General features: G+C 70.4%; 48 protein-coding genes (2 of these 48 only partly in view). 17 read left to right on the top strand and 31 right to left on the bottom strand.

Annotation, left to right across the window (positions count from 1 at the left end; translation table 11 throughout):
- The 5 genes in view from H6693_10955 to H6693_10935 are tightly spaced (each overlapping or abutting the next) and all read left to right on the top strand, a layout consistent with a single transcriptional unit that may run on beyond the window.
- A protein-coding gene (locus tag H6693_10955; GenBank protein MCB9516702.1) for a DUF58 domain-containing protein crosses the window boundary here: on the top strand, window positions 1-1801 show its 3' portion. Its footprint begins 359 nt before the window's first position; the window shows 1801 of its 2160 coding nt (coding positions 360-2160); its start codon lies off the left edge, out of view; the stop codon is at window positions 1799-1801.
- Entirely contained in the window at window positions 1801-2793 is a 993-nt protein-coding gene (locus H6693_10950) for a VWA domain-containing protein (protein MCB9516701.1), read from the top strand. Before H6693_10955 ends, H6693_10950 begins: the two co-directional genes overlap by 1 nt.
- A complete protein-coding gene (locus tag H6693_10945) occupies window positions 2790-3842 on the top strand; it encodes a VWA domain-containing protein (GenBank protein ID MCB9516700.1) in 1053 nt (350 codons plus the stop codon). Before H6693_10950 ends, H6693_10945 begins: the two co-directional genes overlap by 4 nt.
- Window positions 3824-4615, top strand: coding sequence for a hypothetical protein (locus tag H6693_10940; GenBank protein MCB9516699.1), 792 nt, complete (start codon window positions 3824-3826; stop codon window positions 4613-4615). The genes H6693_10945 and H6693_10940 overlap by 19 nt, the downstream gene beginning before the upstream one ends.
- Complete coding sequence (locus H6693_10935; GenBank protein MCB9516698.1) at window positions 4612-7254, top strand: BatD family protein; 2643 nt, start codon at window positions 4612-4614, stop codon at window positions 7252-7254. The genes H6693_10940 and H6693_10935 overlap by 4 nt, the downstream gene beginning before the upstream one ends.
- A gap of 269 nt (window positions 7255-7523) precedes the next feature.
- On the opposite strand, the gene H6693_10930 is transcribed toward H6693_10935, so the two are convergent.
- On the bottom strand, window positions 7524-9380 hold the full coding sequence (locus H6693_10930; GenBank protein ID MCB9516697.1) for a hypothetical protein: 1857 nt from the start codon (window positions 9378-9380) through the stop codon (window positions 7524-7526).
- Window positions 9381-9734: 354 nt separating this feature from the next.
- On the opposite strand from H6693_10930, the gene H6693_10925 reads away from it, so the two are divergent.
- The gene (locus tag H6693_10925; GenBank protein ID MCB9516696.1) at window positions 9735-11126 is read left to right on the top strand and encodes an MFS transporter; all 1392 of its coding nucleotides are present in this window, start codon (window positions 9735-9737) and stop codon (window positions 11124-11126) included.
- Between the two features lie 7 nt (window positions 11127-11133).
- On the opposite strand, the gene H6693_10920 is transcribed toward H6693_10925, so the two are convergent.
- Window positions 11134-13101, bottom strand: a complete 1968-nt coding sequence (locus tag H6693_10920) for a VCBS repeat-containing protein (protein ID MCB9516695.1) — start codon at window positions 13099-13101, stop codon at window positions 11134-11136.
- A gap of 158 nt (window positions 13102-13259) precedes the next feature.
- Between H6693_10920 and H6693_10915 the strand changes: the two genes are divergently transcribed.
- The gene (locus H6693_10915; protein ID MCB9516694.1) at window positions 13260-13757 is read left to right on the top strand and encodes a hypothetical protein; all 498 of its coding nucleotides are present in this window, start codon (window positions 13260-13262) and stop codon (window positions 13755-13757) included.
- A gap of 58 nt (window positions 13758-13815) precedes the next feature.
- On the opposite strand, the gene H6693_10910 is transcribed toward H6693_10915, so the two are convergent.
- From H6693_10910 to H6693_10885, 6 genes are all read right to left on the bottom strand, one after another.
- The gene (locus tag H6693_10910) at window positions 13816-14427 is read right to left on the bottom strand and encodes a hypothetical protein (GenBank protein MCB9516693.1); all 612 of its coding nucleotides are present in this window, start codon (window positions 14425-14427) and stop codon (window positions 13816-13818) included.
- 376 nt (window positions 14428-14803) lie between these two features.
- Window positions 14804-15754 (bottom strand): ATP-binding cassette domain-containing protein, encoded by a 951-nt coding sequence (locus H6693_10905; protein MCB9516692.1) that lies wholly within the window; start codon window positions 15752-15754, stop codon window positions 14804-14806.
- 86 nt (window positions 15755-15840) lie between these two features.
- Window positions 15841-16848, bottom strand: coding sequence for an ABC transporter ATP-binding protein (locus tag H6693_10900; GenBank protein ID MCB9516691.1), 1008 nt, complete (start codon window positions 16846-16848; stop codon window positions 15841-15843).
- A 1-nt stretch (window position 16849) separates the two neighbouring features.
- Window positions 16850-17911 carry an ABC transporter permease gene (locus H6693_10895; GenBank protein ID MCB9516690.1) on the bottom strand — a complete coding sequence of 354 codons (1062 nt, stop codon included), beginning with the start codon at window positions 17909-17911 and terminating at the stop codon, window positions 16850-16852.
- Window positions 17912-17918: 7 nt separating this feature from the next.
- Complete coding sequence (locus tag H6693_10890; protein MCB9516689.1) at window positions 17919-19412, bottom strand: ABC transporter permease subunit; 1494 nt, start codon at window positions 19410-19412, stop codon at window positions 17919-17921.
- A 15-nt stretch (window positions 19413-19427) separates the two neighbouring features.
- Entirely contained in the window at window positions 19428-21290 is a 1863-nt protein-coding gene (locus tag H6693_10885) for an ABC transporter substrate-binding protein (protein ID MCB9516688.1), read from the bottom strand.
- Between the two features lie 153 nt (window positions 21291-21443).
- On the opposite strand from H6693_10885, the gene H6693_10880 reads away from it, so the two are divergent.
- From H6693_10880 to H6693_10870, 3 genes are read left to right on the top strand one after another with little or no spacing between them, the layout of a single operon-like run.
- Window positions 21444-22067 (top strand): protein-L-isoaspartate(D-aspartate) O-methyltransferase, encoded by a 624-nt coding sequence (locus H6693_10880; GenBank protein MCB9516687.1) that lies wholly within the window; start codon window positions 21444-21446, stop codon window positions 22065-22067.
- 59 nt (window positions 22068-22126) lie between these two features.
- Complete coding sequence (locus H6693_10875; GenBank protein ID MCB9516686.1) at window positions 22127-22267, top strand: hypothetical protein; 141 nt, start codon at window positions 22127-22129, stop codon at window positions 22265-22267.
- Between the two features lie 10 nt (window positions 22268-22277).
- Window positions 22278-22898, top strand: a complete 621-nt coding sequence (locus tag H6693_10870; GenBank protein MCB9516685.1) for a biliverdin-producing heme oxygenase — start codon at window positions 22278-22280, stop codon at window positions 22896-22898.
- Window positions 22899-22961: 63 nt separating this feature from the next.
- Here H6693_10870 and H6693_10865 read toward each other — a convergent pair whose 3' ends face one another.
- The 12 genes from H6693_10865 to H6693_10810 form a co-directional block, all read right to left on the bottom strand.
- Entirely contained in the window at window positions 22962-24161 is a 1200-nt protein-coding gene (locus H6693_10865; protein ID MCB9516684.1) for a right-handed parallel beta-helix repeat-containing protein, read from the bottom strand.
- A 320-nt stretch (window positions 24162-24481) separates the two neighbouring features.
- Window positions 24482-27331: a hypothetical protein gene (locus H6693_10860; protein MCB9516683.1), complete on the bottom strand. Its 2850-nt coding sequence runs from the start codon at window positions 27329-27331 to the stop codon at window positions 24482-24484.
- A 177-nt stretch (window positions 27332-27508) separates the two neighbouring features.
- Window positions 27509-28108 carry a hypothetical protein gene (locus H6693_10855; protein ID MCB9516682.1) on the bottom strand — a complete coding sequence of 200 codons (600 nt, stop codon included), beginning with the start codon at window positions 28106-28108 and terminating at the stop codon, window positions 27509-27511.
- Between the two features lie 26 nt (window positions 28109-28134).
- Window positions 28135-28893 carry a class I SAM-dependent methyltransferase gene (locus H6693_10850; protein MCB9516681.1) on the bottom strand — a complete coding sequence of 253 codons (759 nt, stop codon included), beginning with the start codon at window positions 28891-28893 and terminating at the stop codon, window positions 28135-28137.
- A 2-nt stretch (window positions 28894-28895) separates the two neighbouring features.
- Window positions 28896-29324, bottom strand: a complete 429-nt coding sequence (locus H6693_10845) for a GNAT family N-acetyltransferase (GenBank protein MCB9516680.1) — start codon at window positions 29322-29324, stop codon at window positions 28896-28898.
- Window positions 29321-30631: a replication-associated recombination protein A gene (locus tag H6693_10840; GenBank protein MCB9516679.1), complete on the bottom strand. Its 1311-nt coding sequence runs from the start codon at window positions 30629-30631 to the stop codon at window positions 29321-29323. Before H6693_10840 ends, H6693_10845 begins: the two co-directional genes overlap by 4 nt.
- Before the next feature lie 44 nt (window positions 30632-30675).
- Window positions 30676-32070, bottom strand: a complete 1395-nt coding sequence (locus H6693_10835) for a sigma-54-dependent Fis family transcriptional regulator (GenBank protein MCB9516678.1) — start codon at window positions 32068-32070, stop codon at window positions 30676-30678.
- A 1-nt stretch (window position 32071) separates the two neighbouring features.
- Window positions 32072-32335, bottom strand: a complete 264-nt coding sequence (locus H6693_10830; protein ID MCB9516677.1) for a hypothetical protein — start codon at window positions 32333-32335, stop codon at window positions 32072-32074.
- A gap of 158 nt (window positions 32336-32493) precedes the next feature.
- A complete protein-coding gene (locus H6693_10825) occupies window positions 32494-34347 on the bottom strand; it encodes a hypothetical protein (GenBank protein MCB9516676.1) in 1854 nt (617 codons plus the stop codon).
- A gap of 128 nt (window positions 34348-34475) precedes the next feature.
- On the bottom strand, window positions 34476-35534 hold the full coding sequence (locus H6693_10820) for a tetratricopeptide repeat protein (GenBank protein ID MCB9516675.1): 1059 nt from the start codon (window positions 35532-35534) through the stop codon (window positions 34476-34478).
- A gap of 7 nt (window positions 35535-35541) precedes the next feature.
- Complete coding sequence (gene glpX, locus H6693_10815) at window positions 35542-36486, bottom strand: class II fructose-bisphosphatase (GenBank protein ID MCB9516674.1); 945 nt, start codon at window positions 36484-36486, stop codon at window positions 35542-35544.
- 45 nt (window positions 36487-36531) lie between these two features.
- Window positions 36532-37023 carry a hypothetical protein gene (locus tag H6693_10810; protein MCB9516673.1) on the bottom strand — a complete coding sequence of 164 codons (492 nt, stop codon included), beginning with the start codon at window positions 37021-37023 and terminating at the stop codon, window positions 36532-36534.
- Window positions 37024-37178: 155 nt separating this feature from the next.
- Here H6693_10810 and H6693_10805 point away from each other — a divergent pair, with 155 nt between their 5' ends.
- Window positions 37179-38117, top strand: coding sequence for a Zn-dependent exopeptidase M28 (locus H6693_10805; GenBank protein ID MCB9516672.1), 939 nt, complete (start codon window positions 37179-37181; stop codon window positions 38115-38117).
- On the opposite strand, the gene H6693_10800 is transcribed toward H6693_10805, so the two are convergent.
- The gene (locus H6693_10800; GenBank protein MCB9516671.1) at window positions 38107-39228 is read right to left on the bottom strand and encodes a site-2 protease family protein; all 1122 of its coding nucleotides are present in this window, start codon (window positions 39226-39228) and stop codon (window positions 38107-38109) included. The genes H6693_10805 and H6693_10800 overlap by 11 nt on opposite strands.
- Window positions 39229-39353: 125 nt before the next feature.
- Here H6693_10800 and H6693_10795 point away from each other — a divergent pair, with 125 nt between their 5' ends.
- Window positions 39354-41231 carry a family 43 glycosylhydrolase gene (locus H6693_10795; GenBank protein MCB9516670.1) on the top strand — a complete coding sequence of 626 codons (1878 nt, stop codon included), beginning with the start codon at window positions 39354-39356 and terminating at the stop codon, window positions 41229-41231.
- Between the two features lie 33 nt (window positions 41232-41264).
- Here the strand turns inward: H6693_10795 and H6693_10790 are convergent, their stop codons facing one another.
- Entirely contained in the window at window positions 41265-43100 is a 1836-nt protein-coding gene (locus H6693_10790; protein ID MCB9516669.1) for a hypothetical protein, read from the bottom strand.
- A 164-nt stretch (window positions 43101-43264) separates the two neighbouring features.
- Here H6693_10790 and H6693_10785 point away from each other — a divergent pair, with 164 nt between their 5' ends.
- The 3 genes from H6693_10785 to H6693_10775 all read left to right on the top strand — a co-directional run bounded on the left by H6693_10785 (window position 43265) and on the right by H6693_10775 (window position 46520).
- The gene (locus H6693_10785) at window positions 43265-44407 is read left to right on the top strand and encodes a tetratricopeptide repeat protein (protein ID MCB9516668.1); all 1143 of its coding nucleotides are present in this window, start codon (window positions 43265-43267) and stop codon (window positions 44405-44407) included.
- A gap of 81 nt (window positions 44408-44488) precedes the next feature.
- A complete protein-coding gene (locus H6693_10780) occupies window positions 44489-45697 on the top strand; it encodes an ABC transporter permease (GenBank protein MCB9516667.1) in 1209 nt (402 codons plus the stop codon).
- A 22-nt stretch (window positions 45698-45719) separates the two neighbouring features.
- Entirely contained in the window at window positions 45720-46520 is an 801-nt protein-coding gene (locus tag H6693_10775; protein ID MCB9516666.1) for a hypothetical protein, read from the top strand.
- 6 nt (window positions 46521-46526) lie between these two features.
- On the opposite strand, the gene H6693_10770 is transcribed toward H6693_10775, so the two are convergent.
- Window positions 46527-48002: an HAD-IG family 5'-nucleotidase gene (locus tag H6693_10770; GenBank protein ID MCB9516665.1), complete on the bottom strand. Its 1476-nt coding sequence runs from the start codon at window positions 48000-48002 to the stop codon at window positions 46527-46529.
- 185 nt (window positions 48003-48187) lie between these two features.
- On the opposite strand from H6693_10770, the gene H6693_10765 reads away from it, so the two are divergent.
- Window positions 48188-48685 carry a 3D domain-containing protein gene (locus H6693_10765; GenBank protein MCB9516664.1) on the top strand — a complete coding sequence of 166 codons (498 nt, stop codon included), beginning with the start codon at window positions 48188-48190 and terminating at the stop codon, window positions 48683-48685.
- A gap of 233 nt (window positions 48686-48918) precedes the next feature.
- On the opposite strand, the gene H6693_10760 is transcribed toward H6693_10765, so the two are convergent.
- From H6693_10760 to H6693_10740, 5 genes are all read right to left on the bottom strand, one after another.
- Window positions 48919-49752, bottom strand: coding sequence for a sugar transferase (locus H6693_10760; protein ID MCB9516663.1), 834 nt, complete (start codon window positions 49750-49752; stop codon window positions 48919-48921).
- Window positions 49753-50178: 426 nt separating this feature from the next.
- Window positions 50179-51141 carry a PorV/PorQ family protein gene (locus H6693_10755; protein ID MCB9516662.1) on the bottom strand — a complete coding sequence of 321 codons (963 nt, stop codon included), beginning with the start codon at window positions 51139-51141 and terminating at the stop codon, window positions 50179-50181.
- Between the two features lie 238 nt (window positions 51142-51379).
- On the bottom strand, window positions 51380-52456 hold the full coding sequence (locus H6693_10750) for a hypothetical protein (protein MCB9516661.1): 1077 nt from the start codon (window positions 52454-52456) through the stop codon (window positions 51380-51382).
- Between the two features lies 1 nt (window position 52457).
- Entirely contained in the window at window positions 52458-53474 is a 1017-nt protein-coding gene (locus H6693_10745; protein ID MCB9516660.1) for a flippase-like domain-containing protein, read from the bottom strand.
- 3 nt (window positions 53475-53477) lie between these two features.
- The gene (locus tag H6693_10740; GenBank protein MCB9516659.1) at window positions 53478-54461 is read right to left on the bottom strand and encodes a polysaccharide biosynthesis/export family protein; all 984 of its coding nucleotides are present in this window, start codon (window positions 54459-54461) and stop codon (window positions 53478-53480) included.
- A gap of 231 nt (window positions 54462-54692) precedes the next feature.
- On the opposite strand from H6693_10740, the gene H6693_10735 reads away from it, so the two are divergent.
- Window positions 54693-55064: a hypothetical protein gene (locus tag H6693_10735; GenBank protein MCB9516658.1), complete on the top strand. Its 372-nt coding sequence runs from the start codon at window positions 54693-54695 to the stop codon at window positions 55062-55064.
- Here the strand turns inward: H6693_10735 and H6693_10730 are convergent.
- The 3 genes in view from H6693_10730 to asnB are tightly spaced (at most 11 nt apart) and all read right to left on the bottom strand, a layout consistent with a single transcriptional unit that may run on beyond the window.
- Complete coding sequence (locus tag H6693_10730; GenBank protein MCB9516657.1) at window positions 55061-56596, bottom strand: acyl--CoA ligase; 1536 nt, start codon at window positions 56594-56596, stop codon at window positions 55061-55063. The genes H6693_10735 and H6693_10730 overlap by 4 nt on opposite strands.
- Before the next feature lie 11 nt (window positions 56597-56607).
- On the bottom strand, window positions 56608-56847 hold the full coding sequence (locus H6693_10725) for an acyl carrier protein (protein MCB9516656.1): 240 nt from the start codon (window positions 56845-56847) through the stop codon (window positions 56608-56610).
- Between the two features lie 9 nt (window positions 56848-56856).
- Window positions 56857-57185, bottom strand: the end of a protein-coding gene (gene asnB, locus H6693_10720) for an asparagine synthase (glutamine-hydrolyzing) (protein ID MCB9516655.1). It continues 1675 nt past the right edge of the window; the window shows 329 of its 2004 coding nt (coding positions 1676-2004); the start codon falls outside the window, past its right edge; its stop codon occupies window positions 56857-56859.

The raw sequence follows: 57185 nt of genomic DNA, 5'->3' as shown, positions 1-57185 counted from the left end.
CAACCAGGACAAGGTGGGCTGCCTGATCTTCACCGATCGCGTGGAGCAGTACATCCCGCCGGAGAAGGGCCACCGCCACGTCCTGCGCATCATCCGCGAGCTGCTCTACGTGAAGCCCGAGGGCAGCGGCACCGACCTCGGCGGCGCGCTGGAAACCGTGCGCCGCCTGCTCAAGCGCAAGGCCGTGGTCTTCCTGGTGAGCGACTTCATGGCCCCCGACTTCGAGACGCCCCTGCGCCTGGCGGCGCGCCGCCACGACCTGGTGGCGCTGAACATCCGCGACCGTCTGGAGGGCGAGCTGCCCGACGTGGGCCTGCTCCAGGTCCGCGACGCCGAGAGCGGCGAGCGCGTCTGGCTCGACACGAGCAATCGCTGGGTGCGCAAGCACTTCGCCGAGGAGGCCGCCGCGCGCGACGCGCGCTTCAGCCAGCTCTGCGGCAAGAACGGCGTGGACGAAATCCGCCTCGACCCCGCCGAGGACTGCGCCCGCCCGCTGGTGCAGTTCTTCCGCAAGCGCGCGAAACGTCTCGCCAAGGGCATCGGCCGCGCGCGCGGCTGGCTGCTGCCGGCCCTGCTGGCGGCGTCCCTGGCCGCGGGCACGAGCCCGACCCGCGCGCAGATCCAGCAGGCGCCGCCGATGCCGCAGGGACAGCCGGGGCCGGCGGGGCAAGCGCAGGCGCCGTCCTTCACGATCATTCCGCGCGCGGCGCTCGACTCCCTCGCGCTGCCCTCGCTGGCGCAGCTCACCGGGGCGGGGCGTCCGCGTCTCGATCAGGTGGACGCGGACGGCCTCCGCATCGACACCCGCCTCGAGCGCGACCTGCAGGCGATCGGGCAGCCCAACGCGCTGCGCTGGCGCGTCGTGCTCCCCGAGGGCGCCGCGCTCGACAGCCTAGCCTTCGACCTCGGCGCGCCGGGACGGATCCTGCCGCTGCCCCGCACCGGCGACGTCGACCAGGCCGAGGCGCTGGCCGCCCGGCAGGCCGCCGGCGAGCGCCTCGCCCTGCACGACTTCGTGCAGGCGGACACGCTGCGCGGCGCCGGGGCCGACACGCTCGTCTACCAGCTGCCCTTCACGGTGACCGTCCCCGACACCTTCGAGATCCCCGGCCAGACCTTCCGCTACCGGCTCGCCGGCGACGACGCCCCGCGCGCGCTCGTCACGCACCCGCTGGAGCTCGCCTGCGTGAGCTCCCTCGCGGCGGGCCCCGACAGCAGCGCGCTCCACGACTGGAAGGCGCCCGGCGCACTGCGCGCCGACTGGGCACCCGTGCTCGCGCGCTGGGGACTGCCCGGGCTGCTGCTGTTGCTGGCCGCCGCACTCTCGCTGTGGTGGTGGCTGCGGCGTCGCGCGCGCCGCCTCGCGCCGGAAGTCCCGCCGACGCCCGCCGACGTGGAGGCCCTCGCCGCCCTCGACGCGCTGGCGCAGGCCGACCTCCCGGGGCAGGGCGCCTGGGCCGAGTACTACTTCCAGCTCTCGCAGATCGTGCGCCGCTATCTCACCCGCCACTACGCGCTGCCCTTCGCCGACTGGACCACCGACGAGATCCGCGACGCCCTCGAGGGCTCGCCCTTCGCGCCCCGGCGCCTGCAGCTGGACCCCACCCTCGTGGAGCCGCTGATGGACGACCTCGAGCGCGGCGACCTGGTGAAGTTCGCGCGCCGCGAGCCCACGCGCGCGGAGTGCCAGGCCTCGATGCAGGCGGCCAAGCGACTGGTCATGGCGACGCGGCCGCCCGCGGCCGAGCACGCGCCCGGCGACGACCCCGCCGCCCCCCGCCCCGCGGAGGCGCCGGCATGATCGAGCGCTTCGTCTACCCCTGGGCGCTGACCGCGCTCGTCATCCCCGCGCTGCTCGTGCTGTGGCGCTGGCGGCAGCGGGGCCGGCAGAATCTCGTCTTCACGGTGTCCGACGCCGGACTTCACCGTCGGCAGGCCGGGCGCGGTCGGGTCCACCTGCGCTTTCTGCCGCCGGTGCTGCGCGTGGCCGCGCTGGTGCTGCTGGTGCTGGCGCTGGCGCGGCCCCAGTCCGGCACGCACACGCGCGAGGTCACCAGCGAGGGCGTGGACATCGTGCTGACGCTGGACGTCTCCACCTCGATGAAGGGCGAGGACTTCCGCCCGCGCAACCGGCTCGAGGAGGCGAAGGCGCAGGCGGCGGAGTTCATCGCGAAACGCGAGAACGACCGCATCGGCCTGGTGGTCTTCGCGGGCCAGGCCTTCACCCAGTGTCCGCTGACCCTGGATCACGCTCTGCTCGACCAGTTCCTCGTCCAGGTGAAGATGGGCGTGGTGGAGGACGGCACCGCCATCGGCAGCGCCATCGCCACGGCCACCAACCGCCTGCGGGAGACCGAGGCCAAGAGCAAGGTGATCGTCCTGCTCACCGACGGCGACAACAACGCGGGCAGCGTCGACCCGGTGACCGCCGCGCGGGCGGCGGCGGCGATGGGCATCAAGATCTACACCATCGGCGTGGGCAAGGACGGGCAGGTGCCCTATCCCGTCAACGACATGCTCTTCGGCAAGCGCTACCAGTACGTGACCAGCAACCTCGACGAGAAGACCCTCCGCGAGATCGCCTCGCTCACCAAGGGGCGCTACTTCCGCGCCCAGAGCACCGAGTCGCTGGCGCGCATCTACGACGAGATCGACCAGCTCGAGCGCACCGAGGTGAGCAGCATCGAGCGCGTGGACTACCACGAGGCCAGCTTGCCCTTCCTCCTGCCGGCCGCGCTGCTGCTCTTGCTGGAGATGCTGATCGCGCGCTTCGTCCTGCGGGGGGCGCCATGACCCGGCTGCCCCTGCTCGCCCTGAGCTTCGGTGAACCGCGCCTGCTGGCGCTGCTCTGGCTGTTGCCCGTGGCGGCCCTGCTGCTCTGGGTCGCCGGGCGCGCGCGGGCAAAGGCGCGGCGGCGCCTGGCGGACGCCGGCCTGCTGGCGCGACTCGTGCCCGGCTTCGATCCGGCGCGGCTGCGCTGGAAGGTGTTCCTCTTCGCCCTGGGCTTCGGGCTCGTGCTCCTCGCGCTGCCGCGGCCGCAGATCGGCTCCACGCTGCAGGAGGTCAAGCGGCGCGGGCTGGACGTCATCGTCGCCCTCGACACCAGCCAGAGCATGCTGGCCGAGGACCTCAAGCCCAACCGGCTCGAGGCGGCCAAGCGCGAGGTGGAGGACCTCTTCCGCCTTCTGCGCGGCAACCGGCTGGGGTTGGTGACCTTCGCCGGCGAGAGCATCACCAGCTGCCCGCTGACCCTGGACGCCTCGGCGGCCTCGATCTTTCTCGACGGCATCACCGTCAACAGCGTCCCGGTGCCGGGCACGAACCTGGACAAGGCCATCCGCCGCGCGCTGGCCGCCTTCGGCACGCGCGAGAAGCGCTTCAAGGTGCTGATCCTGGTCACCGATGGCGAGAGCCACGAGGGCGACGCGCTCGCGGCGGCCAAGGAGGCGGCAGACGAGGGCGTCGTGATCTTCACGATCGGCGTCGGCACGCCCGAGGGCTTCACGGTGCCGCTGCGCGACCCGGACACCGGCGTGCTCAAGGAGAACCTGCGCGACCGTGCGGGGAAGCCCGTCTTCACGCGCCTCGCGCGCACCACGCTGCAGAAGGTGGCCGCCGCGACCGGCGGCGCTTACTATGAGTCCGGCGGCGGCGATCTGCAGCTCGACCATCTCAAGGAGACGATCTCCGGCATGGAGACGCGCGAGCTCACCGGCCGCCAGGCGCGCAAGCCCATCGAGCGCTACCCGATCGTGGTGGCCCTGGCCCTGGCCGCGCTGGGCCTGGACTTCGCGCTGTCCGAGCGCCGCAAGGAGGACGAGACATGGTCCGGCCGCTTCTAGTCGCGGCTGCGCTCGCGCTCGCGGGGGCGAGCGCGGTCCACGCCGAGGACGCCGCCGTCCCCAAGGCGCCGCTGGCCACCGTGCGCGCCAACGCCAAGGGCAACGCCCTGGTGGAGAAGGGCGACTACGGCGAGGCGGCGAAGATCTACCGCGAGGAGGCCCTGAAGCGGCCCGAGAACCCGGTCCTCCAGCAGAATCTCGCCGGGGCGCTCGCCCGCTCGAACCAGATGGAGGAAGGCCTCGCCGCCTACAGCCAGGCCGTGCGCTTCGCCGAGACGCCCCAGGCGCGCGCCGGCGCGCTCTACGATCTGGGCAACGCGCTGGCGACCTCGGGACAGCTCGAGCCCGCGCTGCAGACCTACATGGCCGGCATGCTGCTCGACCCCGAGGACATGGAGCTGCGGCACAACTACGAGATCGTCCTCAAGCAGATGCAGGAGCAGCAGCAGGAGCAGCAGCAACAGAGCGAGAAACCGGACCAGAGCGAGGGCGACCAGGATCAGGATCAGCAGCAGCAGCAGGATCAGAGCCAGCAGGATCAGCAGCCGCAGCCCGACTCGCAGGATCAGCCCCAGGATCAACAGCAGCCGCAGGAGCAGGAGCAGCAGCAGCAGGATCAGCTCGAACAGGCCGCGCCCGACGACACCGAGCAGATGAGCCCCGAGGACGCCCAGCGCCTCCTCGACGCCATGCTCGAGGAGGAGAAGGAGCTGCAGGCCGAGCGCAGCAAGGAACTGAAGCCGCGCAACCCGGACGTGGAGAAGGACTGGTGATGTCGACGCTGGAGCGGATCACGCGGAGGGCGCCGGCGCTCTGCCTCGCCGTCCTGTTCGCCACCGCCGTGGCAGGCGCCTGGCCCGTGCGCGCCCTCGCCGACGACGTCCAGGTGGAGGCCACCCTGGACGGCGGCATCATCCGCGAGGGCGAGTCCTTCAACTATACCATCGTCGTCTCCGGCGCGATGCGCGGCAGCGATGCGCCCGAGCTGCCCGAACTCGACGACTTCGGCCTCGTGGGCAGCTCCAGCTCCAGTAACTTCTCCTGGGTCAACGGCCAGGCGAGCAGCAGCAAGACCTACCGCTACACGCTGGTGCCGCTGCGCAGCGGCGAGCTCACGATTCCGGCCGTCCCCGTGCGCGTGAAGGGGCAGATCTACGAGACGCGCGCGATGCGCGTCAACGTGCGCCCCGCGACCTCCGGCGCCCCGCAGGCGGGCGTGCCGCCGGCCGGCCAGCCGAGCGCGCCGCCAGTGCAGCAGGAGAGCGCCACGGCGGGCAACCGCGACGTCTTCATCCGCTCCTGGGTGGACGCGGATTCCGTCTACGTGGGCCAGCAGCTCACGCATCACTTCGCGCTCTATCGCCGGCCGACCGTGAGCTTCATCGGCCAGCCGCAGTACGGCGCCCCCGACTTCACCGGCTTCTGGTCCGAACCCCTCGGCGACGAGATCAGCGGCTACCGCCAGGTGGACGGCGTCAACTACGCCGCCACCGAGCTGCGCGCGGCGCTCTTCCCCAGCGAGCCGGGCCAGCTGGAGATCGGCCCCGCGCAGATCCAGCTGCGCCTGCGCGACCGCAGCCGCTTCGAGTTCTTCGCCTTCGACGCCGGCCCCGAGAAGGTGCTGCGCACGCCGCCCGTGCCGGTGACGGTGCTGCCCCTGCCCGACGCGGGCCGCCCCGCCGGCTTCAAGGGCACCGTGGCGCAGCAGTTCAGCGTGTCCCTGAAGACGGACCCCGGCCCCTACGCCGTCGGCCAGCCGATCACGGTGACGCTCACGCTCAGCGGCTTCGGCAATCCGCGCGCCTTCGCCGAGCCGGACTACGATCCCGGCGTCGACTTCAAGGCCTACGACGCCGAGCTGCAGAGCGACACGCAGGTGGACGGCGACGCCATCCAGGTCCAGAAGCGCTACACCCGCGTCGTGGTGCCGCGCCGCGAGGGCGAGCTCTCGCTGCCCGGCGTGAGCTACTCCTGGTTCGACCCCGATCAGCGCCGCTATCGCAGCGTGGAGACGAAGGGCGTCACGCTGCAGGTGGCGCCGGGCAAGACGGAGGCCAGCGAACCCGTGGTCTTCAGCGACCTCACGCCCGACCGCGTGGAGCTGCTGGGCAGGGACATCCACCACATCAAGACCGACCCGCCGCTCGCCGGCGACGGCGCCCGCTTCCCCCGCTCGGCCGGCTTCTGGACCGCGCTGGCGCTGCCCTGGCCGCTGCTGGCGGGCACCTGGTTCTGGCGTCGCCGCCGCGACGCGCAGCTCTCCGACGCGGCGGGCTTCCGTGCGCGCGGCGCGCGCAAGAGCGCCGAGGAACGTCTCCGCGCCGCGGAGAAGGCTCACGCCGCGGGCGACTTCGGCGGCTTCTGCGCCGAGCTGGCCAGCGGCCTGCGCGGCTACCTGGCCGACCGGCTGAAGCTGTCGGCGGCGGGCCTGACCGGGGACGTCGCCGAGGGCGCGCTGCGCCGCGCGGGCGCCTCCGACGAGGCCTGCACCGAGACGCGCCGACTGCTCGACGCCTGCGACTTCGCGCGCTACGCTCCGGGCGCAGCCGAGCACAGCGGCGCGCGCATGGCGACGCTGCTCGAGCAGGCCCGCGCGCTGCTGCCGCGTCTCGACCGCGAGACGCGCCCGGCGCGCAAGGGCGCCGGCCTGCTGGGCGGCCTGCTGCCGCTCCTCCTGCTCGCGCTGGCGCTGGCGCCTCGGCCCGCCCACGCCGCCGACGACACGCTGCAGCGCATGGCCGACGCCGCCGCGCGCTACGAGGCCGGCGACTTCCAGGCCGCGGCGGGCATCTGGGAGTCCCTCGCGCGGGAAGGCGTGGAGGACAGCCATCTCTGGTACAACCTCGGCAACGCCTACTACCAGCAGGGCGACCTGGGCCGCGCGATCCTCGACTACCGTCGCGCGCAGCGCCTCGCCCCACGCGACAGCGAAGTCCGCGACAACCTCGCCCTCGCGCGCTCTCGCCGACCCGACGGCGACACGCGCAGCACCGGCGGCGGCGCCTGGAGCGGCGCGTGGCGCTGGTTGCGCCAGCACGTTTCGCCGGGCGAGCTCGCCGCGCTGGGGCTCGTGCTGCTCTGGCTGGGCACGGCGCTGCTGCTGCTGGGCCTGCTGCGGATCGTCGCCTGGCGACGGCTGCGCGTCGTGCTGATCGCACTGGCCGTGCTGCTGCCGCTGGTGTCCGTCGCCGCCTGGGCCGTGGAGTGGACCGACTGGAGCGGCCGCGAGGCCGTGCTCCTCTCGCCCACGGTGTCCGTGACCAGCGGACCCGGCACGGACTTCCTCACACTCTTCGAGATCCACGCCGGCGCGGAACTGCGCATCGACGAGACCCGCGGCAACTGGGTCCGCGTCCACCTCGGCGACGAGCTCGAGGGCTGGATCCCCCAGGGCAGCTTCGCGTCGCTCTAGCGCTCGCGGACGTCCCCATCGAAAAACCGGACCCGGTGGTCCTGCTCGCCCCCGGGGGCGGGAGGTGCGGGCCAGGCGCTGCCGTGCAACCTCCACAAAACCGGGACTTTACCCCTTGCATAGGATGCTAATGTATAGTATCATTGAGGCTAGGTCAAGAGGCGAGTGCGGAGAAAACGGCAGGCAAGCGAGAACCCGCCCCCGACTGCGACTCGGACCCTGGAGATCCGACTCGCCCCCGGGGGCGGGCTTGGGAGGAACATGAAGCTCTAGTTGCGGCTGCCGCCGAGCACCTCGAAGCGTGGGGTGGAAGGCGCCGCCGCGCTGGCGGCCGCCTCGTGATAGCGGGGCTCGGGCTCGGCGGTCGCTTCGGCCGCCGCCGCGGAGTCACCGTCCCCATCGCCGCCCAGGACGACGGTCGCCGCCCCGCCGACGCTCGCCGACGCGGCCAGCGCCGACCGGCCGGCCAGGACGGCCGCGCTCACGTCGCGCACCTCGATCACCGATCCCGCGCTCGCGGGCATCAGCTCGAGGAGCTTGAGCGTGGCGCCCACCTGGCGGGCGAGCAGCAGCAGCAGTTCGTGGAGTTCGTCGACGACGCGCTGCCAGTCGCTGGCGCCGGCCTCGCCGGGCGACCACTCGCCGCGCAGGACCTTGCGCGGGAGACGTCCCAGCGCGCCCTGCAGCGCGCTCATCACGCCGAGGGTGCGGTGCACCGATGCGCTGAGCGCGTGGTAGTTGTCCAGCTCCGCGCCGGACCGGAGGCCGTGACGCGGAAGGCTCGCCAGGCGGCGCTCGGTCTCGAGCAGCGGCTCGACCAGCGCCTCCATCTGGCGACCCACGCGGCCGAAGATGTCCACGGCCTGACGCATCGGCGCGGCGAGACCGCCCTCGCGGCAGCCCGTCACGTGCTTGTCCAGCCCGCCCAGCAGCTCGCGCAGGCCGGCCACCCGGCGCAGGGCGCCGCGCGTGGAGCCCGGCCCGCTGGCGATGGCGGGATCGAGGCGACGCTCGGCCAGGTCCTGGCTGCCGCCGGCCAGCGCGTGCAGCGTGCCGAGCATGGCGCCCAAGGAGGCGTTGAGCAGTTCGAGGGCCTTCTCGGCGGGCGTCAGCGGACCGCGGGGCACGGCCATGGGCGGACGGCCCGGACTCGCCGGACGAACCGCCGCACGCCGCGCGCGCAGCAGGCCGGCGCCGAGCAGCAGCAGGATCAGCGTCCCCGTGATCGCGAAGATGCGGCCCGGCCAGCGCAGCAGCGTGGCGGTGTCGGGCAGGGGCGGCAGCATGCCGGCCAGCTTGTTGCGCCAGCCCGCCGTCTGCGGCAGGTAGGCGCGCAGCACCCAGGGGCTCATGCCCGGCGCCTCGACGGGATACTCGTGCAGCGCGCTCTCGCTGACGCCGAGGCCGGGCACGGTGCCGGCGAGCAGGTGACCGTCGGCGGCGAGCAGGGCCAGCGTGAGGCCCGGTGCGGCGCCCGGCGCCGCCATGGCCGCCGACAGCTTCTCGCTGAGCGGCGCGAAGCGCAGGCAGTGGCTGAGCAGGGCGACGACCTCGCCGTCCACGGTCACGGGCACCGTGACGCGCAGGCAGGGCGCGGCGCCCGGGTAGATGCGCGAGACGTCCGGGTCGGCCAGCGGGCCATCAAGACGCGGCGCGGCGTCGGGACCGGCGCCGGCCATGGCGGTGAACCAGGGGCGGCGGCCGTAGTCCTCGAGATAGAGGAGGTGCGTGGACAGCGGCGCTTCCTGGCCGTCGTGCGCATTGACGGCCACCAGCTGCCCGCGCAGATCCACCAGCTCGGTGAGCAGCAGGTTGTCGAAGTTGTCCAGCGCGCGATCCATGAGCAGGACGATCGCATTCTCCTGCCAGGGGCGGTACCAGTGCTCCTGCTGGCGGAAGACCGGATTGCGCGCGAAGGCCGCGGTGTTCTCGCCGAGGCGCGTGAGCTCCGCCTGGAGCTGCGTCGCCAGCAGCGCGGCGCTGTCGGGCGCCTTCACGGCGGGCGTGGCGGCCTCCCCCGACGGGGATTCGGCGCTGGCGTCGACGGTCGGGCTCATCCCGAGCAGCGGAACGAGCGCGAAGAGGACGAGGACGGCGAGGCGGGTGAGTCGCTGGCGAGCCGGCACCGGAGAACCCCCTGGCGCGGGCGGCGAGGGCGGTGGACGCTTTTCGTCCAGCCGGCGGTGTGGGACCGATCGCCGGCTTCCGCCCCGGCGGCGGGCGCTTCCGGCAAGCTGCTGGATGGCTTGCACTTGGGAAGGGGGCCCGTCTTGCGCCGCCACGGACGACTCCGGTCATGCAAGGGGCGTGCTTGCGGCGGCAGACGCCCCCCTTTACGCTCGCGCTTCGAAGCTCGCGCGCCGCAGCGTGCCGAGGACGGCGATGGCCATCTTCAGGCTCTCATACTAAGCTCGCCTTCGGATGGCCATCGCCGTCCCCCGCAGGACGCTGGCGGCGGCCTGGCGCCAGGGAGCGTGAACTTGCAGCAGGACGATCCACGCCGCGATCCCCTGGTCGTCCGGACCACGCGCATCTCCACCACCGAGGGGCTGCTCGCGCAGATCCATTTCACGGTGGCGGCGCCGGGCAGCGTCTTTCTCACCAAGTTCGCGGTCTTGCTGGGCGCCAGTCCGCTGCAGTTCGGACTGCTGGCGGCCATCGGCCAGTTCGCGCTGCTCTTTCAGCCGCTCGGTGCGTTGCTCACGCGGCGGCGCACGGCGCGCAAGGGCACCGTGGTCGGCTGGGCGCTGGCGAGCCGCGTGCTCGTGGGCGGCTTCGGCGTGCTGGCCCTGCTGCTGCCCGCCCGCGCGGCGCTGGCGCTCTTCCTCGTGCTGCTCCTCGGCAGCGCGGTGACGCAGGCGGTGAGCGCGAACGTCTGGGTGGCGTGGATCAGCGATCTCATCCCGCGCGAGATCCGCGGGCGTTTCTTCGCCCGGCGCTCGCAGTGGCTGCTGCTCGCCGGCACGGCCACGGGCACGCTGCTCGGCCTGCTGCTCGACGGCGTGCAGGCATCCGGCGACTGGCCGCTCGTCGCGCGGCCGGGTTGGGCGACGCAGGCCAACCTGCTGCCGATCTTCGCCGCGCTATTCGCCGGCGCGTCGCTGATCGGCGTCGTCGGCCAGTTCCTGCTCTGGCGGCAGCCGGAGCTGCCCAAGGCGATCGAGACCGACAACGCCGCCACTCTGCTGCTCGCACCCTTCGGCGACCCCAACTTTCGGCGGCTGATCCTCTTCACCGTGTGGTGGATGCTCGCCATCGGCGTGGGCGCGCCCTTCTGGCAGCCCTTCATGATCGCCAACCTCGCCATGCCGCTGGTGCAGATACAGATCTACGCGACCATCAGCACGGTGGCAGCGCTGCTCTCGCTGCACGCCTGGGGACGCATCGTCGACCGCCTGGGCAACCGCACGGCCATGGCGATCTCGATCGTGATGGGCGGGTTCATCCCCCAGGCCTGGCTCTTCGTGAGCGCGGGGAGCTACGGGATCCTCTTCGTGGAGGCCTTCTTCTCGGGGGCGATGTGGGCGGGCGCGGGCCTGGTGGGGACGAACTTCGTGCTCGCCATCGCGCCGCCCGAACGGCGGCAGGCCTACTCGGGCGTCTACGGCGCGTGCGCGGGGCTCGCCATGATGGCAACCATGCTGCTGTCGGGCGCCTTCCTGCCGCCGCCGCTCGCGCTGGGCTCGCTGCAGCTACAGAGCGAGCAGGTGCTCTTTGGGCTCACCGGGCTGCTGCGCTGGACGGCGCTGGTCCCGCTGCTGTGGATCGCCGAGCCCGAGGTGCCGTCCACGGCCGAGGCGCTCTACACGCTGCAGCAGTACGCGAAGGTGCGGATCGCGACGCTCGCAACGCGCATGGTCCGGCGCCGCTGAGGCAAGTCTACTTGAGGAGGACGAGCTTCGTCGCGCTCTGGTCGCCGCCGGCGCGCAGGCGCGCAAAGTAGAGGCCGGAACTCAGGGGCGTGCCCTGCGCGTCGCGGCCGTCCCACTTCGCCTCGTGATCGCCCGCGCTCAGGGGGCCGGTCGACAGCGTTCGGACCTGGCGTCCGGCCAGGTCATAGATCGCGAGCTCCACCGCCGCCGGCACGTTCAGGCGGAAGCGCAGGACGGTCGTGGGGTTGAACGGGTTGGGGTAGGCGGCGAGCGCGAGCCCCTTGGCCGGCACGCTCTCCTCCGGCACGGAGGTCGGGGGCCCCGGGTTCCGGTAGTAGTTGAAGGTGCCGCCGTAGTTGCCGATCGTGAGGTCGAGGTCCCCGTCGCCGTCGAGATCCGCGAGCGCCGGCGCCGCGTTCTGGCCGGCGGTGATCCCCGCCAGGACGCTCGCGTCCTCCACCCAGCTTGCTCCCTCGTGCGCGAAGTAGCGCACGGCGTGCGAGAGGTTCCCCGTGATCAGATCCTGGTCGCCGTCGCCGTCGAAGTCGCCGAGGGTCGGCGAGCAGTTGCTGCCCACGTCGAGCCCGCCGAAGAAGCCGGGGATGACAACCCACGCTGGCGCGGCGACGGTCCCCTGGTTCTCGAGATAGGTCAGCTGTCCCGCCTCGTTGCCGGCCACCAGGTCGAGGTCGAGGTCGCCGTCCATGTCCACGAAGCGCGGCACCGACCAGCCGCCGAGGTTGATTCCCGTGAAGACCGCGCCGTCATAGTCGAAGCCGCTGCCGGTGTTGGGGTGGAAGAACAGCTGGCCGTTCAGGTCGCCCGCAACCGCGTCGGCGAGGCCGTCGTCGTTCACGTCCCCCAGGGTGATTGCCGAGTAGATCGAGTGGTCGATGCCGGCGAAGTAGGCGTGGTCGGCGCGCCAGGCTGGCGCCGCCGCCGTGCCGGTGTTCTCGAAGTACTTGATGTCACCGAGCTGGCTGCCGCTCGCCAGATCCAGGTCGCCGTCGCCGTCGAAGTCGAAGAAGAACGGCGAGCTGGCCGCGCCGACGTCGAGCACGCCGCCAAAGAGACTCGTGTTCGCGGTCCAGGCGGGCACTTCGAGACTGCCCGTGTTGACGTAGTACTGCAGGGGCCCCGCGTCGGTGCCGTGGATGAGGTCGAGCCGGCCGTCGCCCGTGAGATCCACCAGGCAGGGCGAGTTCCAGTAGGTGGCGGCGCCGAGGCCCGTGAAGAGCGCGTCGGCGCTTTGCCAGATCGGCGTGGTCGGGTTGCCGATGTTGCGATAGTAGACGAAGCCGTGCTGGTCGCGACCGGAGAGCAGGTCGACGTCCCCGTCGCCGTCGAGATCGGCGAACCAGGGATACGCGTAGAGGCCGACGTCGTACCAGATCGTGGCCGAGGCCTCGGTGAAGACGGCGGCGACGGGCGTCCCGAGGTTGGGATAGAACTTGAGGCGACCATCCTCGCTGAGACCGACCAGCAGGTCCAGGTCGCCGTCGTCGTCGAGATCGGCGAGGGTCGGCACGGGGAGCGAACCCGCCGCGAGGCCGGCGAAGAAGCCGTCGACCCGCGTGAAGGCTGGCGCGTGCAGGTCGCCGACATTGGTGAAGAGCTGCAGGCCCAGGTAGCCCCCGGTGACGAGGTCGAGGTCGGCGTCCCCGTCGAGGTCTCCCGCAACGACCATCTCGGCGTCCAGGGGATCGATGGGAGCGAGGATGTCGTCCCCGCGCGCGAACGCCGGACTGGTGGGCGTGCCGACGTTCTCGAAGTAGAGCGGCGCGTCGACGGAGCTGCCGAGGATCAGGTCGAGGTCGCCGTCGCCGTCGAGATCCGCCAGCCGGGGCTGCGAGAAGGTCAGCGAGGGAATGCCGCTGGGGTTGAAGATCCCGTCGTCCGCCTCCCAGGTCTGGGCCTCGGCGGTGGCCACGGAGGTTGCCAGCAAGAGCGTGAGAATGGCCGGCCCGAGCTTCATCGTGGTCCCCCCTGTCCGGCGGTTCGCCACAATTGTAGCACAGTCCTTGCTGGGATGGACCTGGACAGACGGCGCCGAGGGCGCTTGACCGCGGGAGTCCCGGTCCCTAGGATCCCACGCCAGCGGGGCTTCGAAGGCCCACACCCGGAGGACACGCAGTGAAGGCTCTGCTACTCGCGCTGCTTCCCCTGCTCCTGCTGTCGCCTGCGGCCGGCGCGGAGGTGGCGCCGGACTCCACGGACATCTGGGACTTCGCCCAGCCCCGCGGCCCGATGTTCGGCCCGACGCTCGTGGACACGACCGGCGCCGCCCACCACGTCACCCTCGGCTCGGTGAACATGGTCCCCGCGCTGCACAACTACGACCCTCCCTGCGAGGGCTACGACCTCGAGGCCAAGGCGCGGGTCTGCTACCAGACGATCCCGTCGCCCTTCTCCAGCATGCCCACGGTCTTCGCCTTCGTGCGCGACACCTGCGCGCTGGAGATCAAGATCTACGCGGAGAACGACTCGCTGCAGGACGTCTTCGCCCTCGGCCGCCTCGAGCCCATGGTCTACGGCCTCAGGCTGAGCGCCACCGACGGCCCCGGCGGCAAGTTCCGCCTCGAGGCCTTCGCCGACAGCCTGCCGGCGGGCGTCGTGACGTTCTGGGAGTAGAGAGCGCCTGTTGTTCTGGGATCCCAGGGCTGAAGACACTCGATCTGGCCCGCCGAACTCAGGGGCGGCTGAAAGCACGGCGCCGGTAGCTAACCGCTGGCATGGACTCAGCAACGAGTGCCTCGTCCTCTACGCTGTAGAGTAACACCAAGAGGGATACGGTCCCGGCGGCAGTGTCCTTGCTGGTCCTGGTGAGCGCCGACACCGAATAGAAATCCACATCGTTGGCGAGTTTGTAGTCCAGAGTCGTCCCCGGGGACCACGCCCGACGGTTCATCGTCTTCGCGAACTCGCAACCCGCTTCATATGCAGCCTTTGTGAACCGCACACTTTCCTCGCAATTGGACGCTTCACCCTTGGCACTAACAGTACTTCTCGTCCAAGGGAAGCTCACCTCGAATGCCTGGAATGAAATCGCGTTCGGGTCAAGCGACACCTGGTAGAAGAGGCTGTTTCCGTCGAGGATGTTCTGCATCTCGGGACTCGCCATGATCACTCCGCGGATGCTTTGATAGGCTTTCGTTCCAGGAAGAATCGAATCCGGATCGAACCCATCCAGCATGTAGTCCAACTCAGGTACCCTGATGTCCATCATGGCGTTCAGCGGCCTGTAGCTTCCTTCTGCGTCGGCATTCTGAGGGTTGAGCAAGCCAGGAAAGATGCTCTTCACGCTATCGACTGCTGTGCCGCACCGGAAGACACGGTAGTTCCTCAGGCCCGTCGCCTCGAATCCTGACCCAGACGTATTCAATGCCAAAGTGTCTGCTTGAACGGGCCGGCTCTGCTCCGCGGCCCTCAATGGGGCGACGGCGCCCGTGCTTGCAGTCCAGCAGAGGCAGAGAATAAGTTGAGCCACGAAATGGAGTTCGTGGGTGGTCACCTCACTGGTGCCTCCGGGTCTACCGCTACTCCTGGACCTTCTTCCGTCACATGCCGAGACCGCAAAAGTGAGCTGGCAAGCTCGACCATCATTCAATCGCTGGGGCCATCTGAGTTGCCTACCGACGTGGAGACGGTCAAAGACGACTGCTTGGTAGTACCTACGCCTACATCTCCGCGTGGTACGGACACGCCGCGAAATGCCCGGGATTGACCTCCACCAGCGGCGGGCGCGCCGCGGCGCAGTCGGGCTTCGCGATCGGACAGCGCGTGCGGAAGGCACAGCCGCTGGGCTTGTTGATGGGCGTAGGCACGTCGCCCTTGAGGATGATCCGCTTCGCCTTGCCCGCCTTGCTGGGATCCGGCCGCGGCACGGCGCTGAGCAGCGCCTTGCTGTAGGGATGCAGCGGGCGGTGGTAGACGTCCTTCGCGTCGCCGATCTCGACGATGCAGCCCAGGTACATCACCGCGATGCGCGTGCTGATGTGCACCACGACGCTGAGGTCGTGCGCGATGAAGACGTAGGTGAGCCCGAACTCCTGCTGCAGGTCCATGAGCAGGTTGATGACCTGCGCCTGGATGGACACGTCCAGGGCGCTGACGGGCTCGTCGGCGATGATGAGCTTGGGGTTGGTGGCCAGCGCGCGCGCAAACCCGATGCGCTGGCGCTGTCCGCCCGAGAACTCGTGCGGGTAGCGGTGGCTCTGCTCGGCGCTGAGGCCCACCTTGTCCAGCAGCCAGCCCACGCGCTCGATGCGCTCGGCGCGCCCCATGCCGGACCTGTGTAGGGTCAGGGGTTCCTCGATGATCTGTCCAACGGTGAGGCGCGGATTCAGCGAGCTGTAGGGGTCCTGGAAGATCATCTGCAGCTCGCTGCGGTAGGGCCGCATCTGCCGTCGGTTCAGCGGCAGTAGGTCCACCGCGCGGCCGTCCGCGTTGAAGTAGGCGTGGCCCTTGATCTCCACGTCCGGCGCCGTCGTCCACAGGATGTTCAGCAGCGCGCGCCCCACCGTGCTCTTGCCGCAGCCGGACTCCCCCACCAGACCGAGCGTCTCGCCCGGTCGAACGGCGAAGCTCACGTCGTCCACCGCGTGGACCTCGGCCACCTTGCGCAGCATCACGCCGCCGAAGATGGGATAGCGGACGTCCAGGTTCTCCACCCGCAGCAGCTCGCCCGACGTCGCGACCTGAGGCTTGCCCCGGCTCACTGCTCCACCTCCTCGACGTCCACCTCGGCCATGAGGTGGCAGCGCACGAGGTGGCCGCCGCCCACGTCGAGAAGCCTCGGCTCCTCGCGCTCGCAGCGGGGCATCACCTGGTCGCAGCGCGTGCAGAACTTGCAGCCCTTGGGCATCTCGAGGATGCTGGGCACCGTGCCGCGGATGGTGCTGAGCCGCTCCTGGGACTGCAGCTCGGGACGCGGCAGGCTGCCCAGCAGGCCCAGCGTGTAGGGGTGCAGCGGCCGCTCGAAGAGCTCGCCCACCGGCGCGACCTCCTGGATCACGCCGCCGTACATCACGATGACACGATCGCAGGTCTCGGCCACCACGGCGAGATCGTGGGTGATGAGCATCACCGCGGCCTCCTGGCGGCGGCGCTTCATCTCGAGCATCAGGTCGATGATCTGCGCCTGGATGGTCACGTCGAGCGCGGTGGTGGGCTCGTCCGCGATCAGGAGCGCGGGGTTGCAGGCCAGGGCCATGGCGATCATCGCGCGCTGGCGCATGCCCCCGGAGAACTGGTGGGGGTAGTCCTTCATGCGCTTCTCGGCGTCGGGGATGCCCACCAGCCGCAGCATCTCCACGGCGCGGCGGCGGATCTCGTCCTTGCTCATGTTCTCGTGGAGGTCGATGATCTCCTCGATCTGGTAGCCCACCGTGAAGACCGGGTTGAGGCTGGTCATGGGCTCCTGAAAGATCATCGCGACTTCCTTGCCGCGGATGTCGTGCAGCTGGTCGTAGCTCAGCTTTAGCAGGTCGCGGCCCTGGAACAGCACCGAGCCCGACGTGATCTCGCCGGGCGGATTGGGAATCAGCCGCGTGAGGCTCAGCGCGGTCACGCTCTTGCCGCTGCCGCTCTCGCCCACGATGCCGAGCACCTCGCCCTCGAAGATGTCGAAGTCGACGTTGCTCACCGCCGTGGCGGTGCCCGCCTCGGTGTGGAAGCGCGTGGTCAGGCCGCGCACCTCGAAGAGCTTCTTTCGCTCGGCCATGCTAGCGCAACCTCGAGAAGACCTTGGGGTCGAAGGCCTCGCGCACGGCCTCGCCGATGAAGGTCACCATGAGCAGGGTGAAGAAGAGCGCGGCCAGGGGCGTGAGGACCAGCCACCAGGCGGTGGTGACGTCGTCCATGCCCTGTTGCACGAGCTGGCCCCAGCTCGGGGTGGGCGGCGCCAGGCCGAAGCCCAGGTAGTCGAGGCTCACCAGCGAGCCGATGTAGCCCACCACCGCGAAGGGCGCGAAGCTCACCACCGGCGTCAACGCGTTGGGCAGGATGTGCCGGAAGATCACCTGCCGGCTGCTCGCGCCCATGGCGATGGCCGCGGCCACGTAGTCCTTCGCCTTCTCCCGATAGAACTCGCCGCGCACGTAGTAGGTCATGCCCATCCAGCCGAAGAGCGTCAGCACCAGCACCAGCAGCGCGAAGTTGGGCTGCAGGATCGAGCTGATGATGATCATCGTGTAGAGGAAGGGCATCGAGCTCCAGATCTCGATGAAGCGCTGCACGGTGATGTCGAAGCGCCCGCCGAAGTAGCCCAGCATGGCGCCGATCGAGATGCCCACCGCGTAGGCCACCAGCGTGGTGATCAGCGCGAAGCTGATGGAGATGCGGAAGCCGTAGAGCAGGCGCGCGAAGACGTCGCGGCCGCGGTTGTCCGTGCCGCACCAGTGCGCGCGGCTGGGGTGGTGCGGCGGCTCGCCGGGCAGGTCGAGCAGCGATTCGTTGGGATGGAACGGATAGGGCGGCATCAGCGCGAAGCCGCGGCCGTTCTCTGCCAGGGTCGCCCGCAGTTCGCGGTAGTCCGGCTCTTCGCCGCTGTCGAGACCGAAGGTCGTCGACGGGTAGAAGTGCAGCAGCGGCCAGTAGGTCTTGCCCTCGTAGCGCACCACGATGGCCTTGTTGTTCACGAGCACGGGCAGCAGGAAGCTCACGGCGTAGAGCGTGAGCAGGATCACGAAGGAGTAGTAGCCCCGCTTGATCTTGCGGAACTTGCGCAGGCGCTTCCGGAAGATCGAGACGCTGACCTGCTGCCTGTCGTCGGTGCGCGTGGCCATCACTCCCCTACTTGAAGCGGATGCGCGGGTCGATGACCGCGTAGAGAATGTCGCTGAAGATGTTGCCGAAGAGCCTGAGCAGCGAGCCGATGACGAGGATGCCCAGCACCACCGGATAGTCGCGCTTGATGATGCTGGTGAAGCCCAGCAGGCCGAAGCCCTGGATGTTGAAGACCTTCTCGATGAGGTAGCTCCCCGCCAGGATCAGGCTGAGCAGATGGCCCAGGCCCGTGGCGATGGGGATGAGGCTGTTGCGCAGGGCGTGCACGAAGACCACGCGCCGCTCGTGCAGGCCCTTCGCGAAGGCCGTGCGCACGTAGTCCTGACCCAGGTTCTCCAGGAGCGAGTTCTTCATCACCACGGTCAGCGTGGCGAAGCTGCCCACCATGTAGGCCACCACCGGCAGGATGGTGTGGTGCAGCTGGTCGGTGATCTTGTGCCAGGTGCTGAAGGTCTCCCAGCCCGCGCTGCGGAATTCGCCGAGCGGGAAGACGTTCCAGAAGCTTCCACCGCCGAAGAGCACCAGCAGCACCGCGCCGAGCGCCCAGCCGGGGATGGAGTAGCCGAGGAAGACCACGGCGCTGGTGGCCACGTCGAAGCGGCTGGTGTGCTTGATGGCCTTGAAGACGCCGAGGGGAATGCAGACGAGGTAGGAGAGCAGGAAGCCCGTCAGCCCGAAGTAGATCGACACCGGGAAGCGCTTCTTGATGACCGCCCCCACCGGCTCCGCGTAGACGTAGCTGCGGCCCAGGTCGCCGGTGAGCAGGCCGCTGAAGCGCGTCCAGGCGACGACGATGCGCGGTGCGGGATTGCTGTCATCGGGGGGAGTGACCTCGGTGATCTTCCACTTCGCGTTCACCGCGTCGGTGTCGAGGGTCACCTTCCAGCCCTCGTCGCCGCGATCCACGCGGGCGCGGACCTCGCCCGGCAGCGTGGTCCAGTGGCCGGGCTGGACGGCGGTGCTGTCCTCCATCTTGCGCACCCAGGCACCCTTGAACTTGAGCCAGGCGACGATCACGGTCGAGTCGCTCGCGCCCTCCGCCGGCGGCAGGACCTCGGCCACCTGCCAGCGCTCGAGCAGGTCGCTGTAGTCCCACTCGAGCTGGTAGGCGTCGGCGCCATCGCCGGCGCCCGTGGGCACGGCGCGCGCCCGCACGCCCTTGCTGATCTTCTTCCACTCGTTCGGGGTGAGCGTGACGCCGTCCATCTCCCGTGGCCAGAGACCGAGCCAGCGCAGATAGCGGATGTGGATCGGCTTGTCGAAGCCGTAGAAGCGCCGCATCTCCTCGAGCGCGGCCGGCGGGATCTCGATCCCGCCCACCTGGTTCATGTCCCCGCCGCCCGCCGCCTCGCCGCCCATCATCATGCCGGCCTGCAGCTTCAGCAGCTCCTGCTCCAGCGGACCGCCGGGCACGAGCTGCATGATGGTGAACACCAGCACGGTGATCCCCAGGAAGGTGGGGATGATGAGCAGAAAGCGCCGGATGAAGTAGCTGGTCATCGTACGCGGCCGGGACTAGAGCTTGCCCAGCTTGCGCAGCCAGTACTTGTCCTCGACCTCGCCCGTCGGCAGCCGCTTCGACGGATCCGCGATGGCCTCTTCCATGGCCTTCTCCTTCGCGGGATCCACGTACCAGTAGGTCTGGATGGCCAGGTAGTCGCCCGTGCGGCCGAGGTAGCCGTCCGGGTAGCCGAACTTGTTCCAGAACACCACGCGCTGGAAGGGACCGTACCAGGCGAGCCCGTAGGGGCAGATCTCGGAGAGGCGGCGATCGATCTGCTTGATGTAGTCCACGCGCAGGGCCGGGTCGTACTCCTCGTCGTAGAGCGTTGCCAGCGAGTCGATCATGGCGTCCTTCACGCCGGTGATGTTCGTCGAGGGCGTCTGGTCGGCCGTGGTGGAGTGGAAGGAGCTGTTCGGGTTGGGCCAGAAGAGGCCGCCCCAGCTCTGGAAGGCCAGCTTGAAGTTGTGGTCCATGTTGTTCTGGAACTGCGTGATCGACGTGAGCTGCTTCAGGTTCAGCTTGATGCCGGCCTTCTGCAGATCCTCCTGCAGCACCGTGTGGATGCGCTCCCAGCTCGGCGTGTCGAAGGTGAGCGTGAGCTCGATGATCTCGCCCTTGTCGTTCTGCAACCAGCCGTCCGCGTTGCGGGTCTTGTAGCCGGCCTCGGCGAGGAGCTGCTTGGCCAGCTCGGGATCGTACTCGTAGTGCACGTTGTTCGGATTCTCGTACACGCTGGCCGGGAAGTAGGAGTAGAGCTTCTCGTACTCGTTGTAGAAGAGCTTGTCGATGAGCTTGTCGCGGTCGTAGAGGTGGGCGAAGGCCTTGCGGATGCGGATGTCGTCGAAGGGCCACTCGCGCATGTTGAACGCCAGCCCGGCGATGCCCTGCACCTTCTCGTTGTAGACCTTCCGCTTGAGGCAGACGCCGCGCTCCACCTCGTCGTAGTTGAACTCGTTCACCCACCAGCTCGCGCGGCTGACCACGTAGACGTCCAGCTCGCCCTTCTTGAACTTCTCCAGGTCGAGGCGCTCGTCCATGATCGTGAGCCACTCGATCTCGTCGAAGTTGTAGAGGCCGGCGTTCTCGGGCAGGTTCGCGCCCCACCAGTCGGTGCGCCGGGTGAGCATGAGGCTGCGGCCCGTGTCGATGTTCTCCTGCTTCAGCAGGTAGGGGCCGGTGCCGGGCACCATCTTGAACTGGAACTCCTCGAGGTACTCGCTGCCGTCGAGTCCGCCGATGATGTGCGCCGGCAGGATGCGCATGGAGATGGCGAAGTAGAGGAAGTGCCGCCAGTTCTCCTCGGTGGTGGTCACGCTGAAGAGGTAGGGGCTCACCGCCACCGGCTCCGCGTACTTGCCGTAGAGGATGTTCGTGTAGGGCATGAGAATGCCCTCGTCGGTGAGCAGCCGCCAGGTGGCGGTGACGTCGTCGGCGGTCACCGCGGCGCCGTCGGACCAGCGCGCCTCCGGGTTGATGCGGAAGCTGAAGGTCATCTTGTCCTCGGAGGTCTTCCAGTGCGTGGCCAGCACGGGCACGATCTCCAGCGTGTTCGAATCCAGGGTGAGCAGGGGTTCGTAGAGCAGTCCGGCCACGGAGGTGATGAAGACGCTGTTGGAGTCCTTGCCCTCGGTGCGCAGCGTGGCGGGGAACTCGGGGATGGACATCCGCAGCCGGCCGCCCTTCACCGCGTTCGGGTTGCCGGACACCGTGGCCTCACGGGTCTCCCACCCCTCCTCGGGGTGCGCCGCCACCCACTCCTCGAAGCCGGGACCGCCCAGTTCGGGGGGTACGCCCGGGACACCGGGCTCGGCCTGCGCCTGCACCGCGAAGAACAACACCAGCGTGACGGCGAGGCCGCGCAGTCCCAACTTCATCGTCGTGGTACCTCCTGCTAGGATGCGGAAAGGGAGAATCTACCGGATGCCGGGGTGAAGGTCAAATGGCCCCGGCGCCTAAGTGGCGGATTCATCCGGGTCTACGCAACTATGGGCAAGAAGTTCACCGATTTCGACCGCGCGCGGGCGCTCATGGTCACGCGGCAGCTAGCGGGCCGGGGCATCGCCGATCCCCGGGTGCTCGCCGCCATGGGCGAGTTGCCTCGGGAGCGTTTCGTCCCCCGCGAGTGGGCCGACCGCGCCTACGCCGACAGCCCCCTGCCCCTGGGGCCGGACCAGACGATCAGCCAGCCCTACATCGTGGCGCTCATGCTGGAGGCCGCCGCGCTGCACGCCGGCGACCGGGTGCTCGAGATCGGCACCGGTTCGGGCTACCAGGCGGCGCTGCTGGCGCAGCTGGGGGCGGAGACCTACAGCGTGGAGCTGGACCCGGTTCTGGCCGCGCGCGCCGCCGAGACCCTGCGCCAGGCCGGCTGCGGGGACGTCCACCTGCGCGTGGGCGACGGCCGCGCCGGCTGGCCCGAGGCCGCCCCCTTCGCGGCGATCCTGGTGACGGCCGCGGCCGCAAGCGTCCCGCCGGCGCTGACCGACCAGCTCGCCGACGGCGGCCGCCTGCTCATCCCGGTGGGCCCGGTGGACGAAGTGCAGTCGCTGCTGCTTGTGGAGCGCGACGGCCACCGCCTGCGGGAACGCCGCTTGCTGCCCGTGCGTTTCGTCCCCCTGCGCGGGGAAGAAAACCCTGGCAGCCGCGCTTAGGCTGGACTAACTTCTGCGCCGACGCCGCCACGAGGGCGGCCTCACCCCGGGGAGATGCCATGGAACCCACGCCTCGTCGCAACGGCCGCCGCTGGCTCAAGCGCCTGGGTGCACTGGGCTTTCTCTTCTTCCTGATCAAGGGTCTGCTCTGGCTGCTGGTGCCCCTGGCGATCATGTTCTGGGGCTTTCTGGGCTTCTGAGGGAGGATCGATGTCCGCGTCCGCCGCACCCACCGTCATGGAGCGCCTGCGCGCCGAGACCGCCGACCTGCACAGCAGCGCCGAGGGCAAGGACTTCCAGCGCCGCATGGTGAAGGGCGAACTCACCCGCGACGACTACGCCCGCTGGCTCGGCCAGATGCTCCTGGTCCACCGCGCGCTCGAGGCCCCGCTGCGCGCGCTGATGGGCAGCCCGGCCTTCGCCGCCCTCCGCGAGGAGCAGCTACAGGAGCCCTACCTGCTGGAGGACCTGGACGCCCTCGGTCAGGATCCCGCCGCCGTGACGCCCCTGCCCGCCACGGCCGCCCTGGTGGCGTCCATCGAGCGCGCGGCCGCGGAGACGCCCCTCGCCCTGCTCGGCTACCACTACGTCCTCGAGGGCAGCAACAACGGCAACCGCTACATCGTGCGGCAGCTCGCCCCGGCCCTGGGACTGAACGGCCACGGCCAGCGCTACCTCGACCCCTACGGCGCCGAACAGCCGGCCAAGTGGGCGCAGTTCAAGCGGGACATGGACGCCGTCGGCTTCGCCCCGGCCGACGCCGACGTGCTCGTCGCCGCCGCCCGCGAGATGTTCAGCGGCATCGGCGCGATCAGCGAGGCGCTGGGCTAGCGGGTAGAGCCGCACCCGCCCCCGGGGGCGGGTTGCGTCGGCTCGCGCGCCACGGGCGGCGGATCAGTACAGCGCCTTGATCGAGCTCCAGTTGCGAGATTCCGTGGCCGTGCCCTCGCAGGCCACCGGGAAGGCGCCCATCAGCACGCCGCAGCCGTTGTTATCCGGCGCGCAGGGGGAGTCGGCCGCGAGCGCGTAGGGGCTGCCGCCGCGGCCGCAGAATCGCGGGTCCTCGGAGAGGTTGCCGTTCAGCCCCGTCTGGTCGGCGAGGTTGACGTAGTTCGCGTAGGCGTTGCCGTAGACGTCGTTGCAGCTGAGCGCGAACGAAGTTGGATCCAACCAGCTGATCCCCGACCCTCTGTTGTCGAACACGATGCACTGAGTGATGCTCGGGTTGTGCGGATGGTCCCAGGTGGAACCGCAACTGATGCCGCCGATCCAGGAACCCGCGGGACCATTGTCGACCACGGTACAACTTTGCATGATCAGGCTTGCGTCAAAGGTGACCCCCGACCCCTCATTCGAGATGAACAGGGAGTTCTCGACCCTGGGCCCGGTCCCCCAGTCCCCATCGTATACCGAGAGCCCGGAGCCAAGATTGTCGTGCGCGTACAGGCCGGAGATGGTCCCCTGTGAACCGTTCACATAGACTCCAGCCCCGTGCTCCGCGTCATTCTCATGTACTTCCAGATTCGAAATGCTGAAGGTCAGTCCTAGCCCTGTGCTGGCCAGATAGGCCCCCCCGCCATGGGTACCAGCAGCCGTCGAGGTGTTTCGGCGCAGCGTGCAGTCCGAGATCGTGATCTTGCCGAGTGAACAGAGGCCAATGCCGTAGATCGCATGAGAGGCCGAACAATCTTCGATCGTGATGTCATGGATGAAGGCTTCGCCGCTGGCCAGAAGCCCGCTGCCGTAGAGCCCCGCCCCGAGTCCACCTCTGAGAGTCAGAAAGCCGATCTCGGACCCGCCGACGAGGTTCTCGCCACCTACGATCTGCCCTTGAAACTGGCCATCGATCACGACCTGTTCTGGGCTGCTTGCTCTGCCAAGTATCAGGACCCCCGGCGGCCACACAAGGTCGTGCTCGTAGTAGGTGCCCGGCGCGATGCTGACCGTGTCGCCGGACGCCGCAGCAGCCAGTGCCCCCTGGATCGTCGAGTGCCCCTCTGGTACCAGGTGCGTCGCAGAGCGCGCGGGTCCCGCCCCCAGCACGGCAATCACGACTAGCCAGGCACTCCCAACAGAGGCAATCGTCGGCTTCATTCTCCAATTGTAGCATGGCCACCCGCCCCCGGGGGCGGGTGGAGAGCTCCCGCGTGCAGGGCCGCCAGTCCCGTCGCAACTTCCGTCCGACTTCGAAAGAAACTGCATCCCACCCCTTGTCATGGATACCAATGTATAGTATTCTTCTTCGCGGGGCAAGGGGGCAAGTGCACGGAATCGCACGGCGCGCCCCAGCCTCCCGCCCCCGGGGGCGGGTTTCAGGACAGGCGAGTCAAGTTTGAGTGCCACGCCAGCGAGCGAGTGCTTTGGCCGAGCGCCTCACGTCCGTGCGAAGCGAGGCAAAGCACTCGCGAGCGCGGCTATTTGACCAGCAGCACCTTCTGCATCGCGCGGTCCTCGCCGCCGTCGGCGTAGTGCACCGAGAGCCGCGCGAGGTAGATCCCGCTGGCCAGGGGCTGGCCGGCCTCGTCGCGCGCGACCCAGGGCACGCTGTGGTCGCCGGCGGCCAGGGGCTGCGGCTCCAGCACCTCGGCCACCTGGCGGCCGGAGGACTGGAAGACCTGGAGCGTCACGTCGCCGGGCGCGGGCAGCGAGAAGCTGAAGGTCGTGCGCGGATTGAAGGGGTTGGGATAGGCGCCGCCGAAGACGAGGCCGCTCGGCGCGGTCTCGGGCGCGGCGGTGGACCCCGTGAGCGGCGACTCGAGCGCGCCCAGGTCGGGCAGGCTGCCGGCGGGCTGCGGGCGGGGTTCGCCGTCGAGGTCGAGGGCGGGCACGCCCTCGCGGGCGCCAGCGCCGAGGCAGGGGCTGTCGTCGTCGAGGGAGAAGTCGCCGCCGTCGGGGTCGCGGAAGCGCGGGTCGAGGTCGATTACGAGCTTGCCGCCGGCGCCGCCGGCCAGCACGCAGTGACGGAACTCCGCGCCGCCGGGCGCCGCGAACTCCGACCCCTCGGGCGCCGCGTCGCCCCAGAGGATGCTGTTCGCGATCACGGGGTCGGCCTCGCCCGTCCCCATGAGCGCCAGGGCGCCGCCGCGGCGCAGGGCGCGGTTGCCCCAGAAGGTGAGCTGTGCGCCGCTGAGGCGTCCGCCGTCGGCGCGCAGCGCGCCGCCCTCCGGGGCTTCGTTGCCCGTGAAGAGGCAGTTGGTGACGAGCAGGTCGGCGCCGGGCGCCTCCCAGGCCACCGCGCCGCCGCCGCGGAGGTCGCCGGCGGGGGCCGTGACCACGTTGCCGGTGAAGCGCAGGGCGTCGAGGCCCGCGTTCACGCCGAGCAGACCCAGCGCGCCGCCGCGCAGGAGCGCCGCGTTGTCCACGAAGGCGCTGCGCGCCGCGGCCAGCACGCCGCCGCCCTGCCAGAGCGCGCCGCCCTCGGCGCCCGCGGCGTTGGCGTCGAAGCGGCAGCCGTCGAGCTGCACGCTGCCGCCGGCGGCGAAAATCGCGCCGCCGTCGCCGCCGCTGCGGTTCTCGAGGAAGCTGCACCGCTCGAGGCGCAGATCGCGGTCGCACCAGATCGCGCCGCCGGCGCCGACGTCCTTGAGCGTCTGGCAGTTCTCGACAGTGCAGTCGACGAGTTCGAGGCTCACGCCCTCGGCGAGGATGCCCCCGCCTCGCAGCGGATCGGCGCCGCGCTCCAGCGTGAAGCCCTCGAGGCGTACGAGCGGCGACGCGCTGCCCACCGGCGTGCCGGCGGCGTCGAGTCGGAGCAGGCGATGCTCGCCCTCGCCGTCGATGCGCACGTCGCCCGGCTCGCCGGCGGCCAGCAGCAGCAGCGCCTTGCCGGCGTTGTCGAGGGCCGTGTTCATCGCGCCGCGGTAGACGCCCGGCAGCACGCGCACCGTGTCGCCCGGCGCCGCGGCGTTGATGGCCTGCTGGATGTCGGCGAAGGGGCGCGCGGGGCTGCCGTCGCCGTCGGGGGCGCCGGCCGCGGCGTCCACGGTCCAGAGCGGGCCATCGAAGACGATCTCCACGCCGCCCTCCAGCGCGCGGCGCGCCTCGCGGCCCTGGGCGTCCACCACGCGCAGGGTGGGCGTGTAGCGGCCCGCGCTCATGTAGACGAAACGCTGCGGCCCGGGGCCGGTGGCGTCCACGTCGCCGTCGCCGTCGAGGTCCCACTCCCAGACGGTGATCGGCGCATTCACGCCGAGCGAGCGGTCGCGGAAGGTGAGCGACTCGCCGCTGCGCGCGCGCTGGGCGGAGGGCTTCATCGCCGCGAAAGGCCCCATGGCGCTCGGGTCGAACTCCACCCAGCGCGTCCAGTTGCCCAGGTCGCAGTCGGCGTCGTAGGCGATGCGCGCGAAGCCCGCTTCGCCCCAGCCCTCGCCCCAGCTGTTCTTGACGAGGAAGCAGCCCTCGGCGTCGTCATAGCCCACGAGCAGCAGGGCGTGATAGCCCAGCACCGGCCCCAGCGGGCGGTACACCCCGCCGGCGTAGGCCATGAAGCCCGCGTCCACGCTCAGCGTGGTGACCAGGGGCCCGCGCTCCACGAGCGCGCGCTTGATGGCGACGGGATCCGCCGCGGCGCAGACCAGCCCGTCGGCGGCGAAGCGCCAGCGGCGCGCGTCGGCGTCGGGGCAGTGGCTGTCGCAGGCGCGCTGCGGATCGCCGGCGTAGGGCTGGCAGCCCTCCTCGAGCAGGCCGACGTTCTCGGCAAGCCAGAAGACGTCCTCCGGCCAGCCGCCCTCGCAGCCGCGGCCGAGGCCGTAGTCGTCGAGGCAGCTCAGCGCCTGCTGCTCGGCGAGGTCGAAGTCCGGCAGCCGCCCGCCCTTCGTGGCGCGCAGGAAGGCGCTCTCGAGGGCGCCGGTGGCCGCGAAGATCCAGCCGTCGGCGCAGCTGGCCTGCTCGCGCACGCCGCTGACGAAGTCGCCGCGGGCGTCGCGCCAGTCGATCCTGGGCGGCAGGGTCTTGCGGCCCTTCCCGCGCGCGGCTTCGCCCCCCCGCGACGTCTGCGGCCACGGCCGCTCCGCGAGGCGCCGAAGCCGCTCCTCCGGCGTCAGGCGCAGCATCGAGGTCTCCCCCGCGCGCCAGCCGAGCTCGTCCCGGGCGACGGCGGCGCGAAGGCCGTCCAGCTCGCTCTCCATGGCCGCGCGATGCGCCACCGACAGCGTGTCCGGCCCCAGCAGCGGGCCCGGGACGGACGTCGGCGAGGCCCCGCAGAGGCCGCCGGCGGCGACGAGCGGGAGCAGGCTGAGAAGGGGGATGTGCCAGGGACGGCGCAAGGGATCTCCTCCAGGAGCGCTGAGCGGAGTTGCCGTTGGCGGCCCACAGTGTAGAGCGTCCCTCCGCGCGGCGCGAGGGGCGCGGCGCAAAAAGCCGCGCGGCCCTCCGGGGAATGGAGGGCCGCGCAGAGCGGAATCCGCTATAGCAATCGCATACCGTCTAAATCGGCCGCAAGACTACTTGTCGCGGGCGATCTTCGTCAGGGCGTCCCAGTCGATGGCCTCGGCCAGGCCGGTCAGCGGCTCCTTGCTCGGCAGATCGCTGCCATTCAGGGTCACCAGCACCGTGCTTTCCACCAGCACCTGGATCTCGCCGCTGCCATTCTCGAACTTCACGCGGGCCTTGTTGCCCCCGAACTTGGTGAGCTTGGCCCCGTCCGAGGCCATGAGCATGGGATTGGACAGCGCCATGGACAGCGTGGCGATGACCGGCGAGTCGCTCATGATCTGGATGGACATCTGCCCATCGCCGCCGTCCTGCTCGTAGTCGCAGCTGGCGGACACGCCGCCGCCGAACATCGCCGCGCCGGCGGCGCCGGACTGGGGCTCCTCGCGCGACCAGCCGGCAGGCGCGTCGGGGAAGACGACGCCGATCGCCTCACCCTTCTGCTGCTTGATCAGGGCGGCGGCGTACTCGAGCGAGCTGGCCGCGTCGCCGAAGCGGTTGGCCTTGTAGGCGGCAAGGCCTTCATCGATGGCGTCGGTCACGTCGTCCGCCGCCGCCAGGGTGGGCAGGGCGAGGGCGATGATCAGGATTGCGATGGCGTTGCGCTTCACGGCGTCTCCTTCGTGTCTCGTGTGTTTCAGTCCAGGGCCTTGGTGGCGAGCAGGATCAGGCGGCGGGCGTCCAGTTCGAAGGGAGCGCCCTCCAGGTCCCCGAAGGCGCGGCACTCGCTGAAGCCCTCGGCCAGGAACAGCGCGCGCAGCTCGTGCAGCGTGTAGACCCGGATGCTGCTCGTCGCCCGGCGCGGGCGACCGCCGGCGCCGTCGTGGAGGGTCCACTCGGTCTCCACGCGGCCGGTCTCGGTATCGTAATGGTTGGCGCTGAGCACGGCGACGCCCTCGCGCTCGCTCCAGGTCTGCCGCGCGAAGCTGGGGAAGAGCGTCTCGGCGCTGTGCAGGTCCAGCGCGAAGACGCCGCCGGGCTTCAGCGCCCGGGCCACGGCGCGGACGTGGCGGCGGTTCTCCTCGTCGGAGAAGTAGCCGAAGCTGCCCCACCAGCAGAGGACGAGGTCGAAGCGGCGCCGCCAGGGCAGGCGGCGCATGTCGCCCTGCACCCAGTCGACGTCGAGGCCCTCCGCGCGCGCCTTGCGGCGGCCGGCGGCGAGGAGCGAGCGCGTGGCGTCGAGGCCGGTCACCCGGTAGCCGCGGCGGGCGAACTCGCGGCCGAGGCGGCCCTCGCCGCAGGGGGCGTCGAGCACGCGTTCGCCGGGGCTGAGGTCGAGCACGGCCTCGAGGAAGTCCGCGGGCGGGGCCACGAGGTCGGGGGCGTCCATGCTCTGCTGATAGCGGAGCCAGGGCCCACGGAAGAAGGTCTCCCACCACTCGCGTCGTTCGGCCACCGCTAGTCCTCTCGCAACACCTTGCTCACCAGGAAGACGTCCTCGCGCCCATGGTAGCCCAGCTTCTCGTAGAAGCCCAGCACTCCCCGGTTCGCCTCCTCCACGGCAAAGTTCACCTTCACGACGCCCATGCGCCGCCACACCCCTTCGATCGCCGCCATGAGCGCCGTGGCGATGTCCTCGCCCCGCCGCTCCGGCGCCACCGCCAGGTGCCAGAGGTTGGCGCGGCGGCCGTCGAAGGTGCCGAGCGCCGCGCCCACCAGCGCGCCGCCGTCCCAGGCGCCGAGACAGGTGTCGGCGTTCTGCGCGAGCAGGCGCTCGAGCTCGTCGAGGCGGTCGCTCAGGGTGAGCCGTATGCCCGCGCGCGCCCAGAGCGCGATGGCCGCGGGCAGGTCGGCGGCCTCGAGGCGCCGCAGCTGGGGAGCGCTCACTCGTCCTCCTCGCGCCGGCGCTGACGCCAGGCCAGGAACTCGCGGATGCGCGCCTCGTAGCCGTGCTCCGTGGGTTCGTAGTAGTGCCGTGGGCCGATCTCGTCGGGGAAGTGCGACTGGCGCAGCCCGCCCCCGGGGTCGTTCGGCGCGTAGACGTAGCCGTCCCCGTAGCCCAGCTCCTTCATCAGCCGCGTGGGCGCGTTGCGCAGGTGCAGGGGGACGGGCGCGTCGGGCAGCGATTCCACGTCGGCCGCGGCCGCCTTCACCGCCGTGTAGACCCGGTTGCTCTTGGGGGCGCAGGCCAGGTAGAGCACGGTCTGCGCGACGGCCGTGTCGCACTCCGGCAGACCGAGGAAGTGCGTCGCCTGCATGCCGGCCACGGCGACCTGCAGGGCGCGCGGATCGGCGTTGCCGACGTCCTCGCTGGCGAAGCGCACGAGGCGCCGCATCAGGTAGAGCGGATCCTCCCCGCTGGCCAGCATGCGCGCGGCCCAGTAGAGCGAGGCGTCGGGATCCGAGTCGCGCAGGCTCTTGTGCAGCGCGCTGATCAGGTTGTAGTGCTCCTCGCCGGCCTTGTCGTAGCGATGGCTGCGCCGGCGCATCAACTCGGCGGCGGCGGCCGTCTCGAGGCGGGGGCTGTCGCCGGTGAGACTCGCCGCGAGCAGTTCGAGCGAGTTGAGGGCCACGCGGGCGTCGCCGCTGGCGCCCGCCGCGATGAGCTCCAGCGCCCCCGGCTCGGCCTCGATCTTCCGCTCGCCGAGACCGCGCTCCGCGTCGGCGAGCGCGCGCTCGAGGAGCACGACGATCTCGTCCTCGCCCAGCGCCTGCAGCGTGAAGACGCGACTGCGGCTCAGCAGCGCGCTGTTGACCTCGAAGCTGGGGTTCTCGGTGGTGGCGCCCACCAGGATGATGGTGCCGTCCTCCACGTGGGGCAGGAAGGCGTCCTGCTGGGCCTTGTTGAAGCGGTGGATCTCGTCCACGAAGAGCAGCGTGCGGCGGCCGCTCATCGCCTGGCGCTCGCGGGCCGCGGCCACCAGCGCGCGGACCTCCTTCACCCCCGCGGTCACCGCGCTGAAGTTGACGAACTCCGCGTCCACCACGCCCGCGAGGATTCGCGCCAGCGTGGTCTTGCCGGTGCCCGGCGGCCCCCAGAAGAGCATGGAGCTGGAGAGCGCGCCGCTGTCGAGGTAGCGCCGGAGCGGGCGCCCCTCGCCCAGCAGCTGCCGCTGGCCGAGGAACTCGTCCAGTGTGCGTGGTCGCATGCGCTCGGCCAGCGGCGCGGGGGCCTTGCTCGCGAAGAGGTCCATGTCCGGCAGCATAGCAGGGGCGCCGCCGGCGGGAAAGCGCGGCGCTAGCGGCGCTTGAAGTCCTTGCGCTTCAGGCCGAGATCCACCAGGTGCCGGTGGATGGTCTGACGCGGCAGGCCGCTGATGGCCATCATCTCGGCCATGTTGCCCCGCGTGACCTGGAGGAGGCTCTTGTAGTAGGCGAGCCGGAAGCCCTCGTCGGCCTGCGCCTTGGCCTCGTGGTAGCCGAGCCCCTCGTAGCCGCCGCAGTCGAGCAGCTTGAAGCACTTGGGCGACAGGCTGTTGCCGTCGAGATGGACCAGCGCGTTCTCGATCACCGTCGCCAGCTCGCGCACGTTGCCCGGCCAGGACTGGCGCTGGAGCTTCTTCAGCGCGGCCACCTCCAGCGTGGGCACCGGCAGCTTCATCTCCTGCGCCTTGCGAAAGATCAGGTGATGGGTCAGCGGCTCCAGGTCCTCCATGCGCTCGCGCAGCGGCGGGATCCTGAGCTCCAGCGCGCGCAGCGTGAAGAGGAGCACGTTGTGAAAGCGGCCCTCCCTGGCCTCGCGCACGAGATCGCGGCTGCTGCCGACGATCACGCGGGCGCGCAGCGGCACCTCCTGCCGGGTGCCGAGGGGACGGAAGCGCCCCGAGCTCAGCGCGAGCTGCAGCTTGGTCTGGGTCTCCAGGCTCATCTTCGCGATTTCGTCGAGGTAGAGCGTGCCCTGCCCCGCCTCCTGGAAGCGGCCGATGCGCCGCCGCTGGGCGCCCTCGAAGGCCCCGCGCTCGTTGCCGAAGAGCTCCTGCTCGAGCAGCGCAGGGGTGAAGGCGGCGCAGTTGACCACCACGAAGGGCTCGTCCGGATGCGGCCCGTGGGCGTGCAGAGCCCGCGCGAAGAGCTCCTTGCCCGTCCCCACCTCGCCCGTGAGGAGCAGGGGCCGCTCCACGGCGGCCAGGCGCTTGAGCTCCATGCGCAGCGCGCTGATCGCCGGGCTGTTGCCCACGATGCTGGCTTCCTCGCCGTCCCCACGCAGCTGCACGCGGATGCGCGAGGCGCGCAGCTCCTGCGCCGTGCGCAGGTTGAGCTCCAGCTCGGCGGCGCCGGCGTCCAGGGTCACGTAGCCGGTGGCGCCCAGCTTCATCGCGCGGACGATCGTCGCCGCCTCCGGTCGCGCCGAGAGCAGCAGCACCGGGATCTCGGGGTACTCGGCGCGGAGGTGGTCGAGAAACTCGAAGCCGGGGGCGTGGCGCGCCGGGCTGTTGAGCTCCAGCAGCACCACGTCCGCGTAGCGGATCCGCAGGCGCTCGCGAGCTTCGTCCGTGTCCTTCACGACGTGGAGGGAATAGCGATCCGTCAGCCCGCGCACGAGGGTTTGGCCGGCGCCGTCGCCGTCCTCGACCATGAGGATGCTGGGGCGTCCGATGCCTGACTCGGCGGCGCCCGTCGACGTTCCGCCCATCCTACGCCCTCGCGGGGGCGCCGAGCGCGCCGTCCGGGGTGGCGTCGAAGCCGGGCGCCTCGCCCAGCGCGTAGAGAGGGATCACCTGACAGCCGCCGGGGCGGTGCTTGGGAGCGTCCGCGATGGCCAGGATGCCCGCACGGAGGAAGCGGCGCACGAGGTCCTCGAAGACTTCCGGGTCGTAGCCGGCGAGTTCGGCGAGGGCGGGGCGATCGGCCCCCTGCAAGCCGTCGATGATGAGGCGGGTCAGGTCGGTCAGGTCCATGGGTGTCCTCCCGGCGGGCTTGCTCGTCGACGACGGGCGGAGTCGTGCGGCCACGTCGACAAGTCACGCAGGGATGACGCCCCAAAGCCGGAGTTTCCAACCGACTTCGGCGGAGTTTTTCAGGAGAATGTCGCGGCGATGTGTCGTCGCGAGGCCAACTACTTGACCAGCAGCAACTTCTGCCGGCCGGCCTCGCGGCCGTCCACGCTGAGCCGGGCCAGGTAGACGCCGCTGGCCGCCAGGGCGCCGCGGTCGTCGTGGCCGTCCCAGAGCACGTAGCCGGGACCGGCGCTCAGCGGGGCGTCCAGCAGACGACGGATGCTGCGGCCCTGGGCGTCCAGGATCTCGAGCCTCACCTGGCCGGCCGCCTCCAGCTCGTAGCGGAGTCGCGTCCGGGGGTTGAAGGGATTCGGGTAGGGCGCGAGCAGGCGCGCCGGCGCGGGCGCCGCGGTTCCGGACGTGCCCGTCTGCCCGAAGCCGGCGTCGGCGAGCACCTGGGCCAGGTAGGGTCCCGCCGCCATGGGCGTGCTGGGCGTCTGGGGGTCCTGCCCGGAACGGTTGTACTCCTCGATGCTGTCGGTGGCGATGTTGCCGTCCGCGTCGCTGCTCAGGTCGGCGATCACCAGATAGACCGACTGTCCCGCCAGCGTGGACAGATCCCAGAGCCGCGGGGTGAGCAGGTCGCCGCCCGTGCCCGTCTCCCAGAACAGCAGCCGCCCGCTCGCGCCGGACACCATGCCGACGAAGGCGAGGCCGGGCGCGTCGCCGCCGCCCACGAGCAGCTTCATGCGATCGCCGGTGACGGTGAAGTCCACGCTGCGCACCATGCCGGTCGGCACGTTCCCCTGCGCCCGGCCGGGCGGGTAGGCGTTCGGGTTCGGGAAGAGCTCGTAGGTGCCGACGTAGGCGTTGCCCTCCATCCCCGAGTGCACCCCGGTGCGCTCGTAGGGATTGTCGCCCCAGGTGGGCTGCCAGGTGAAGGCGTTGCCGAAGACGACGGTCCAGTCGGGGGTGAAGCCCGCCTCGTGGGCGACCTCGGGCACGCCGTCGGGGGTGTCGAAGTCGATCGTGCCGAAGCGGAAGAAGAAGCGCGCGCCATCCCGGAGCGCGATGCCCCGGTGGCGGCTCCAGAGCGTCGGCTCGCCGGGGAGCTCCGTCACCTCGCAGGCGTGGCCGTCGTCCACGTAGATCCGGTCTTCCTTGGACCAGCCCGTCGCGAAGGCCGGACTCGACATGTGGCTGATCAGCCCGTCCCCCTCCTCGGTGAAGAAGAGGTGGTAGGTGCCGTTGTGCTTCACCATCTGGACGCTCTCGAGCACCTTGTTGCTGTCGTTGAGCACCAGCGCACCGCGGTCCGTCCAGTTCGACAGGTTCGCGCTGATCGCGTAGCTCACGCAGCCCAGGGAGTCCGGCGCCTTGCTCGCCGTGTTGAGCATGTACCAGTTGCCCGTGCTGTCCTCGTGGAAGATCTCCGGGTCGCGGCAGTTGGCCCAGAGGCCCGACGTCCAGATGGCCCAGGAGCCCGGGTGGTAGATGGGATTCGAGGGCGAGCGGTACCAGTTGAAGAGGTCCGACGACGAGGCCAGCCCCGCCTGCTGCGTGACGTTGTAGGTGGCGCCGGTGTAGTACATCAGCCAGTCGCTGCTGTTGGGATCCTCGATCACCTTCGGCGCCCAGACGAACTCCGACTCCCAGGCCGCGGCGTCGGGGGCGTCGGTGCTCATGACGTCGGGGTGGCGCGTCCAGTGCCGCAGATCCGGGCTGGTGATGTGCCCGAAGCGGTTCTCCTCGCGCATGAAGTGCCCGTTGGGCGGGAAGCTCTTGATGTAGAAGACGTGGTAGAGGCTGTCCGACTTGACCACCGAGTGGTCCTTGCACTGGACGCCGTAGTCCTCGAGGAAGTAGGGCTGCTCGAAGTCGAAGGTCACGAAGGCGCCCGCCCGCGGGACCAGGGACAGCACGGCCGTCAGGGCGCCCAGCAGGGCGCCGAGGAGCATGGGGAGTCGTGGCATCGATCACCTCGCGTTCAGGTCATTCTAACAGATCCGGTGGCGAATCTGGAGAAAAACGCGAGGCGCGCCGTCCTGCGCCGTGACGGGAACGCACTGGAAATCATGAAGATAGCGTGCGACGCAGCCGTTCAGGCGCCCGTCCGGGAGCCCTCGTTCTCGTCGGCCAGCGCCCGCTGGGCGAGCACGCTGAACTCCTCGGCGCGGCGGCTGTCGCTCCGCTCGGCATAGATGCGGCTGAGCAGCTCGTAGACGCGCGAGGGCTCGGCCTGGTCCCGTCGCAGGGACTCGAGTTGCCGCTCGGCGCGCGCGTCCTCGCCCAGGGCCATCAGCAGCTCGGCGCGCCCCAGGGCGGCGCGGGTGTAGCCGGGATTGAGCTCGAGGGCGCGGCCCATCTCGAGCAGCGAGCGCTCGCGGTGCTCGCCTTCGGCCAGCAGGCGGCCGAGCTCGTAGCGGAGGTCCGGCCAGGCCGGCTGCACGGCCACCGCCCGCTCGAGCAGGGCCACGGCGGCGTCCACTTCGCCCTCGCGGTCGCGGGCGTCGGCCAGGGCGCGCAGGAGGAGCACGGACTCGGGCCAGCGGGCGAGGCCCGTCTCCAGGGCGCGGACCGCCGCGTCGCGGCTGCCCAGCCGGCGCTCCCACTTGGACAGGTAGAGCCAGTGCCGCTCGGGGCTGCGGCCGCAGAGCGCCGCCCAGGCGTAGAGGCGGCGGCCGGTCTCGCCCTCGTCGCGGTAGGTGAAGAACTCGGCCATGGCGGCCAGGGGACGGCGGAAGGCCGGGCAGAGCAGGGCCCGCCGCAGGGCGGCAGGCGCGGCGTCGAGCGGCGCGGTGGCCGCCAGCAGCGCGTCGCGCTCCGCGTCGGCCGCGGCCAGGTCCTCGCGCAGGCGGGCGCTCAGGACGTCGGCCGCCGGGGCCGGGGCCGGCGCGCGCAGGCCGCCCTGGGCGTCGAGCCAGGCCTCCCAGGCGGCGAGGTCCTCGAAGTCGGCGCCGGCGGCCGCGAGGTTGTCGCGGGCCTCGGCGGCGGCGTCGAACCAGGGCTCCCCGGCGCCGGCCTCGCGCTCCTCCGACAGCAGGGCGCGAAGCTGTGCGTAGAGGCCCCACTCCAGGAGCAGGTCGGGGTAGGGCGGATGCTTCTCCCGCCGCCAGCGGTAGTAGGGCTCGACGCGCTCCAGCAGTCCGATCCAGTTCATGCCGGCCTCAGCTCTCGAAGGTGTGCTCGGCCTCGATGTAGCGGATCGTGCGCGAACGGCTCCGCATGACGATGCTGTGCGTGTGGCAGCCGCCCTTGTGGAAACGCACGCCGCGGAGCAGGTCGCCGTCGGTGATGCCGGTGGCGGCGAACATGATGTTGTCGCCGCTCGCCAGCTCCTCGAGCTGGAAGATCCGCGACGGCTCCTCGAGCCCCATGCGCACGGCGCGCTCGCGCTCGCCCTCGTTGCGGAAGGCCAGGCGCGCCTGCATGTCCCCGCCGAGGCAGCGCAGCGCGGCCGCCGCCAGCACGCCCTCCGGCGCGCCGCCCGTGCCCAGGAGGATGTCCACCGCCGAGTCCGACACCGCCGCGGCGATGGCCGCCGAGACGTCGCCGTCCGGGATCAGGTGGATCCGGCAGCCCACCTTGCGCACGCGCGCGATGAGCTGCTCGTGGCGCTCGCGGTCGAGGATCGCCACGGTCAGGTCCTCCACCGGCAGGCCCTTGGCCTCGGCCACCGCGTGGAGGTTCTCCTCGGGACTGCGGGTGATGTCGATCGCCCCGATGGCCTCGCGTCCCACGGCGATCTTCTCCATGTAGGTGTCCGGCGCGTGGAGGAAGTGCCCCTTCGGCGCCACGGCCACGACCGCGATGGCGTTGGGACGTCCATAGGCCACGCTGTTGGTGCACTCCAGGGGATCCAGCGCGATGTCCACCGCCGGCTCCTCGCCGGTGCCCACGCGCTCGCCGATGTAGAGCATCGGCGCCTCGTCGCGCTCGCCCTCGCCGATGACGACGGTGCCGTCCATGTCGATGCGCGCGAAGCCCTCGCGCATGGCGGTGGTGGCCGCCTGGTCCGCCGCGTTGGGGTCGCCGCGTCCGAGCAGGCGCGAGGAGGCGATGGCCGCCGACTCGGTGACGCGCACGAACTCCAGGGCCAGGTTGCGATCCATGCTTCTCCTAATGCTGTGCGGTCGCGGCGTCGCGCGCGGCCCGGCCTATCCCAGTTCGCCCTCGGCGTCGAGCGAGGGTGTCATCGTCTCCGCCCCGGCCGCGCGGTGCTCCTCGTCGAGGATCTGCGCCACGTCGTAGCTGTGCAGGACGTAGCCCAGCACCAGCAGCGGCAGCACCTCTCCCCGGCTGACGAAGAGCAGGAAGATCCCGCCCAGGAAACCCCACCAGAACCAGTTCGCCTGCTCGAGGTAGAGGTAGGCGAAGGGTCCGAAGAAGAAGGCCAGGGTGGCCGCCAGGAAGGGCCGCTTGCCGCTGCGCGTGCGGTGCAGGCGAAGTGGCCGCGGCCAGACGCTGCCCGGATCGGTGGCCACGTCGGGCTCCGCGTCGGCGCCCCCGTCGAGGATCGGCTCGTCCGGGAGGGGCGGCAGGTCCGCCGGGACTGCGGGCTCCCGCTGCACCGTGCTGAGATCCAGCCCGCAGTGCGGGCAGTAGCTGGCGTCGGCGGGAATGCCCTGGGTGCAACGCGGGCAATTCATGCTGGCTCCTCGTCGTCACGCCACGCCGGGCGCGGCGTGGGCAGTCTAGAAGGCCCCTCAGATCGACGCAAGGAACATTCCTTTGGCGTCGCGGCTTGTGGTCGCGGCCTCCGCAGCCCTATCCTGAGGGCATGTGGCGCCGCGCACTGACAATCATGATCCCGCTGGTCCTCTGGCTCGGCTGCTCCGGGGACCAGGGCCCGACCGCCGACGCCATGACCCAGGTCATCGTCAGCCGGGCCGCGCACGTCAGGCAGTCACGGCTCTATGCGCACGTGGAGGCCCTGAGTTCCATCCACTCGCGCTGGATGCACTACGATCCCGGCACCACCGCCACCCTCGACTGGCTCGGCGAGACGCTCGCCGACCAGGGCACGCCGGCCGTGGCCGACAGTTTCGTCATCCACCGCATCCGGGACATCCCCACCGCCAACCTGGTGGTGACGCTGCCCGGCCAGACCCGGCCCAACGAGTACGTGCTCGTGGGCGCGCACTGGGACTGCCAGAGCTACCCGGAGAGCTGGACCGACTCCACCGCCCGCGCCGCCGGGGCCATCGACAACGCCACCGGCGTGGCCGCGCTCGTGGAGCTGGCGCGCGTGCTCGCCGACGCGCCGCTCGCCCGCACCGTGCAGATCATCTTCTGGGCCGGCGAGGAGATCGGCATGTTCGGCAGCCGCCGCGTGGCGACCGCCTGGCGCCACCCCGCGGCAGGCGACAGTCTCGTCTGCGTGGTCAACGTGGACATGATCGGCTGGGACGGCGACCTGCGGCGCGACGCGAGCCTGGTCTGCGATACCCTCAGCGCGCCGCTGGCGGGAGCCGCCCTGCCCTACGCCCAGCTGGCCGCCTCGCCGCTCCTCGTGGACTCGCTGAACCGGGGCACGGGCAGCTGGGGCGTGAGCAGCGACCACCTCCAGTTCTGGTACTACGCGCTCCCCGCAATCTGGTTGCACGAGGGCATCGCCGACGCCTATCCCTTCGCCAACCACGCCGCCGACAGCCTGCCGGACCTGCAGCCGGACTACCTGGCCGACGCCACCCGGGCCCTGGTGGGCACGGTGATGGCCCTCGCCGAGCCCATCACCCCCTAGTCGCGCCCCCGCGGATTTCGTCCACCATGCGGCGCAGGGTCGCCGCGCGCAGCACGCCGCGCAGCGACGGACCCTCGCGGACGGGCAGGGCCTCGAGGCCGCTGGCCCCGAAGGCGCGCAGGGCCGCCGCCGCGGTGGCGTCCGCGGGCAGCGCGCGCAGGGGACGCTCCACGAGGCGCAGCATCGGCAGCTCCGGCGGCAGGGCCGCCGCGGCGGCCAGCAGCTCGCGGCGGCCGAGAAGCGCCAGCGCGCCGCCCTCCAGGTCGACGAGCACCCAGTCGGCGTCGTCGCGCTGGAGCAGGGCCGCCCGGACGTCGCCCAGGGGCGTCTCCCGCGCGGCGAGCAGCCAGCCTTCGCGGTCGAGGTCGAGCAGCGTGGAGAGGGGACGGTGGTTCAGCAGCTCGTCCAGGCGCACGCCGCGCAGCTCGCGGCCGCCGGCGACCAGCAGGAAGACGCCGATCACGCCCAGCATGAGCAGCGGCGGGTAGAGGAAGGGCGCGAGCACCAGCAGCGCCGCCAGCGCGCGTCCCACCCAGACCGCGCGCTCGGTGGCGCGCAGGTAGGGCATGCGCGTGGCGAGCGTCGCGCGCAGGATGCGGCCGCCGTCCATGGGAAAGGCCGGCAGCAGGTTGAAGAGCGCCAGCGCGAGATTCGCGTAGACGAAACGCTCCGCGAGCTCGCCGACCAGGCCCTGGCCCGCGGCCGGCCAGAGCGCGGTGAGCGGCAGCAGCAGGCGGAGCAGCAGCGCGACGGCGGCCAGGATCAGGTTGACCGCCGGGCCCGCGATGGCGATGAGGATCTCGTGGCGCGGCCGGCGCGGCAGGGCGTCCATGAGGGCCAGGCCACCCATGGGCATGAGCGTGATGGAGCGGATCGTCACCCCGAGCCGCTGGGCGACGAGGCTGTGCCCCAGCTCGTGGAGCAGGACGAGAAAGAAGAGCACGAGGATGCTGAGGACGGTGGTGGCGGCCTCACGCCACCCCACGGACCACGCGAAGTAAGCGCCGACCACGGCGAGGAAGAGCGGGAAGGAACCGTGCAGCAGCACGTCGATGCCCGCGACGCGGCCGAGGCGCAGCCTTCCTCCCAGCATTCGACGCAATTCGAGCATGCTCACTCCGGAAACTGGCGTCTGGCGGGGCCGCGCGGGTCCCCGTGAATTGACCTTCGACGCGGGTCTTTGATACAATCTTCGTTCAACCCGTGCTGGATCACAACCATCCTCAAGGACCCGGAATGACATCAGGCACGCCTCGGCGTCGGCGCCCCGGACGCAGCCTCGCCATTCTGTCGCTCCTCTTCCTGCTCTCGGCTGCCGCGACCACCGTGCGCGCGGAGCTGCGTCTGGACTTCGAGCAACCCTACTTCGTCGAGACCCTCGGCAACCAGTGCAAGGACCACGCGCTGGTGAAGCTCGACAGTCTCTACCACCTGTTCTACATCCACAGCCTGCCGCCGGTGCCGCCCGACTACCTGCGCAGCGAGCGCTGGCTCGGGCATCTGACGAGCGCCGATCTCGTGCACTGGACGCGCCAGGACAGCATCCTGCCCGTCAGCGAGGTCCAGCCGCAGAGCTGGGAAGGCAAGTTCATCTGGGCGCCGAAGGTCATCAAGGACCCGGGCAGCAGCGACTGGTTCCTCTTCTACACGGGCGTGAGCGAGACCATCACCCAGCAGACGGGACTCGCCTACAGCTCCGACCTCTACGACTGGAACCGCTGGCCGCTCAACCCCATCTACCATCCGGGCAGCTGGGCGGCCTGGACCGTGGGGCTCTGGTCCAACTGCCGCGACCCGGAGATCTTCCACGAGGACGGCTCGCCCTACTGGTACCTGCTCAACACGGCGACGACGTCGGGCAACCTGGGGGCGATCAGCTTCGCCCGCAGCCAGACCCTCGTGAACTGGACCGACGAGACGCCGCTCTTCGTCAACGACAGCGTCGCGGTGCTCGAAAGCGCGCAGCTCTTCACCTGGGGCGGCCTCTACCACCTGCTCTTCACCGAGGAGGGCGTGCAGGGCACGAGCCATCTCACCGCGCCCACGCTGACGGGCGCGTGGACCAAGGACAACCTCGAGGTCATCGACGTGGGCAACGCGCCCGAGATCTCGGACCTCGGCGACGAGGTGATCTTCAGCCGGCACAACGCGCTCGCCTCGCCCGAGGGGCTCATCTTCTACTATCGCTTCGACCGCATCGACTTCGACGGCCCCGGCGGCAGCGCGCAGATCGACCCGATCGGTCACGGCCTCGATTCCACGTGGAGCGTGGTCTTCGGCAACGCCTTCGACAACCAGCCCACCTGGGGCGACAACCCGCACCAGCGCGGCGACAGCCACGCGAACCTGCGCGGCAACAGCTACCTCGCCACCTACGAGGACTTCCCCGCCCCCGTGGACGAAGAGCAGGGCAGCTTCCGGGGCGTCGAGCCCATCGGCCTGCTCAAGAGCGAGCCCTTCGTGGTCGACGGCAACCGCATCAGCCTTCTCGTCGGCGGCGGCGACTTCATCGACCGCGAGTTCGTGGGCCTGGTGAGCAGCCAGGGCGACACGCTGCGCTTCCAGGAGTCGGGCCGCGGCTCGCACTCCATGACGGTCCGGCTCTGGGACACGACGTCGCTCATCGGCGAGGAAGTCTACATCGTGGTGGCGGACCTGTCGTTCAACAACCCCGAGGGCTACATCAGCGTCGACGAGATCCACGGCTACACCGAGTCCGGCATCGATCCTTTCCCGCCCACGCTGCCCATGAATCCCGGCCCGCTGCTCGAGGACGTCCTCAGCGCCGCCGGCTACGGCAGCACCGCGATCGAGCCGCAGCCCGCGCCCGCGCTCGCGGGCCGTCTGCTGGCGCCCTACCCGAACCCCTTCAATCCCAGCACGCGGCTCCGCTACGAGCTCGAGCGCGCGGGCCGCGTGGAGATCACCGTCCTCGACGCCACCGGCCGCCACCAGCGCACGCTTCTCGACGCCGCGCTGCCGGCGACGCCGGGCTTCGTCACCTGGGACGGCCGCGACGACGCCGGACACGCCCTGCCCAGCGGCGTCTACTTCGCGCGCCTGCGCCTGGACGGCGCGCCGCTGGACAGCCGCAAGCTTCAGCTCATCCGCTGATCGGTGAGAGCGCCGGCCCGACCTGGGCCGGCGCTAGTTCTCGGCGAGGAAGCCCGCGGGCTCGCGGGTCGCCATGTGCCAGAGGATCCGCACCATCTTCACCTCGTCCGGACTGGGCCGCGGCACCACGTTGGTGGTGGCCATCACGTGGCCGACCTCGCTGCTGTGGCGCAGCGGGCCGAGCGCGTGGCCCAGCTCGTGCAGGATCACCCGCTGCAGGCCCTCCTCAGAGCCCGGCTGACCGCTGGCGTTCCAGTGGATGCGCGCGAGCAGGGGCACGTCGTCCGCGGGATTCCGGTCGAGGATCTCGTAGGAGCCGCTGCCCGGCTCGCCCGGATGATACTGCACGAGCAGCGACGCCTCGGCGGCGGTGGCCACCGGCGTGAAGAGATCGAGGCCGGTGTCCTCCTCCCAGATGCCGATGGCGTTCCTGAGCAGCTGCTCGTAGTCGATGCCGTTGTAGACGAAGGGCTCCACGTGGATGGCGATCGGATACTGCATGTGCAGGATGTCGCCCCCGTAGACGTCCGCGCGCAGCATGTAGCGGAAGTAGGTCAGGTACTGCGCGTAGACGCCCGTCTCGGTGGGCCCGGCGCGGAAGGTGCCCAGCGCGTACTGGAGCGAGTCGTTGATCGCGCGGGTGTCGAGGATGTCGTACCAGTCGCCCACGATGGCGAGGGCCTCGTCGCGGATCATGCCGGGCGGATTGTTCAGGTTCACGTCGCGATAGGGGACGTTGGAGCAGTGGAAGCTGCCGTCGGCGGCGGTGACGTCCTGCACCTCGTCGGACGGACGGCCGATCCCGTAGCGCACCTGCAGCCCCGCGACGCCCTCGCCCGTCTCCCAGTCGCGCACCACGCCGCCGACCGCGAAGCCCGCCACCTTGCCCTCGGCCAGGTCGCTCCAGCTCGACACGTTGCCGCAGGCGTCGTGGGCGCGCACGCGCATGTAGAAGTAGCGACCGGGCGCGAGCGCGTGCAGCGTGTACTCCTCCTGCACGGCGCCGGGAGTCGCCGGCGGCGAGGCCACCAGGTTCGTCGTGCTCCACTGCTCGGGGGGGAGCGGCGCGTCCCAGAAGCGCAGCTCGTAGCGGGCGAGCTCGCCGTCCGGGCCGTCGCTCGACGCCCCGAAGCGCACCACCAGATCGCCCGGCGACGGCCCCGGCCCGATCACCAGGCCGGTCACGGGAACCGGCGGGACCTGGTCCTCGCAGGGGGACACGGTGACTTCCCAGTAATGGTAGAGGTCGGTGCTGGTGCCCGGGACCCAGGCGTGCCCCTGGATGAGCACCTCCCCCGGCTGCCCGGGGATGTAGGCGAACTGCGGATCGTCGCCGGCGAGGGTGTCGTCGACGCGCCAGCGGTACTCCACCGTCCCCCCCGCGTTCTCGACGAGCATGCTGAAATCCAGCGTGTCGCCCACCGTCGCCTCCAGATCCAGTTCCGGGGGCTCCACCAGGAATTCCACGCCCGGCGTGATGCTCACGAGCACGGGCCAGGCGCGCCCCAGCCGCAGGCCCGCGTCCTCGAGCTCGAGGCCGACGACGACGAGGCTGTCCTGCCTCACCACGGGCCACTGCAGGCCGTGGTCGGCCGGGACGAAGATGTAGCTGCTGTCGGCCAGGAGCGTGCGCTCGCCGCCCAGCGTCAGCCAGAACTCGGCGTCGGCGCTGGCCTGCACGTGGAGGACGAAACGCTCGGCGCCCTCCTCGTCCATGACGAGGGTGTCCTCGCCGCTGGGCTCGTAGTAGAGGATGCGCGGCGGGATCGCCTCCGGGGGCACGGGCTGCGAACAGGAGCCGAGCAGCAGCGCCATTGGGAGGAAGAGGGCGCCCCAGGCGCCGAGAAGCCGACGATTCGTTGTTGCCATGGTCGAGAACTCCTGCCCGTCAGGCGGCGGGCCCGGGAAATATGGGGGGCCGGGAACTCCGAGGCAACGAATTGGTGAAACGGCACGGGGTTGAACCGGTTTTGGGGCTCCTGTATATTGCCCCCGCCCCCGTAACGGACATTCACTTGCGAACGAGGACGATCATGAAGACTGTGCAGCGAGCCATCCTGGGCGCCCTGGCGCTCCTACTCAGTGCCGCCCCCCTGCTGGCCCAGCCCTCCGATGTGGACCAGCTCGTGGCCAGCGGTGGGGAGTACTACCGCAACGGCATGTACCGGCAGGCCGTCGCGGACTTCCGCCAGGCCTTCAACGCGGACAAGACGAACCTGGATGCCGCCAAGGGCCTCGGCAGCGCCGCCATGCAGCTGCAGGACTGGCGCAACGCCAAGACCGGCTACGAGGCCGCCCATGAGCTGTCCCCCGGGGACTGCGCCGTGACCAACAGCCTGGCCTACGTCTATCTCGCGCTGAAGCTCGAGGAGCGGGCGAAGCAGACCTACGAGGAAGTCGTCGGCAAGGGCGGCAAGCCCGGCTGCGAGCCCGGCAACAGCTTCGCGAAGGTGAACCTCGCCACGCTCTACATGCGCTCGCGCAACGAGGCCGAGAAGAACCTCGCGCTGCAGCTGCTGAACCAGGTGACCAACACGGAGACCGAGGACACGTCGCTGCTGGCGCGCGCGCACTACGCGCTCGGCACGCTGTACCGCCAGAAGAAGAACTACGATCTGGCCATCGACAACCTGGAGAAGGCCTACAGCTACGACCCGGACAAGATGGAGGGCCGCTACAACCTGGGCCTGCTCTACTTCAACCGCCAGCAGTACGACAAGGCGCTCGAGCACCTGCAGAAGGCCTACGCCGAGCAGCCCAACGACTACAACCTGAACCTCATGCTGGGCCTCGTCTACAACGAGACCCCCGGCGGCAAGAGCGACGCGCAGGAGTACCTGCAGCACGCGGTCAATCTGATCGGCACCATGAAGGCCGAGGACCGTCCCAAGGACAACCTCCCCCACCGCTGGCTCGGCAACATCCTCAACGACGAGGGCGACCCCAGCCAGGCGATCAGCGTGGTGGACGCCGGCCTCAAGCTGACCTCCGACGGCACCGAGCGCGCCGGCCTGCTCTGCACCAAGGCCAAGGCCTACGAGAAGCTGGGACGCTACGAGGACGCCCTCGACATCTTCGAGTCGGTGACCGGCGACCCCCAGTGGGGCAGCTACGCGCAGACGGAGATCAAGCGCCAGGAGAACCTGATCCAGCGCGCCGCGGCCGGACAGAACTAGCGCCGGCCGATGGCAACGGGCCTGACCTGGTTCCTCGCCCTCAGGCAACTCGGAAGTCCTCGACGCGGGAGGGCCGTCACCATGACGGCCCTCGTCGCGATGGGGGGCATCCTCGTGGGCGTGCTGGCGCTCACCGTGATCCTCTCGGTGATGAACGGACTCGAGCACGAGCTGCAGCGTCTCATCAACGACGGTGAAGCCCACGTGGAGCTGCAGCCGGGCGGCAGCGGGGCGATCGTCGACGTCGGCCCGCTGCTCGCCGCGGTGGAGGCCGAGCCGGGCGTCGCCGCGGCGGCGCCCTTCGTGCGCTCCGAGGTGCTGGTGGTGAGCCGCGGCATGGACGGCCGCGAGCGCCTGGAGACGGCCACCCTCACCGGCATCGACCCGGAGCGCGAGGCGGCGGTCACGGACGTCCTCGCCCTCTCCTATCCCGACTTCACCGGCTTCGCCCCCCACGAGGGCTGGGTGCTGCCCGGCGGCGATGGCGCCGAGCCAGGCATCCTGCTGGGCGAGGAACTCGCGACGAACCTGCAGGTGGGCCTCGGCGACCGTCTGCGCCTGCTGGTGCCGGACATCAGCGCGGCCACGAGTTCGCTGGACTCCCTGCGCGGCCGCGAGGCGTGGTTCCGCCTGGTGGGCCTCGTGGACGCCGGCCTCTACGAGTTCAACGCCACGCGGGCCTTCGCCGAACTCGATCGCTGCGCGGAGTTCCTGCAGGTCGTGGGCGAGGCGCAGGGCATCGGCGTGCGCTGCCTGCGCCCCGAGCGGGCCGGACGGGTGGCGGACAGCCTGCTGGCCCTGCCCGCGCTCGCGGGCTATCGCGCCGTGACCTGGCAGGAGCGCAACCGCGTGCTCTTCGACGCCATGCACCGCGAGAAAGCGATGATGTACCTCTTCCTCCTGCTCACGGTCTCGGTGGCGAGCCTCGGGATCATCAGCGCGCTGACGCTCATGGTCAGCGCGAAGCGGGCCGAGCTGGGCATCCTGCGCACGCTGGGGCTGAGCCGTCGCGGGATCATGGGTCTGGTGGTGCTGCAGGGCTGGCTGGTGGGCCTGATGGGCGTGGGCGCGGGCCTCGGCGGCGGCTGGCTGCTGGGGCTCTGGCTGCAGCGGCATCCGCTGCACATCCCCTGGGATCTCTTCGTGCTGGAAACGGTGCCGATCCTGCTGAATCCCGTTGACTTCCTGCTGGTGGGGTCAATTACCCTGGGCGTCTGCCTGCTGGCCACCCTCTATCCCGGCTGGGAGGCGGCACGCCTGGATCCCATCGCGGCGATCCGGGCCGTCTAGCGCCGCGCCAAAAGGGGCTCCCTTGGGCATCGACTACGCCATCCCCCACCTCTGCAGGAATCGCGAGGAGCTCGGCGAGGCCGGTCTGCGCCGCTGGACCTTCCTCTACATGATCCACAAGTATCTCCGCGACCACCCCGAACTCGGCCGGCGCGGGCTCGAGGACAAGGAGTGGCAGATGCCCGCCTACAAGGGCGAGGCCGTGGAGGTGCAGCGCTTCACCGTCGAGGACGTGCGCGAGGTCGGCGGTCGCATCGGCGAGCGCCTGGCGCTCTGTCGCGACTGCCCGGCCAACCTCGACCCCGAAGCCGACGAGTTCGGCTGCGTGGGGCGCATCAACTACCCGTTGCTCGCGAGCTTCGAAGAGTTCGCCGCCGAGCGGCTGCAGCGCGTGATCGACCGCCTCGGCCCGGAGGAGTGGCCGACGCTGCTCAGCCTCATCCTGCGCAGCGATTCCCCCTTCGACGGCGCCCCGGTCGCCCGCCTGCGCAGCACCGAGCTGCGCGGCGGCAGCCGTCTGCTCGAGCGCGCCGAACCCGTGCCGCTCGAGCGCGCCGGCGACGGCATCAGCACGGATCACATCCTCCACGCGCTGCTGGGCATGAGCTCCCCCGGCTCCGCTGACACCGGCTACAGCCGCGAGGTGCCGCGGGAGCTGGTGAGCATCTACCTGGACTTCCTGTCGGGCCTGCTCTACGCGCACCTCAGCGAGGAGCGCGTGGTCGAGCTCAGCCGCGGCTGCTCGACCTATCTGCAGTTCCGCTGGATGCACCGCGCGCTGCGGATCGCCTTCCGGCTGGACCTGCCGCTCTACATCCACTAGCCGTCGCTAGAGCTCGTGCGGGAGGAATTCCTCGGGGCTGAGGAAGTACTTGTCAGGCGGGTAGAAGAGCAGGTTGCTGACCCGCGCGGTGTAGACGCAGGCGAAGTCCCCCATCTGGTCCCCGAAGCGGCTGAGCTCGCTGTCCACCTTGCAGAGCGGGCCCCAGAAGGGGTTGAAGCGCTGGCGGATCTCCAGCTCGATGGCCCGGATCGCCAGCAGATTGGCCGTGAGCTGGCGGTCGAGGTTGTGCTCCTCGCCGGTGAGCGCGGCGAGACGGTCGTCCAGCGCCTTCAGGTCCTCGGGCGGCAGGGAGCGGTAGCGCGTCAGCTTGGTGTCGCGGCCGGCCTCGAGCGCCTCGCGCACCTCCAGCAGCCGCGTGAGGATGCCCTCGTTCTCCACCTGCAGGCCGTCGATGCGCGCGTTGTCCGCGCTGCTCTCCTCGGTGGCGCGGATCTCGTGCTCGAGTTCCTCGACCACCATCAACGTCCGCCAGCCGACGCTCTTCTTGCTGCGCAGGATGTCCCCGTAGATGTGATCGCCGACGTAGAGGATCTCGTCGCCGGCCGCGCCGAGCTGCTGCTCGAGCAGCGCGACGTTGCCGCCGGCGAAGCAGGGGGTGCCGTGGCAGTCGCCGCGCCCGTCCGCCCAGGGCGCGTCTCCGGCGAAGAAGCCCGGCTTCTGCGAGTCCGTCACCAGCAGGTCGAAGTAGGACCACCAGGGCCGGTCCAGGATGCCGTCGGCCAGAACGTAGCGCAGCACGGCGTCCGTGTAGGCGAAGTCGGAGTTCGTGAGCAGGAAGAGCTTCTTGCCCTCCCGGCGCAGCTTCTCCAGCGCGGCGGGCAGGCGCGGATCGCGCAGGAAGCACTCGCCCAGGCGCTCGAGGACGACGGCCTTGAGGCTGCCGTCCCGGTGGACCTGATCGACGGAGTTGCGGATGTCGTCGAAGAGCCGCCGGTAGTCGGGCTCGCCCTGCCCCGTGGCCTCCAGCGCCTCCACCACCCCGGCGTAGAGCGAGATTTCCGGCAGGCCGAAGAGCGTGTCGTTGCTCCAGAAGCGCTCGCCGGACAGGCGCAGGCTGCCGCCGGTGTAGAGGGCCTTGCGGGTCTCCTTGTCCACCCGCTCGCGACCGTGGAACGCCTCGGCCACGTAGTGGAACTTGTCGACCTTCAGGATGTTTCCCCGCTCCTTGTCGACCACCAGGCCGCGAATCCCGAAGTCGGGGTCGTAGCGCACGCTCCGCAGGGCCGACGTGTAGCCGCCCTCGGCGACCAGCACCTCCTTGGCCATGTCGAAGACCAGCGCCTCGATGAAGTTGCGGTTGTAGAGCGCCAGGGTGTGGTCCATGTCGAAGCCCACCCAGCGGACGCTGCTCATGCGGAGGTTGCGGTTCACGAAGATGCGGTGGCGCTTCTCGATGAACTGCTCGAAGCGGTGGCTGGCCACCGGCGGCAGGCGGAAAGGAAGGTCGGGCGCGCTGTGCATGACGAACTCGCTGGGCAGTCCCCGCAGGGAAGTCGGAAAAATCACCCCGAGATGCTCCGAAGCTTCCCTATGATGCATAATGCTTGCCAATCATTCCACGGCAGCGGAATTATTCTGCCGACGGCTTGACCTGGGTTGCCCGGGACAGGTAGAATGGTGGCTCACCCCCTCAAAATCAACCAATGATGAAAGCCACACTCACACCCATCCTGGCCCTGGTACTTTCCCTCGGCCTCCGCCCCGCCGACAGCTGGCGCAGCGCTCTGCATGGGCCGCCGCCGGAGGCGGCGCCCGTCCATGCGCGCTCCGCCGACTGGCGCGCCGTGGACGAGTACATGGGCCTCGACGGCGCCCCGGTCTACAACGTCACCGTGACCGGCTACTCCAGCACCCGCGATCAGTGCGACTCCACCCCCACCATCACTGCGGCCAACACGACGGTCCGGCACGGGATCATCGCCCTGAGCCGCGACATGCTCCGCCGCTACAACCCGGACGCGCCCTTCGACTGGGGCGACAGGGTGCACGTGGAGGGCGTGGGCGAGTTCGTGGTGGAGGACGCCATGAACGCCCGCTACCGCAGCCGCGCGGACATCTGGTTCCCCGACCGGGAGAGCGCGCGCGCCTGGGGCGTGCAGGAGTTGAAGCTGTCCCCGGTGCCTGACAATCCCCTGAGCCTCTAGGCCTCCAGCCCGTCGGGCGCCCCAATCCTGACAATCACCTTGTGCCGCGGAGAATGTTGCTGGCCCCCTCCAGGCGGCCGTGCTCCCCGACGGCCCCCAAGATCTGGACCGATCTCAGCCCCTCGACCCCAAGATCAGGTGGCCCGAGGGGCAGCCACATTCTCGGCGGCACAAGCAAAACAGCACAGCCGGCCTGGCTGTGCTGCCCTAACTCACTGAGTTGTAGTGGATTCCTACATCGCGCCTTCGCCGCGCACGACCACCCGCAGGGTCCGGACGATGATCTTCAGATCGTTCGTCAGCGAGCACTTCTGGATGTAGTAGCGATCCAGGGTGATCTTGCGGCGGATGTGCTCCAGGTCCGTGTCGTAGCCATTGCGGATCTGGGCCAGGCCAGTGATGCCGGGCTTCACGCCCAGGCGCTCGGTGTAGCCGGGGATCTGCTCCTCGAGGTAGGCGATGATCTCCGGCCGCTCGGGACGGGGGCCCACGATGCTCATGTCGCCGCGCAGCACGTTCCAGAACTGCGGCAGCTCGTCCATGCGGGTGCGGCGCATCAGCTTGCCCAGACGCGTGATGCGGGCGTCGTTCTTCTTGGCCAGCTGGATGCCGTTCTTCTCCGCGTCGGAGACCATGCTCCTGAACTTGTAGATCTCGAACGGCTTGCCGGGCACGGGCGCCTGGCGGCGATCGTTCCGGCGGCGCTCGTCGAGCACGCGGATGTTGCCGTTCCGACGGCGGTCGTTCGTGCGCAGGTTGAGGCCCGTCCGGACCTGCCGGTAGATCACCGGACCGCGGCTCTCCAGCTTGATGAGAGTCGCCAGGATCAGGAAGAGCGGGCTGAGGAGGATCAGCGCCGAGCTCGAGGCCACGATGTCGAAGAGCCGGATCGCACGCCGGGTGAGCGGGCTGAGGTGCCGCTCGTTGGGGATGTGCTTCCGATCGCTGTGCCGGCTGAGCCAGTTCAGCGTCGGATCCGCCTCGGGATCGATGACCGTGCTGAGCTCCGGGCGTCCCTTGCTGCGGAACGACTCCAGGAAATCATCAGCGAAGACTGTCTTCTTCATCTCGGACCACGCCTGTTGTTGTCTGCGCGCTGCTTCGTCGTTGACGCAATCAGAGTACCAAGTCGCTCCGCCCTCTGATGTAACGGTCCTCACACTTCTGTGAGGACATCCTGGCTAAAAAAAACCAGGGTGAGCCGTACGCTTCCCCCCTGTTCCTTCAACGGCACCGGAAGGGTAGAGCCGCGCGCTACTCCCAACGACCGCTCTCACCCGCCGGGTCTCTGTCTCCACTTCGGGATCCATCCCGGATGGCGCGGGTGTACCGCACCGGGGGAGAGTATATCATCCCCCCCCTTACCCCACAAGGTCACGGCAAGCTAAATCACGAAAATATAAGAAGAAGGGGCGATCAATTCAGGAAAAAGGGGGAGGTAAGGCGGGAATCCCCCACCCTCCCGCCGCTTGCGGTACCGGGTGCGGTCACCCCTAGATGCTGGGGCGGAAGTAGCGGTAGGGGGAGGCCGGCGCGCGAGGACCGACGAATCGCACGCCCAGGCTGTGCACTTCGCCCAGGTGCTGCTGGCTCTGGAAGGAGTAGTCGAGGCCGATTCCCCCCAGCAGGACGCCAAGGCCGAAACTGGGCAGACCCGGCGCGTCGTCGAGCTCGGCGGTGTAGGCGTAGCCCGCGCGCAGGACGAGCCGGTCGGCCACCAGGGTCTCGACACCCCCGCGCACACTGGCGCCCCAGTACCGGGGCTGGCGCAGCTCGAGGCTGGCGATGGTGTTCAGCGCCGGCAGGTAGCGGGCCGCGCCCAGGCTGTACTCCTGCTCCAGCTCCAGGTGCTCGCCTTCGTAGTCCAGGCCGGCGCCCAGATTGCGGGCCGCCGCGCTCCAGTAGAACCCCGAGGCCACCAGGCCGACGCCCACGTCGTAGGCCCAGCCCCGCCCCACCGCGCCGGCCAGGTACTCCTGCACGTTGTGGACGCTCGCGCCCAGATCCACGCGGCGGGCGAAGCGGCGCGCCCAGCTGAGGCCGACGGCGAGGTCGTAGACATCCACCTCGCCCACCAGCTGCAGGCTCGAGTCGTAAGCCGGCAGCGGCGCCAGGTGCAGATAGCGGGCGTGGACGGCGGCGCTGCCCAGACGTCCCGGCAGGCCGAGGGCCAGCAGCGCCGTCTCGTGCTGGAGGCCCTGGTACCACTCCTGGTGGCCGAAGTAGAGCCGCTGGCCGCCGTCGCCCGCGAGGAGGGCCGGGTTGCGGAAGAGCGCCGAGACGTCCCCGGGGACGGAGCCCGTCGCGCCGCCCATGGCCATGCTCCGGGCCCCCACCGGCACTTCCAGGAAGTCCCCGGCGGCGACCCCCGCGCCGCCCAGCGCGAGGGCGGGCAGCGGGAGGCACAGGGCGGAGATGAGCAGGACGCTCTTCATGACGGACGATGTGCGGATCATGACGCTGGCCTCGAGTGCTGCAAGTTCGAGTCCCGAGCCGGGGCGGCGGGCCCACGGCGGGAACTGCGGGCGCCCGGGAGGCTGCCGCCTCCACCCTGGACCCCCACCGTCCCTTCGCTCCGGGATCGCAGAACGCGTGCCAGCTGTCCGATTGAGATGACCCGGGGCGTTCGCCGTCCGAGGCATGCAAACCCCATTCAGCCCCGGATGCAAGGAATATGTGCGGAATGTCGGTCGGCTAGAACCGGGCGCTCCAGCCCAGTCCCGGCGTGCCGCTGGGCGAGGACAGCAGCGCGAGCCGGGGCGCGCGACCGCGCGGGCGCTCGCCCGCCGGCTGGGTGAAGACGGTGTCCATGACGTTGATCAGCCACACCCCGCCCGCCAGCGCCGCGAAGAGGTGCATGTCGTCCTCGGCCGTCTGGACGCGGTCCTCGAGATGGCGGAGGCCGTCGGCGTCGGGCGCGTCGGCGTCGCCCGCGTCGAGACTCGCCTGGGCGGCGTCGAGGCGCAGCTGGTGCAGGTTCCGGCGCCGGTAGCTCTCGAGGAAGCCCTGGACGAGTCCCGCCTCGGCCCCCAGGTAGAGTCCCGAGCGCCACTGGTTGCGGTAGGCCTGCCCCATGCCCGGCAGGATCAACGACGCGAACACGGCCTTCCCGCGCGAGAGCCGCGGCACGCTGAGGCCGATCTGCTGTCCCCGGATCTGCGCGTCCAGCGGGCGGTTGAACCACCACGACTCGACGACGCCCAGACCCAGCAGGATCCCCGTCGCGAGCACCTGCCGATCGTAGTGATTCCGGTACTCCTCCCACAGCGACGAGGCCAGCGCGGCCTCCTTCTCGTAGGCCGTGGGATCGTTGGCGGTCTCGGCCAGGCGCTTCCAGCGCTCGTAGTCGGCCAGCGCCCCGTCGCGATCGTCGGCGGCATGGATCGCGCCGAGCGCCAGATAGGCGGTCGAGGCGAACTCCATCACCCCGTGGAAGGGGCGGCCGGAGAGCATGCTCCCGCCGCCGGGCAGCAACGTGCCCAGCCACGCGCGGCGGCGGCTGTCGTTGATGATGACGGGCCGCCCCTGGCTGTCCCAGCCCAGCTGCGCGCGCCGCCACTCGAAGCCGCGACCGCCCACGCGCACGCGCGTGTAGGCGCCGGCGGCCTCGAGGCTGAAGGGCGTGATGCCGCGCAGCGCGTAGGCGCCGTCCAGGGTGACGGGCATGCCCGCCTCGGACGAGAGAATGCCCAGCTCCTGTCCGGCGGCCGGAACCGCGAGGGCGACGAGGGCGATCAGCAGCGCAGCACGACGTGCGAATCCGTAGGGCATCTCAGCTCCCGCTTCCTTCCATGCCCGGGCTGGCGTCGAGCCCCGGGGACGTCTCGAGGCCGTTCCAGAGGCGGGCGCCCAGGCGCCAGCGACGGTCCAGCCAGATCAGCGCCAGCAGGCCGAGGCCCACGGCGAACCAGAGTGTGGCGGCGCGGATGACGAGGGTGGCCGCCGCCGCCGCGCCCGACGGCAGGCCGGCCTGTCCGACCAGCATCAGCGCCAGGCTGCCCTCGGTCACGCCGAGCCCTCCGGGCAGAAAGGCCAGCGCGCCGAGCAGCGTGGCCAGCGCGTAGATGCCCACGCCCTGCCCCAGCGGCAGGGACAGATCGCAGGCCCGCACCGCGAAGACCAGCGCCCATCCTTCCCAGAACCAGGCCAGCGCGCTCACGATGAGCAGCAGCGGCAGGTCGCGCGGCCGCATGAGCAGACGCGCGCTGTGCCAGGCGTGTTCCAGCGACTCGCGGCGACGTCCCAGCACGGGCACGCGACCCAGGAGCCCCAGCAGCGCCCGGCCGAGCCGCTCGGAGGCGAGCGCCGCCAGCAGCAGCAGCACCAGCGCGAGTCCCGCCAGCCAGGCGATGCCGCCCTCGCGCCCCCCCCAGACCCCGAGCGCGGCCAGCAGCAGCAGCCCGGCCAGGTCGGTCAGGCGCTCGGCGAGCACGATCGGCGCGGTGCGCGCGAGCGGCGCGCCGTGGGTGTGCTTGAGCAGCACCGACTTGAAGACCTCGCCCAGCTTGCCCGGCGTCACCGAGAAGGTGAAGCCGCCGACGAAGATCGCGGCGCTGTCCGCCACGGGCACGCGGATGCCCAGGCGGCGAAGGAAGAACTCCCAGCGCAGGAAGCGCGTCAGGTAGTTGGTCAGCGCCAGCGCCAGCAAGAGCGGCAGCCAGGCGTAGTTGAGTCCGCGCAGGGCGTCCAGGGTCTCGCCCAGGTCGGCGAACAGGGCCAACGCGAGCATCACCAGGACGCCCGCGGCCAGGGAGAGCCAGAGGGTCCGCCTCAGGCGCCGAGCCGCCATGGCCTAACGGTTCCTCAGGAGGATGACGCTCGTCAGCAGCGTGGCGATGGTGGTGAGCACGGCCAGGTTCGAGCGGACGAGGGTCATCACCGGCGTCTGCGACGGCACGTAGATGGTGTCGCCCGGCTGCACCCGGGGGTTCTGGCTGTCGTCGGCGTCGTCGAGGTACTCCCGCAGGTCCATCTCGAGGCGGAGCAGGCTGCCGTCGGGCCGCTGCCGCAGCAGCAGGACCTCGCCGAGATCCGCGTTGGGCCCCGGCCCGCCCGCCTGGAGGATGAAGCCGAGCACGTCGCGGCTGCCCGCCTCCACGCGATACACGCCCGGCGTGACCACCTCGCCGAAGACGTAGATGCCGTCGCGCCCGACGTAGTTCGACGGGTTCATGGGCATCCGCGGCACCTCGACGGTCTCGCCCGGCTCCAGCTGCGGCAGCGCGAGCACGCCCTCCTGCGCGGTGAGCGCCTCGATGTCGTAGGTCTCCAGCACCTGCTTGCCGTCCTGCAGGCGGTAGACCCGCACGCGGCTGAGATCGCCCTCGGGCGACACGCCGCCGGCGCTGCGGATCGCCTGCCAGACGTCGGGCAGCGGCCAGTCGGCATAGCGCCCCGGCGTGACCACGGCGCCGATGACGAAGAACGCCTTGCTGTTGTACTCGGTCAGCTCCAGGGACACGCGGCTGATGTTGCGGTGGAAGACCTGGATGCGCTCGACGATCTCTTCTTCCACGTCGGGCACGAGACGTCCGGTGGCGCGCACGTCGCCGATGAGCGGCACGGTGAGCCGGCCGCTCTCGTCCACCGTCATGGTGCGGTCGAGTTCGGGCATCTGCCAGACGCGCAGTTCCATGACGTCGCCCACGCCGAGATGGTAGGGCGGGGGCGTCTCCTGGGCGGACAGGTCGCCGGGGAGGACCATTGTCAGGCTCACGAGGAGCAGGAGGGCCGTGGCGAGCGCGGGACCGCGGCGCAAAAAGGCAGTGACAGGCATGTCTCCCCCCGGATAGAACTCACAGGACAGTAAGCAGCGCCACAGTCAGTGTCTAGTGCTTTGTGGCAGCATGCGGGCTTCGGAACCCGCCGCCGCATGCGGTATTACATGCTGACTTCGGGGTCGGGTTTCCGTCTTGCATCTTACGAAACCGGCAACTAGGATCCCGTCGGGAGGATCCCCGACACCGCCGCCCGCCGGCGGGACATGACCCGGAGGATGGTGGTCACCATGTCGAAGCACCCTGCCGTCACCTTCACCCTGCTGGCGTTGCTCGCTCTCGGATTCTCCTCCAGCGCCCGTGCCGGCGTCGACCAGATGCTTCTGGGCGGCGACGAACTGGGCGCCGACTTCAGCGCCGGCAGCCGGCTGACCCTGCGGAACGAGTCCACCCTCTACGACGCCGGCCGTCCCCTCCATCGCCCCGTTCGCGACCCGGGCCTCAGCAACTCGCCCGGCGGCCACACCGAGGTCTCGCTGCAGGGCAACGTGCCCTCCGGCGGCGGCACCGCCAGCGCGCCCGTGGCCGAGCCCGGCACGGGGCTGCTGCTGGGCGTCGGCGTCCTGGGCCTGGCGCGCGGCTTGCGCCGCCGGGCCGTCTAGACCCCCTCCGCCTCCAGCGCTTCCTTGAGCAGGTGCTTGCGGATCTTGCCCGAGCTGGTGCGCGGCAGCTCCTCGTAGAAGCGCACGCTCTGGGGCTGCTTCCAGTGGGGCAGGCGCTGCTTGAGGTGGGTGAGGACGGTCTTCTCGTCCAGCGCCGCCTCGGGGCCGGGCACCAGGCAGACGACCATGCGCTCGCCCAGCAGCGGATCCTCCACGCCCACGATGCCGCAGGCCAGCACGCCCTCGAGCTCCTGGACGATGTCCTCGATCTCCTTGGGGTTGATGCGGAAGGCGCCGCTCTTGATCATGTCCTTCTCGCGCCCCACCACGAAGAGGTAGCCGTCCTCGTCCACGCGGGCGAGGTCGCCGGTCCAGAGGCGGTGCTGCGCGTCCAGCACGCGCGCGGTCTCGTCGGGATCGGCCCAGTAGCCCACCATGATGTTCTCGCCCGAGGCCACGATCTCGCCGGTCTCCCCCGGCGCGACGGGCTGGCCGTCCTTGTCCAGCACCTCGAGCGTGACGCCCGGAATCCCGCGTCCGATGGACCCCGCCTTCCGCTCCAGATCCTCGGGTGGCAGATAGGAGAGGCGCGCGGTGCCCTCGGTCTGCCCGTACATCACCACGGGCGTCGCCCCGGGCAGCATGGCCCGCAGCCGCGCCAGCCCCGCCGGCGGCAGCGCGCCGCCCGCCGTGGTGAAGTAGCGCAGGCTGGGGATGCCCAGCTCCGCGAGCCGGCTGCGCTGCATGAGGATGTTGAAGGTCGACGCCACGCCGGGCAGGCCCGTCACCGCCTCGCGGCGGGCGGTCTCGAGCACCGCGTTGGGGAAGCCGAAGCGGTTGTCGATCACCAGGCAGCCGCCGACGGCCACGTGGGTCGTCAGCAGCGAGTGCCCGTAGGAGTAGTAGAAGGGCAGCAGGACGAGCACGCGCTCGGTCTCGTCGAGCGCCAGGTACTCCACGATGGACGCCGTGTTCGCCAGCAGGTTGCGCTGGCTGAGGCAGACGCCCTTGGGCGCCCCCGTGGTGCCCGAGGTGTAGAGGATCATCGCCAGGTCGTCCGGCGCGGGCGCGGGCAGGTCGGGCGGCTCGGACTGGCTGCTGTCGAGGAGGAGCGTCTTGCCCGGCAGCGGCGTGTCCAGGGGTTCGTCCAGCACGATCCCGCCCGGCAGGTGGGCCGGGTCGAGCGCCGCGGCGAAGCGCCGCAGGAACTTGGCCTGCGCCACCAGCACGCTCGGCGTACAGTCGGCCAGCACCTGGTCGACGTAGTGTTCCTCGTTGACGGGATTGAGGGCCACGAGCACGGCCCCGAGGCGCATCACCGCGAAGTAGATCTGGACGTAGGCCGGCGAGTTCTCCCAGAGCAGCGCGACGCGATCGCCGGGCCCCACGCCGAGCGACTGCAGGCGCCGGGCGAGGGCGCCCGCGCGGAGCGTCAGGGTCTCGTAGCTCCAGCGCTCGTCGCCCTGCACCACCGCCTCGCGGCCGCCGTGACGCGCGCGCGCCTCGGCGAGAATCTCCCAGACCGAGTTCACGTCAGGCAGAGCTAGCCCAGCTTGCCCTGCACGAAGCTCGCGACCTTGCTCACGGAATCGAAGTTCTCCGGCGTCAGCTCGCTGTCGTTCACGCTGATGCCCCACTCGTCCTCCACGAACTCCAGCAGCTCCATGATGCCCGTGGAGTCGATCACGCGGGTCTCCATGAAGGAGTCGTGGTTCTTGAAGCTGGGGTCGTCCTTGCCGGCCAGGAAGTTGTCGACGATGAACTGCCGAATCGTGTTCTCCATGCGCTCTGTCTACCTCGGATTGGCTGTGGCGTCGCCCAGGGGCAGCGCCTCGCGGAAGCTGGCGTCCGGCGGGGCTCCGCCCTCCGGTCCGCTCTCGATGAAGCTGTGCACCAGCAGTTGCGTGGAGAGGATCCCCACCAGGAGCATGTTGTCGCGGAAGCCGATCTGCGCGCCCCGCCGGCGCCGCATCTTCGCGGTCAGCGTGGACACCGCCCGCGGATCGAAGAGACCATAGCCCGAGAGCCGGGAGTCCGCAAGCATCTCCCCCACCCACTCGGGCGCGTCGTCGCCGAAGAAGCTCGGCGCGTCGGGCGCCATGTAGGGCTGCTTGGGACGGT

Source organism: Candidatus Latescibacterota bacterium (assembly GCA_020633725.1).
Lineage (GTDB): Bacteria > Krumholzibacteriota > Krumholzibacteriia > JACNKJ01 > JACNKJ01 > VGXI01.
The sequence above is the reverse complement of the archived record's forward strand: the minus strand, read 5'-3'. Positions and strand labels throughout refer to the sequence as shown.

What these genes read in the sequence shown, in the direction of transcription:
- H6693_10945 (MCB9516700.1), top strand. Translation starts at nt 2,790, where the DNA reads ATGACCCGGCTGCCCCTGCTCGCCCTGAGCTTCGGTGAACCGCGCCTG.
- H6693_10940 (MCB9516699.1), top strand. Translation starts at nt 3,824, where the DNA reads ATGGTCCGGCCGCTTCTAGTCGCGGCTGCGCTCGCGCTCGCGGGGGCG.
- H6693_10920 (MCB9516695.1), bottom strand. Translation starts at nt 13,101, where the DNA reads ATGAAGCTCGGGCCGGCCATTCTCACGCTCTTGCTGGCAACCTCCGTG.
- H6693_10905 (MCB9516692.1), bottom strand. Translation starts at nt 15,754, where the DNA reads ATGCTGCGCAAGGTGGCCGAGGTCCACGCGGTGGACGACGTGAGCTTC.
- H6693_10900 (MCB9516691.1), bottom strand. Translation starts at nt 16,848, where the DNA reads ATGGCCGAGCGAAAGAAGCTCTTCGAGGTGCGCGGCCTGACCACGCGC.
- H6693_10895 (MCB9516690.1), bottom strand. Translation starts at nt 17,911, where the DNA reads ATGGCCACGCGCACCGACGACAGGCAGCAGGTCAGCGTCTCGATCTTC.
- H6693_10890 (MCB9516689.1), bottom strand. Translation starts at nt 19,412, where the DNA reads ATGACCAGCTACTTCATCCGGCGCTTTCTGCTCATCATCCCCACCTTC.
- H6693_10885 (MCB9516688.1), bottom strand. Translation starts at nt 21,290, where the DNA reads ATGAAGTTGGGACTGCGCGGCCTCGCCGTCACGCTGGTGTTGTTCTTC.
- H6693_10880 (MCB9516687.1), top strand. Translation starts at nt 21,444, where the DNA reads ATGGTCACGCGGCAGCTAGCGGGCCGGGGCATCGCCGATCCCCGGGTG.
- H6693_10875 (MCB9516686.1), top strand. Translation starts at nt 22,127, where the DNA reads ATGGAACCCACGCCTCGTCGCAACGGCCGCCGCTGGCTCAAGCGCCTG.
- H6693_10870 (MCB9516685.1), top strand. Translation starts at nt 22,278, where the DNA reads ATGTCCGCGTCCGCCGCACCCACCGTCATGGAGCGCCTGCGCGCCGAG.
- H6693_10865 (MCB9516684.1), bottom strand. Translation starts at nt 24,161, where the DNA reads ATGAAGCCGACGATTGCCTCTGTTGGGAGTGCCTGGCTAGTCGTGATT.
- H6693_10840 (MCB9516679.1), bottom strand. Translation starts at nt 30,631, where the DNA reads ATGGACCTCTTCGCGAGCAAGGCCCCCGCGCCGCTGGCCGAGCGCATG.
- H6693_10835 (MCB9516678.1), bottom strand. Translation starts at nt 32,070, where the DNA reads ATGGGCGGAACGTCGACGGGCGCCGCCGAGTCAGGCATCGGACGCCCC.
- H6693_10830 (MCB9516677.1), bottom strand. Translation starts at nt 32,335, where the DNA reads ATGGACCTGACCGACCTGACCCGCCTCATCATCGACGGCTTGCAGGGG.
- H6693_10825 (MCB9516676.1), bottom strand. Translation starts at nt 34,347, where the DNA reads ATGCCACGACTCCCCATGCTCCTCGGCGCCCTGCTGGGCGCCCTGACG.
- H6693_10820 (MCB9516675.1), bottom strand. Translation starts at nt 35,534, where the DNA reads ATGAACTGGATCGGACTGCTGGAGCGCGTCGAGCCCTACTACCGCTGG.
- glpX (MCB9516674.1), bottom strand. Translation starts at nt 36,486, where the DNA reads ATGGATCGCAACCTGGCCCTGGAGTTCGTGCGCGTCACCGAGTCGGCG.
- H6693_10810 (MCB9516673.1), bottom strand. Translation starts at nt 37,023, where the DNA reads ATGAATTGCCCGCGTTGCACCCAGGGCATTCCCGCCGACGCCAGCTAC.
- H6693_10805 (MCB9516672.1), top strand. Translation starts at nt 37,179, where the DNA reads ATGATCCCGCTGGTCCTCTGGCTCGGCTGCTCCGGGGACCAGGGCCCG.
- H6693_10800 (MCB9516671.1), bottom strand. Translation starts at nt 39,228, where the DNA reads ATGCTCGAATTGCGTCGAATGCTGGGAGGAAGGCTGCGCCTCGGCCGC.
- H6693_10795 (MCB9516670.1), top strand. Translation starts at nt 39,354, where the DNA reads ATGACATCAGGCACGCCTCGGCGTCGGCGCCCCGGACGCAGCCTCGCC.
- H6693_10790 (MCB9516669.1), bottom strand. Translation starts at nt 43,100, where the DNA reads ATGGCAACAACGAATCGTCGGCTTCTCGGCGCCTGGGGCGCCCTCTTC.
- H6693_10785 (MCB9516668.1), top strand. Translation starts at nt 43,265, where the DNA reads ATGAAGACTGTGCAGCGAGCCATCCTGGGCGCCCTGGCGCTCCTACTC.
- H6693_10780 (MCB9516667.1), top strand. Translation starts at nt 44,489, where the DNA reads ATGACGGCCCTCGTCGCGATGGGGGGCATCCTCGTGGGCGTGCTGGCG.
- H6693_10770 (MCB9516665.1), bottom strand. Translation starts at nt 48,002, where the DNA reads ATGCACAGCGCGCCCGACCTTCCTTTCCGCCTGCCGCCGGTGGCCAGC.
- H6693_10765 (MCB9516664.1), top strand. Translation starts at nt 48,188, where the DNA reads ATGAAAGCCACACTCACACCCATCCTGGCCCTGGTACTTTCCCTCGGC.
- H6693_10760 (MCB9516663.1), bottom strand. Translation starts at nt 49,752, where the DNA reads ATGAAGAAGACAGTCTTCGCTGATGATTTCCTGGAGTCGTTCCGCAGC.
- H6693_10755 (MCB9516662.1), bottom strand. Translation starts at nt 51,141, where the DNA reads ATGATCCGCACATCGTCCGTCATGAAGAGCGTCCTGCTCATCTCCGCC.
- H6693_10750 (MCB9516661.1), bottom strand. Translation starts at nt 52,456, where the DNA reads ATGCCCTACGGATTCGCACGTCGTGCTGCGCTGCTGATCGCCCTCGTC.
- H6693_10745 (MCB9516660.1), bottom strand. Translation starts at nt 53,474, where the DNA reads ATGGCGGCTCGGCGCCTGAGGCGGACCCTCTGGCTCTCCCTGGCCGCG.
- H6693_10740 (MCB9516659.1), bottom strand. Translation starts at nt 54,461, where the DNA reads ATGCCTGTCACTGCCTTTTTGCGCCGCGGTCCCGCGCTCGCCACGGCC.
- H6693_10735 (MCB9516658.1), top strand. Translation starts at nt 54,693, where the DNA reads ATGTCGAAGCACCCTGCCGTCACCTTCACCCTGCTGGCGTTGCTCGCT.
- H6693_10725 (MCB9516656.1), bottom strand. Translation starts at nt 56,847, where the DNA reads ATGGAGAACACGATTCGGCAGTTCATCGTCGACAACTTCCTGGCCGGC.